The organism is Delftia sp. Lp-1 (assembly GCF_020523835.1).
GTDB classification, from domain to species: Bacteria; Pseudomonadota; Gammaproteobacteria; order Burkholderiales; family Burkholderiaceae_C; genus Comamonas; species Comamonas acidovorans.
Genome location: NZ_JAJALJ010000001.1, coordinates 697,406 through 755,076, shown reverse-complemented (window position 1 = coordinate 755,076; position 57,671 = coordinate 697,406). Strand labels below are relative to the sequence as shown.

At 67.2% G+C, this 57,671-nt stretch carries 45 protein-coding genes (1 of these 45 cut by a window edge); 25 read left to right on the top strand and 20 right to left on the bottom strand.

Features of this window, described 5'->3' with window-relative positions; translation table 11 throughout:
- Together LGR64_RS03260 and LGR64_RS03255 are read left to right on the top strand one after the other, a co-directional pair.
- On the top strand, nucleotides 1–824 hold the 3' portion of the coding sequence (locus LGR64_RS03260; protein WP_141834937.1) for an acyl-CoA dehydrogenase family protein. It extends 358 nt beyond the left edge of the window; the window shows 824 of its 1,182 coding nt (coding positions 359–1,182); its start codon lies off the left edge, out of view; its stop codon occupies nucleotides 822–824.
- 69 nt (nucleotides 825–893) lie between these two features.
- The gene (locus LGR64_RS03255; RefSeq protein ID WP_141834940.1) at nucleotides 894–2,009 is read left to right on the top strand and encodes an acyl-CoA dehydrogenase family protein; all 1,116 of its coding nucleotides are present in this window, start codon (nucleotides 894–896) and stop codon (nucleotides 2,007–2,009) included.
- 90 nt (nucleotides 2,010–2,099) lie between these two features.
- Here the strand turns inward: LGR64_RS03255 and LGR64_RS03250 are convergent, their stop codons facing one another.
- The 3 genes from LGR64_RS03250 to LGR64_RS03240 form a co-directional block, all read right to left on the bottom strand.
- Nucleotides 2,100–3,047: a bestrophin family protein gene (locus LGR64_RS03250; protein WP_012207174.1), complete on the bottom strand. Its 948-nt coding sequence runs from the start codon at nucleotides 3,045–3,047 to the stop codon at nucleotides 2,100–2,102.
- Nucleotides 3,048–3,169: 122 nt separating this feature from the next.
- Nucleotides 3,170–5,425: an IPTL-CTERM sorting domain-containing protein gene (locus LGR64_RS03245; RefSeq protein WP_230354976.1), complete on the bottom strand. Its 2,256-nt coding sequence runs from the start codon at nucleotides 5,423–5,425 to the stop codon at nucleotides 3,170–3,172.
- Nucleotides 5,426–5,832: 407 nt separating this feature from the next.
- Nucleotides 5,833–6,534: a response regulator transcription factor gene (locus LGR64_RS03240; RefSeq protein ID WP_013800907.1), complete on the bottom strand. Its 702-nt coding sequence runs from the start codon at nucleotides 6,532–6,534 to the stop codon at nucleotides 5,833–5,835.
- Nucleotides 6,535–6,702: 168 nt separating this feature from the next.
- Here LGR64_RS03240 and LGR64_RS03235 point away from each other — a divergent pair, with 168 nt between their 5' ends.
- The 3 genes from LGR64_RS03235 to LGR64_RS03225 all read left to right on the top strand — a co-directional run bounded on the left by LGR64_RS03235 (nucleotide 6,703) and on the right by LGR64_RS03225 (nucleotide 12,169).
- Nucleotides 6,703–8,682 (top strand): sensor histidine kinase, encoded by a 1,980-nt coding sequence (locus LGR64_RS03235; RefSeq protein WP_141834946.1) that lies wholly within the window; start codon nucleotides 6,703–6,705, stop codon nucleotides 8,680–8,682.
- Nucleotides 8,670–10,739 (top strand): sensor histidine kinase, encoded by a 2,070-nt coding sequence (locus LGR64_RS03230; RefSeq protein ID WP_141834949.1) that lies wholly within the window; start codon nucleotides 8,670–8,672, stop codon nucleotides 10,737–10,739. The genes LGR64_RS03235 and LGR64_RS03230 overlap by 13 nt, the downstream gene beginning before the upstream one ends.
- 113 nt (nucleotides 10,740–10,852) lie before the next feature.
- On the top strand, nucleotides 10,853–12,169 hold the full coding sequence (locus tag LGR64_RS03225) for a tetratricopeptide repeat protein (RefSeq protein WP_141834952.1): 1,317 nt from the start codon (nucleotides 10,853–10,855) through the stop codon (nucleotides 12,167–12,169).
- 7 nt (nucleotides 12,170–12,176) lie between these two features.
- On the opposite strand, the gene LGR64_RS03220 is transcribed toward LGR64_RS03225, so the two are convergent.
- The gene (locus tag LGR64_RS03220) at nucleotides 12,177–12,785 is read right to left on the bottom strand and encodes an HNH endonuclease (protein ID WP_097201504.1); all 609 of its coding nucleotides are present in this window, start codon (nucleotides 12,783–12,785) and stop codon (nucleotides 12,177–12,179) included.
- 157 nt (nucleotides 12,786–12,942) lie between these two features.
- Between LGR64_RS03220 and LGR64_RS03215 the strand changes: the two genes are divergently transcribed.
- From LGR64_RS03215 to LGR64_RS03200, 4 genes are all read left to right on the top strand, one after another.
- A complete protein-coding gene (locus LGR64_RS03215) occupies nucleotides 12,943–13,992 on the top strand; it encodes a bifunctional riboflavin kinase/FAD synthetase (protein ID WP_230354975.1) in 1,050 nt (349 codons plus the stop codon).
- Between the two features lie 105 nt (nucleotides 13,993–14,097).
- Nucleotides 14,098–16,953, top strand: a complete 2,856-nt coding sequence (gene ileS / locus LGR64_RS03210; protein WP_230354974.1) for an isoleucine--tRNA ligase — start codon at nucleotides 14,098–14,100, stop codon at nucleotides 16,951–16,953.
- Nucleotides 16,954–16,973: 20 nt separating this feature from the next.
- Nucleotides 16,974–17,489, top strand: a complete 516-nt coding sequence (gene lspA, locus LGR64_RS03205; protein ID WP_012207183.1) for a signal peptidase II — start codon at nucleotides 16,974–16,976, stop codon at nucleotides 17,487–17,489.
- A gap of 263 nt (nucleotides 17,490–17,752) precedes the next feature.
- Nucleotides 17,753–19,417: a Na/Pi cotransporter family protein gene (locus LGR64_RS03200; RefSeq protein ID WP_013800898.1), complete on the top strand. Its 1,665-nt coding sequence runs from the start codon at nucleotides 17,753–17,755 to the stop codon at nucleotides 19,415–19,417.
- A gap of 6 nt (nucleotides 19,418–19,423) precedes the next feature.
- Here the strand turns inward: LGR64_RS03200 and LGR64_RS03195 are convergent, their stop codons facing one another.
- Together LGR64_RS03195 and LGR64_RS03190 are read right to left on the bottom strand one after the other, a co-directional pair.
- Nucleotides 19,424–20,275 (bottom strand): NUDIX hydrolase, encoded by an 852-nt coding sequence (locus tag LGR64_RS03195; protein ID WP_141834961.1) that lies wholly within the window; start codon nucleotides 20,273–20,275, stop codon nucleotides 19,424–19,426.
- Nucleotides 20,272–21,252, bottom strand: coding sequence for a quinone oxidoreductase family protein (locus tag LGR64_RS03190; protein WP_141834964.1), 981 nt, complete (start codon nucleotides 21,250–21,252; stop codon nucleotides 20,272–20,274). The genes LGR64_RS03195 and LGR64_RS03190 overlap by 4 nt, the downstream gene beginning before the upstream one ends.
- A 136-nt stretch (nucleotides 21,253–21,388) precedes the next feature.
- Between LGR64_RS03190 and LGR64_RS03185 the strand changes: the two genes are divergently transcribed.
- The gene (locus LGR64_RS03185) at nucleotides 21,389–22,291 is read left to right on the top strand and encodes a DMT family transporter (protein WP_034396810.1); all 903 of its coding nucleotides are present in this window, start codon (nucleotides 21,389–21,391) and stop codon (nucleotides 22,289–22,291) included.
- On the opposite strand, the gene LGR64_RS03180 is transcribed toward LGR64_RS03185, so the two are convergent.
- The 9 genes from LGR64_RS03180 to LGR64_RS03140 form a co-directional block, all read right to left on the bottom strand.
- The gene (locus LGR64_RS03180) at nucleotides 22,266–25,016 is read right to left on the bottom strand and encodes a bifunctional diguanylate cyclase/phosphodiesterase (RefSeq protein ID WP_230354973.1); all 2,751 of its coding nucleotides are present in this window, start codon (nucleotides 25,014–25,016) and stop codon (nucleotides 22,266–22,268) included. The genes LGR64_RS03185 and LGR64_RS03180 overlap by 26 nt on opposite strands.
- A 186-nt stretch (nucleotides 25,017–25,202) precedes the next feature.
- Nucleotides 25,203–26,000 (bottom strand): SDR family oxidoreductase, encoded by a 798-nt coding sequence (locus tag LGR64_RS03175; protein WP_230354972.1) that lies wholly within the window; start codon nucleotides 25,998–26,000, stop codon nucleotides 25,203–25,205.
- Nucleotides 26,001–26,156: 156 nt separating this feature from the next.
- Nucleotides 26,157–27,473 (bottom strand): DUF3422 family protein, encoded by a 1,317-nt coding sequence (locus tag LGR64_RS03170; protein WP_230354971.1) that lies wholly within the window; start codon nucleotides 27,471–27,473, stop codon nucleotides 26,157–26,159.
- Nucleotides 27,474–27,627: 154 nt separating this feature from the next.
- Entirely contained in the window at nucleotides 27,628–29,139 is a 1,512-nt protein-coding gene (locus LGR64_RS03165; protein ID WP_034396815.1) for a tripartite tricarboxylate transporter permease, read from the bottom strand.
- A gap of 15 nt (nucleotides 29,140–29,154) precedes the next feature.
- Nucleotides 29,155–29,643, bottom strand: a complete 489-nt coding sequence (locus LGR64_RS03160; protein ID WP_013800891.1) for a tripartite tricarboxylate transporter TctB family protein — start codon at nucleotides 29,641–29,643, stop codon at nucleotides 29,155–29,157.
- Between the two features lie 207 nt (nucleotides 29,644–29,850).
- The gene (locus LGR64_RS03155) at nucleotides 29,851–31,653 is read right to left on the bottom strand and encodes a GspE/PulE family protein (RefSeq protein WP_230354970.1); all 1,803 of its coding nucleotides are present in this window, start codon (nucleotides 31,651–31,653) and stop codon (nucleotides 29,851–29,853) included.
- Between the two features lie 84 nt (nucleotides 31,654–31,737).
- On the bottom strand, nucleotides 31,738–32,547 hold the full coding sequence (locus tag LGR64_RS03150) for a spermidine synthase (protein ID WP_230354969.1): 810 nt from the start codon (nucleotides 32,545–32,547) through the stop codon (nucleotides 31,738–31,740).
- A 19-nt stretch (nucleotides 32,548–32,566) separates the two neighbouring features.
- A complete protein-coding gene (locus LGR64_RS03145; protein ID WP_230354968.1) occupies nucleotides 32,567–33,112 on the bottom strand; it encodes a DNA-deoxyinosine glycosylase in 546 nt (181 codons plus the stop codon).
- Nucleotides 33,113–33,187: 75 nt separating this feature from the next.
- Nucleotides 33,188–34,009, bottom strand: coding sequence for a TatD family hydrolase (locus LGR64_RS03140; protein WP_230354967.1), 822 nt, complete (start codon nucleotides 34,007–34,009; stop codon nucleotides 33,188–33,190).
- Between the two features lie 214 nt (nucleotides 34,010–34,223).
- On the opposite strand from LGR64_RS03140, the gene LGR64_RS03135 reads away from it, so the two are divergent.
- Nucleotides 34,224–35,690, top strand: coding sequence for a methyl-accepting chemotaxis protein (locus tag LGR64_RS03135; protein ID WP_230354966.1), 1,467 nt, complete (start codon nucleotides 34,224–34,226; stop codon nucleotides 35,688–35,690).
- Between the two features lie 21 nt (nucleotides 35,691–35,711).
- Here LGR64_RS03135 and lolD read toward each other — a convergent pair whose 3' ends face one another.
- From lolD to LGR64_RS03120, 3 genes are all read right to left on the bottom strand, one after another.
- Nucleotides 35,712–36,428: a lipoprotein-releasing ABC transporter ATP-binding protein LolD gene (gene lolD, locus LGR64_RS03130; RefSeq protein WP_013800885.1), complete on the bottom strand. Its 717-nt coding sequence runs from the start codon at nucleotides 36,426–36,428 to the stop codon at nucleotides 35,712–35,714.
- Nucleotides 36,421–37,674, bottom strand: a complete 1,254-nt coding sequence (locus LGR64_RS03125; protein ID WP_099750561.1) for a lipoprotein-releasing ABC transporter permease subunit — start codon at nucleotides 37,672–37,674, stop codon at nucleotides 36,421–36,423. The genes lolD and LGR64_RS03125 overlap by 8 nt, the downstream gene beginning before the upstream one ends.
- A gap of 61 nt (nucleotides 37,675–37,735) precedes the next feature.
- Complete coding sequence (locus LGR64_RS03120; RefSeq protein WP_328511977.1) at nucleotides 37,736–38,206, bottom strand: MarR family winged helix-turn-helix transcriptional regulator; 471 nt, start codon at nucleotides 38,204–38,206, stop codon at nucleotides 37,736–37,738.
- A gap of 179 nt (nucleotides 38,207–38,385) precedes the next feature.
- Between LGR64_RS03120 and LGR64_RS03115 the strand changes: the two genes are divergently transcribed.
- From LGR64_RS03115 to LGR64_RS03085, 7 genes are all read left to right on the top strand, one after another.
- On the top strand, nucleotides 38,386–39,408 hold the full coding sequence (locus tag LGR64_RS03115; protein WP_230354964.1) for a tripartite tricarboxylate transporter substrate binding protein: 1,023 nt from the start codon (nucleotides 38,386–38,388) through the stop codon (nucleotides 39,406–39,408).
- A 44-nt stretch (nucleotides 39,409–39,452) separates the two neighbouring features.
- Nucleotides 39,453–40,778 (top strand): sulfatase family protein, encoded by a 1,326-nt coding sequence (locus LGR64_RS03110; RefSeq protein ID WP_230354963.1) that lies wholly within the window; start codon nucleotides 39,453–39,455, stop codon nucleotides 40,776–40,778.
- 66 nt (nucleotides 40,779–40,844) lie between these two features.
- Nucleotides 40,845–41,843, top strand: a complete 999-nt coding sequence (locus LGR64_RS03105; protein WP_063328199.1) for a hypothetical protein — start codon at nucleotides 40,845–40,847, stop codon at nucleotides 41,841–41,843.
- Between the two features lie 10 nt (nucleotides 41,844–41,853).
- A complete protein-coding gene (gene recJ / locus LGR64_RS03100; protein ID WP_043825009.1) occupies nucleotides 41,854–43,572 on the top strand; it encodes a single-stranded-DNA-specific exonuclease RecJ in 1,719 nt (572 codons plus the stop codon).
- A gap of 97 nt (nucleotides 43,573–43,669) precedes the next feature.
- The gene (locus LGR64_RS03095; protein WP_013800879.1) at nucleotides 43,670–44,350 is read left to right on the top strand and encodes a CsgG/HfaB family protein; all 681 of its coding nucleotides are present in this window, start codon (nucleotides 43,670–43,672) and stop codon (nucleotides 44,348–44,350) included.
- Complete coding sequence (locus tag LGR64_RS03090; protein ID WP_043825006.1) at nucleotides 44,347–44,721, top strand: DUF4810 domain-containing protein; 375 nt, start codon at nucleotides 44,347–44,349, stop codon at nucleotides 44,719–44,721. The genes LGR64_RS03095 and LGR64_RS03090 overlap by 4 nt, the downstream gene beginning before the upstream one ends.
- Nucleotide 44,722: 1 nt before the next feature.
- Nucleotides 44,723–45,385 (top strand): DUF799 domain-containing protein, encoded by a 663-nt coding sequence (locus tag LGR64_RS03085; protein ID WP_012207207.1) that lies wholly within the window; start codon nucleotides 44,723–44,725, stop codon nucleotides 45,383–45,385.
- Between the two features lie 58 nt (nucleotides 45,386–45,443).
- Here LGR64_RS03085 and LGR64_RS03080 read toward each other — a convergent pair whose 3' ends face one another.
- Nucleotides 45,444–47,231 carry a methyl-accepting chemotaxis protein gene (locus LGR64_RS03080; protein ID WP_230354962.1) on the bottom strand — a complete coding sequence of 596 codons (1,788 nt, stop codon included), beginning with the start codon at nucleotides 47,229–47,231 and terminating at the stop codon, nucleotides 45,444–45,446.
- 212 nt (nucleotides 47,232–47,443) lie between these two features.
- Here LGR64_RS03080 and LGR64_RS03075 point away from each other — a divergent pair, with 212 nt between their 5' ends.
- Together LGR64_RS03075 and LGR64_RS03070 are read left to right on the top strand one after the other, a co-directional pair.
- Entirely contained in the window at nucleotides 47,444–48,307 is an 864-nt protein-coding gene (locus LGR64_RS03075; protein ID WP_013800875.1) for a 3',5'-nucleoside bisphosphate phosphatase, read from the top strand.
- A 25-nt stretch (nucleotides 48,308–48,332) separates the two neighbouring features.
- A complete protein-coding gene (locus tag LGR64_RS03070; protein WP_012207210.1) occupies nucleotides 48,333–48,977 on the top strand; it encodes an L-threonylcarbamoyladenylate synthase in 645 nt (214 codons plus the stop codon).
- A gap of 118 nt (nucleotides 48,978–49,095) precedes the next feature.
- Here the strand turns inward: LGR64_RS03070 and LGR64_RS03065 are convergent, their stop codons facing one another.
- Complete coding sequence (locus LGR64_RS03065) at nucleotides 49,096–50,448, bottom strand: methyl-accepting chemotaxis protein (protein WP_230354961.1); 1,353 nt, start codon at nucleotides 50,446–50,448, stop codon at nucleotides 49,096–49,098.
- Nucleotides 50,449–50,624: 176 nt separating this feature from the next.
- On the opposite strand from LGR64_RS03065, the gene LGR64_RS03060 reads away from it, so the two are divergent.
- The 5 genes from LGR64_RS03060 to LGR64_RS03040 all read left to right on the top strand — a co-directional run bounded on the left by LGR64_RS03060 (nucleotide 50,625) and on the right by LGR64_RS03040 (nucleotide 57,668).
- Nucleotides 50,625–51,302: a site-2 protease family protein gene (locus tag LGR64_RS03060; protein WP_233094445.1), complete on the top strand. Its 678-nt coding sequence runs from the start codon at nucleotides 50,625–50,627 to the stop codon at nucleotides 51,300–51,302.
- A gap of 75 nt (nucleotides 51,303–51,377) precedes the next feature.
- Nucleotides 51,378–52,670: a tryptophan--tRNA ligase gene (locus LGR64_RS03055; RefSeq protein WP_096913883.1), complete on the top strand. Its 1,293-nt coding sequence runs from the start codon at nucleotides 51,378–51,380 to the stop codon at nucleotides 52,668–52,670.
- Between the two features lie 94 nt (nucleotides 52,671–52,764).
- Nucleotides 52,765–53,478 carry a response regulator transcription factor gene (locus LGR64_RS03050; protein WP_012207214.1) on the top strand — a complete coding sequence of 238 codons (714 nt, stop codon included), beginning with the start codon at nucleotides 52,765–52,767 and terminating at the stop codon, nucleotides 53,476–53,478.
- Nucleotides 53,475–55,271 (top strand): FecR domain-containing protein, encoded by a 1,797-nt coding sequence (locus LGR64_RS03045; RefSeq protein ID WP_268868939.1) that lies wholly within the window; start codon nucleotides 53,475–53,477, stop codon nucleotides 55,269–55,271. The genes LGR64_RS03050 and LGR64_RS03045 overlap by 4 nt, the downstream gene beginning before the upstream one ends.
- Before the next feature lie 27 nt (nucleotides 55,272–55,298).
- Nucleotides 55,299–57,668, top strand: coding sequence for a CHASE2 and HATPase_c domain-containing protein (locus LGR64_RS03040; protein WP_230354960.1), 2,370 nt, complete (start codon nucleotides 55,299–55,301; stop codon nucleotides 57,666–57,668).
- Nucleotides 57,669–57,671: the final 3 nt, after the last annotated feature.

Below are 57,671 nucleotides of genomic sequence, written 5' to 3'. Positions count from 1 at the left end.
GCGAGGTCTGGTGGAGCCAGGGCTACTCGGAGCCGGGCTCGGGATCGGATCTGGCCAGCCTCAAGACCCGTGCCGAGCGCGTGGGCGACAAGTACATCGTCAACGGCCAGAAGACCTGGACCACGCTGGGCCAGTACGGCGAGTGGATCTTCTGCCTGGTGCGCACCAGCAATGAGGGCAAGCCCCAGACCGGCATCAGCTTCCTGCTGGTGGACATGAAGAGCCCCGGCGTGACCGTGCGCCCCATCAAGCTGCTTGATGGCGAGTGCGAGGTCAACGAGGTCTTCTTCGACAACGTGGAAGTGCCGGCCGAGAACCTGATCGGCGAGGAAAACAAGGGCTGGACCTACGCCAAGCACCTGTTGAGCCACGAGCGCACCAACATCGCCGACGTGAACCGCGCCAAGCGCGAGCTGGAGCGCCTCAAGCGCATCGCCAAGGCCGAAGGCGTCTATGAGGACCAGCGTTTCCGTGATGAGATCGCCAAGCTCGAAGTCGAAGTGGTCGCGCTGGAAATGCTGGTGCTGCGCGTGCTGTCGGCCGAGAAATCGGGCAAGAACCCGCTGGACATCGCCGGCCTGCTCAAGATCAAGGGCAGCGAGATCCAGCAGCGCTACTCCGAGTTGATGATGCAGGCTGCCGGCCCCTTCAGCCTGCCCTTCATCGAAGAGGCCATGGAAGCCGGCTGGCAGGGCGACTTCCCCGGCGGCGTGGTGGACAACGCGCCGCTGGCATCGACGTACTTCAACATGCGCAAGACGACGATCTACGGCGGCTCCAACGAGGTGCAAAGAAACATCGTCGCGCAGACGGTGCTGGGCTGATTTTGGCTGGAGTTTCGCTGAACCCAGAAGTGCGCCGGACGCGCTTCGATCAGCTTCGGGAGACAGAAAATGGACTTTGATTTTTCGGATGACCAGCAGCAACTGCGCGACGCCGTGCGCCGCTGGGTGGACAAGGGCTATACCTTCGAGCGCCGCCGCTCCATCGTCGAGGCGGGCGGTTTTTCGCGCGAGGTCTGGGGCGAGCTCGCCGAACTGGGCCTGACGGCCTTGACCGTGCCCGAGGAGCACGGCGGCCTGGGCCTGGGCGCCACCGACGTGATGGTGGTGATGGAGGAGTTGGGCCGCGGCCTGGTGATGGAGCCGCTGGCGCAGGCCTTTGTGGCAGCCGGCGTGCTCGGCAAACATGCCGACGCCACCCTGGCCGGCCAGTGGCTGCCGCGCGTGGCCAGCGGCGAGGCCCTGGTCGTGCTGGCACATCAGGAGCGCCAGGCCCGCTACCGCCTCGATGTCTGTGCCGCCAAGGCCAGCAAAAGCGGCAGCGGCTACACGGTGGACGCCACCAAGAGCGTGGTGCCCGCAGGCGATGCGGCCGATGCCTTTCTGGTGCCGGCCCAGCTGGACGGCAAGATCGCCCTCTTCCTGGTGGAGCGCGGCGCCAGCGGCGTCAGCACCCAGGGCTACCGCACCCAGGACGGCAGCCGCGCGGCCGAGCTGCGCTGCGAGGCAGCCCCCGCCACGCTGGTGACGGCCGATGGCCTGGCCGCCCTCACGCTGGCCCAGGACGCCGCCAACGCCGCGCTGTGCGCCGAAGGCGTGGGCGCCATGGAGCAGACGCTGAAGCTGACCACCGAGTACATGAACCAGCGCAAGCAGTTCAACACGGTGATCGCCAGCTTCCAGGCCCTGCGCCACCGCGTGGCCGACATGAAGATGCAGCTGGAGCTGGCCCGCTCCATGAGCTATTACGCCAGCCTCAAGATGAGCGCAGGCGATGCCGAGCGCCACGTGGCCATCGCGCGCGCCAAGGTCCAGCTGGGCCAGTCGCTGCGTTTTGTCGGCCAGCAGTCGGTCCAGCTGCACGGCGGCATCGGCGTGACCGACGAGTACGCGGGCAGCCACTACTTCAAGCGCCTGACGCAGATGGAGATGACGGGCGGTGACACCCTGCATCACCTGGGCATCGTCTCCGCGAAGATGCAGGACACGGCCGGGGTGTTTGCCTGAGGCCTGACCTCACCGCGCCGCACCACACCAGGCCCCGCAGAAAACTGCGGGGCTTTTTTCATGGGCCTTTGCTCATGTCTGCCCGCCGTCTCAGGTCAGCCGGTAGCCCTCCGGCCTGAGCGGTGCCGGCAGATCCGTCTCGCCCAGCGTGCATCCCAGGCTGATCTCGATGGAGCGACAGATGGTGTCCAGCGGCAGGTCGTTGCTCTCCAGGCCAAAGGGCTCTTCGAGTTCATCGCCAAGGGCGTCGAGCCCATAGAAGGTGTAGGCCACGATGGCCACGACAAAGGGCGTCATGAACCCGGTCGTGTCCACCAGGCCGAACGGCAGCAGAAAGCAGTACATATAGGCCGTGCGGTGCAGCAGCAGCGCATAGGAGAACGGCATGGGCGTGTTGCGAATGCGCTCGCACGAGGCGGCTGCCGCCGTCATGCGCGTGAAGGTCTTGTCCATGGACGCGGCCAGGCAGGGGTCCATCTCGCCACGGCGCACGCACTGCGCCAGATCGCGGCCCATGGACATCATCAGTGCGTCGCAGCGCTGCTCCAGCGGCAGGCCCTGGAGCTGGCGCCATTCCTTGTCCACCAGCCAGCGGCCTGCGGCCACATCCTCGTGCAGCCCGCGCAACTGCGTCCGCAACAGATGCGCAAAGGCGATCGCCCGGTGCACCATGCGCACGCGCACATCGCTGCTGCGCCGGGCCGGGTCCGGATCGCCGTCGATGACGATCAGGCTCTGGCACTGGCGCGCCAGCGTGCGCGCGCAGATCACCATCTCACCCCAGAGCTTGCGGCCTTCCCAGTAGCGGTCATAGGCGGTGTTGTTGCGAAAGCCCAGGAAGATGGCCAGCGGCAGGCCGATCAGCGTGAAAGGGATGGGCGTCACCGTGATCTTCACGTCGAACAGGTTGCCATGCACCAGAGTGATGATGGCGGCGAACACGATGTTCACGAGCAGCGTGACCTGGATACGCTGGAGCACCGAGCCCCGCAAAATCAGAAACAGCCTGAGGCCGGCGGGGCGATCACGGACGATCATGGGGATATCGCTAGGTATAAACCCTTATTCGATCACACATTGAGCAAGTCAATTGGCTGCGGCCGCGCCCAGATGAAAAAAAGGCGCCCCGAAGGGCGCCCTGTGTCACGACCGACTGCCGGTCACAGCGGGTTGGCGCGGCGGCGGCGCGCCATGCCCCAGCCCATGATGCCCATCAGGCCGGACATCAGGATCAGGCCCCATTCGGAGAGCGTGGGGATGGAGGCCGGCGACACGGCCCCTGCCACTGCGCGGGAAGCCGTGTTGTTGGCCGGGTTGGCATCTCCGGTCGCACCGGTGCTGCCCGTCAGTGTCACGGCTCCCACGGAGCTGGGCGTTCCGCTGACCGTGCAGGTCACGCTGGCGCCCGCAGGTACGGCATCACCTGCCGACCAGGCTGCATTGGCAGGGCTGATGCGGCACGCTCCCTGGCTCACACCGGCGGGCAGTCCCGTGACTGCGCACGAGGTGCCTGCCGATGCATCGACCGAACCCAGGTTCTTGCAGACAAAACTGCCGCTGTAGGGCGTGCCGGCCGTGAACGCGGTCGGCAGGCCGCTCAGATCGACGCCCATGTCGGGCACTGCAACGGTGGACACATTCACGGTCGCGGTGTTGTTCGCAGCATTCGAATCATCCGTTGCGCCCGTGGTGCCCGTGACCGTGGACGAACCTGCGGCCGTGGGCGTACCGCTCACCTGACAGGTGACCGTGGCTCCCACCGGCACCGCATTGCCCGCCACCCACGCGGCATTGCCGGGGCTGATGGAGCATGCGCCTTGCGTCACGCCAGCCGGCAGGCCGGTGACGGCGCAGGAGGTGCCGCTCACGGCGTTGGCCAGGCCCTGGTTGCTGCAGGTGAAGCCGCCGCTATAGGGAATGTTCAGCGGCGAGGTGGGGGGCAGTCCGCTCAGATTGATCTGCATGTCCGGCGTTGTGGTGACCGCGATGTTCGACGTGGTCGTGTTGTTGCCCGGGGTCAGGTCGTTGTCGCCGCCCGTGGTCACCGTGACCGTCGAGCTGCCGCCTGGACCCGTCGGTGTACCAGAGACCTGGCAGACCACCGTCTTGCCCGCAGGCACCACGCCGGGCTGCATCCAGGCCGCGCCGTCTATCGTGCATTGGCCTGCCGTCACGCCAGGGGGCAGACCGGAGGCATCGCAGATGGCCTGGCCTGCGCTGGCTGCACCATCGTTCTTGCAGGAGAAGCTGCCGGTGTAGGGCACGCCGACCACGGCGGTGGGCGGGAGTCCGGAGACATCAGGCACCATGTCGCTGCTCGCCGCGGGAGCCAGCAATTGGGTCTGCACCATGGCACCGAGCAGGGTCGAGGTCAGGTCGCCTCCGATGGTGTAGTTGCCGTTGTTGATCTGGTCTGACGGCGTGCCCAAAGGAACCTTCACGGTCATCGTGAACGTGCCCGACTGCCCGGGTGCCAGGGTCCCAAAGTCGCACTGGGCAGGGTCTGAACTGCCCACGGCCGGGGCCGTGCAAGCGCCGCCATCGCCGGCCAGTGACACGAACGTGGTCGGACTGATGCCCGCATCCGTGCCCACGGGCATCGCGGGCGTGACCTTCACGTTGTTCACCGGGGTGCTGCCGTTGTTCGTATAGGTATAGGTGTAGGTGATCTCCGTGCCGTCCGCCTTGGGCGCGCTGACAGGCCCGGACGCGCTGATCCACAGTGTCTTGGGCAGGGTCGTGCCGAAGTTGTCAACGTACAGATGGCCTGCGTGGCCACCGGCACTGCAGGCCGAGGCCACGGCCTGCAGCCTGACCTTGTCGCCTACCCGCAGGTAGGCATTGCCGGGTGCGACATCGTAGGCCTGAGGGTCGGTGTAGTTCTGGATGGCACCGCCCTTGTCGGTAAAGGTCTTCCAGGGTGCTCCCGGCTCGCCGCCGTAGTGGTACTTGAAGAACAACTCCTGGGGCGAGCCCGTCAGATCCGTGGAGGTCTGGGCGTCATAGGTCTTGACCAGCGAGATGGCAAAGTAGGGGCGATCCTCGCCTCCGTGATTGCTGGCGTACTCAAGCACGGGCGCCGCGACAAATCGGATGTGGATCTTGCCGTCCTGGTCGATGTCATCTGCAGTCAGCGTCACTTCCTGGGTGATGGAACTTGCCGTATTGACCTGCTGGGTCCAGCCGGCGAGTCCCCCCGTGACCTTGCTGGACCGCGGTATCACGTTGCTGGCTGGGGTGGCGCTGTTCGCCTTGAGGTTGATACGGGCAGAGTGGGAGCCTGCCAAAGTCAGTTTGAGGGCGGACTGGCCAGCGTCACCCCGGAACAGGACTTCGTCTGCGGCGCTTTCCGAGCCGCTGGCGATTTCGACCAGATGGGACTTGGTGCCAGGTGGCTGCAGGCGCAACTCGCTCAAGCGTTTCGGATTGGCCTGGGTGCCATTGTTGGTCCAGGCCTGGGGGGTCCAGCCAGTCAGGTTCCCTGCCTCGAAGTCCCCATTCAGAAATGCCGCCTGCGCAACTGCACCCACCATTGCCAGGGTGCTGGCTGCAACCAGACTTCTGGCCTGCCTCCAGGCCTTCATGCGCGGCCCTGCGGGCCGGATATGCAAACTCTGTCTCGCCATACCATTCCTCTCTTCATGTGTGTTTGATCACGGTTGAAAACTCCGACGGCCCACGCCGTCCGCCTGCGCACGCAGCCAGCACCAAGCCGCCCAAGCACGCGCACGCGCTTCTGCAGCAAAAAAATGGGCGAACGAATCCCTTCCGCATGCCCGGACGGCTGCGGTTCAAAAAGCTGAAATGGAGAAGAAAAAGGCGCCTAAGGCACGAACACCAGCCCTCGGCCGAACACTGCCCTCACCGGCAGGGCCAGCCCGGAGATATCCAGGGTCTTGCGGCGCAGCCGCGTCAGCTGCGATTCGATGCGGTGGAAGCCGTCATCCACATCGGCGTATCCCATGGTCTCGATCAAGGTCTGCTTGGCCACCATGGTTCCGGGGGTTGCCATCAGGCAGCCGAGCAATTCCAGCTCGCGACTGGTCAGGGCAATGATCTGGTGGTTGGGCGCGACCATGCAGGCCGAGAGGGGGTCAAGGCGCCAGGTCAGAAACGGTGCCGCCGCCCGGGCCGGCTGGCCCGTGTTGCGGCGCAGCTGGGAGCGGATGCCGGCCACGAGCTCGTTCATGTCGGTGGGCTTGACGAAGTACTGCAGGGCGCCGGCATTGAGGCCGGCAATGCGGCTGTCCAGATCGCCGCGCGCCGTGAGCACCACGACGGGAATCTCCTGCTCGGCCAGGCGCTTGACCAGGCTCAGGCCGTCCTCGCCGGGCAGGCCCAGGTCGACGACGACCAGATCTGCCTTCTCGCGCAGTAGCTTTATGTAGAAGTCTTCTGCAGAATCCGTGCCCCAGGCATGCAAGCCAGACTTTGTTAAAAATCGACACACATTGATACGAATATCCTCATCGTCCTCTACGACGGCGACGGTGAACTCGATCGATGGCTCTAGTGTCTGCTGCATGATGTTTGCCTATTGGTGCGCGGATTTTCATTGGGGCGAACGTCCGCCGCCATGCACGAACACTCTCGAATGCTCACAGTTCAGAGAAACACACAAAAATTTACATTTATTGCATGGATCATGGTCTCGCTCGGGTTGCTAGCATTTTTCGTGCTGAGCCCGGCGTCCATGTCTCCCCCTGACAAGGGACTGCGTCTTGGCAAGGACCTGCCCATGCAGGTGCTTGCCGATGCGGGCCGCAGCATGACCATTGAACAGGTCGCGGCCCTGCCCGATGATGCCTTCGAAACCCGGCGCACGCCTCTGAACGAGGGCTATACCCGCCATGCTTACTGGGTGAGGGTTGCCGCGCCTGCCCTTGCGCCCACAAGCGGGCTGGCCGACAACGATGCGCTGTGGCTGGAGATCACGCCCACCTATCTGGACAAGGTCACGCTCTACCAGCAGGCGCACGGCCTGTGGCAGGCGAGGGAAAGCGGTGACACCGTGCCCATGGCTCAGCGCATCCATGTGCGCCAGCTGGTGTTTCCACTGCGCGCTGGCCAGCCCTTTGTACTGCGCATCGAGACCAGCAGCGCCATGCAGCTGTACGCCACGGTCTGGCGCAGCACGGGGCTGATGGCCTGGTTGTCCAGCGTCGAGTGGGCATCGGGCGTGCACCAGGGTGTGAATCTGGTGCTGACCCTGCTGATCGCGGGCGCGGCCCTGGCCCTGCGCATGCGCAGCCTGATGGCCATGACCTTGCTGGCCTTCGTGGTGCTGACCCACAACGCCAATGTGCGCGGCTATGCCCAGCTGTGGCTGCCCGAGCCCTGGGCGCCGCATGCGGATGTCTGGGTGAGCGTGGGCGTCTTCCTGCTGCCTGCCGCCTTTGCTTGGCAGGCACGCGAGACCTTGACGCGCGGCACGGCCTGGCGCCGCATCGATCGCATGCTGGTGCTGCTGACCGTGGCACCGCTGCTGGCCGTACTCAGCATACCGACGGGGCACTACACGCAATGGGCCTGGCTGGGGGTCAGCGTGCCCTGGATGGCCAGTCTGCTGAGTGCGCTGGTGGCCTGGCAGAACCTGTTCCGCCAGGGCCCCAGTATCGTCAACCTGCTGGTGCTGATTCCCTACACGCTGCACACGGTCATGGGCATCCACGTGGCTGCGGCCTATACGGGACTGGTGTCTTCCGACATTGAGGCAGGCATGTATTGGCAGCTGGAATCGCTGCTGCTGTACATCCTCATCATCATTGCCGTGGGCGCCAGCCTGGTCGAGAAATTCCAGAACTCCATGGGCAGGCAGGCGCAGCTGGTGGAGTCGCTGGCCCGGTCGGAACATGCGCTGGAAGGACGGGTGCGCATGCGCACGGCGGAGCTGCTGCATGCGCAAAATGCGCTGCAGGCCGCCTTGCATGGCGAGCGCACCCTGCGGCTGGAGCAGCGCCAGTTCTTCAACATGGTCAACCATGAATTCCGCACGCCGCTGGCCGTGGTGGACAGCGCGGCCACCGAGCAACTGACTTTTCCGTCCACCGATATCGATTCCCAGCTGGAACGCGCAGCCCAGATACGCCGCGCCTGCAGGCGCCTCACGGCCCTGGTGGACAACTGCCTGGTCAGCGACCGACTGGACGCGCCTGCGTTCCGGTTGCAGCTCGACCGGGTGCCCGTGATGGACCTGATCGACGATGCCGTGCAGCTCGTGCACTGGTCGCGCCGCCACCATCTGAAGCTGGAGACTGCGGGCATCCCCGCCTCCTGGGAATGCGATCCCACCCTGGTACGGATCGCCCTGTCCAACCTCGTGGACAACGCCGTGAAATACGCCCAGGCCGGAGAAATCGCCGTATGCGCCCGCCTGGACGCACAGGGCAGGCTGGAACTCACCGTCAGCGACGAGGGCCCTGGCCTGGCGCCCGAGTTGGCGCAGCGCATCTTCGAGTTGCACGAGCGCGGAGAGCGTTCGGACCAGACCCGAGGCTTCGGCCTGGGGCTGTGGGTGGCCCGGCGCGTGGCCCAGATGCATGGCGGCGATGTGCAGGTCACGCCAGCTCCGGGCGGCGGCACCTGCTTCACGCTGACGCTGCCCAGCAGCATTCCCGAAGACAGCGGCCTTGCCACAGCTGCAACACAGCCCGCCTCGCCATGCGTATCCTGAACCTGCTGCGTATCCTGAACCGGCTGGCGCTGCCGGGCTGGCTGGTGTTTTCGTTGGTGCTGGTGGTCTGCTTCATTCTCAGCCCGGCCTGGCAGTCCCTGCCGGCAAAACGCCTGCAGCTGGGCACGGACCTGCCCATGCTGGCGCTCGTCGATGCCCAGGGCAACTTCAACATCGATCAGGTGGCAGCCCTGCCCGATACGGCCTTCACCCTGCTCGATACACCGCTGAACAAGGGCTATACGCGCGATGTGTATTGGCTCAAGGTGCAGGCGCCTCACATCGCAGCCGGCAAGGCAGACCCCGAGCACGATCCGCTGTGGCTGGAAATCCTGCCCAGTTACCTGGACCGCGTTGCGCTCTACCAGCACGTGGACGGCGCATGGCGCATGCGCAGCAGCGGTGATACGGCCACCGACGAACCGCGCGTGCACGTTCGGCAGCTGGTGTTTCCGCTGTACTCGGGCCAGCCCTTCATCCTGCGCGTGCAGACCTCCAGCCCCATGCAGCTGGACGCCACGCTCTGGCGCAGCAGCGGTCTGATGACGCAGTTCTCGGCCGTGGAATGGGCATCGGGCATCCACCAGGGCATCAACCTCATGCTGGCCCTGCTGATCATCGGCGCTGCCCTGGCCCTGCGCCTGCGCAATCTGGCCGCCATGGCCGTGGCCGCCATCGCCGTGCTGATCCACGGCGCCAGCGACCGGGGGTACCTGCAGATCTGGCTGCCCGACCACCTCGCGCACTGGGGCCATCTGTGTGTCAGCCTGGGTACCTTGATGCTGCCCGCCGCCCTGGCCTGGCAGATGCGCGAGCTGCTGACACGCGACACACGCTGGCGGCGCATGGATCGGGCCTTGCTCGCCCTGGGAATCATCCCGCTGCTGTGCCTGCCCAGCATACCGCTGGGCCGCTACCAGGACTGGGCCTGGATAGGGGTTGGCGCGCCCTGGGCCATCAGCGCACTGTTCGCCGTGGTGGCATGGAGCAATCTGCTGCGCGAGCGTGCCAATCTGGTCCATGTGCTGATGGTGGTTCCCAGCACCATGTATGGGCTGATGGGCCTGTATGTGACAGCGGCCTATGTCGGCCTGACCAGCCTGCCGACCATAGAAACCAGCGTGTTCTGGCAGCTCAACACCTTGCTGGTCAACATCGTGATCACCGTGGCCGTGGGCGCCGGTCTGATCCAGAAATTCCGGGACTCCATGGCACGCCAGGCACAGCTGCTCGAGTCCCTTGCCAAGTCCGAGCATGCGCTGGAAGAGCGTGTACGTCTGCGCACGGCCGAGCTGCTGCGTGCCCAGAACGCACTGCAAGCGGCACTGCACAGCGAACGCACGCTGCGGCTGGAGCAGCGCCAGTTCTTCAACATGGTCAATCATGAATTCCGCACGCCGCTGGCCGTGGTGGACAGCGCGGCCACCGAGCAGCTGTCCTTTCCCTCGCCCGACATCGACTCCCAGCTGGAACGCGCAGCACAGATCCGGCGCGCCTGTAGGCGCCTGACCGCCCTGGTGGACAACTGCCTGATCAGCGACCGCCTGGATGCTCCCGCATTCCGGCTGCAATTGCACCGCGCTCCCGTCATGGAGCTGGTCGATGATGCCGCGCAGCTTGTGCACTGGTCACGCCGCCACCACCTGAACCTGGACAGCGCCAACGCGCCCGCCACATGGGAGTGCGACTCCACGCTCACCCGCATCGCCCTGTCCAACCTCGTGGACAACGCGGTGAAATACGCCAAGGCCGGAGAAATCGCCGTGCGCGCGCGCACCGACGAACACGGCCGGCTGGAACTCACTGTCAGCGACCAGGGCCCGGGTCTTGCACCCGAGCTGGCGCAACGCATCTTCGAGCGCTTCGAGCGCGGCCACCGCGCGGACCAGGCACGCGGCTTCGGCCTGGGCCTGTGGGTCGCACGGCGCATTGCGCGCCTGCATGGCGGCGACATACAGGCAGCGCCATCAGCCCAGGGCGGCACCAGCTTCACGCTCACGCTGCCACCGCGCCCCTTGCCCACACCGCAGGCCAAGACCTTGCAGGCATCAGCTTGAAACATGGCCGGGCGAAGAATCCACGATAATGAAAAGTTCGCCACTGGCGTGGCCTGCCGGCACATGCCGCAATCAACGCCCGCCTCTCCTTGGCCATAAACACACACCTGTCCATGAGCGCTACTTCCATCCCCGCCGACATCAACCGCAAGCACCTGGAAATGGCTCGCCAGCAGATCTCCAACGGCGATCTGCAGAAGGCCGCACTGACTCTGAACAAGGCCCATCGCAAGATGCCAGGCGATGCCCGTGTCTTCATGCTGGCCGGGCTGATGGCAGAAAAGGCCGGCAACCCGGCCAAAGCCGAAGAGGCTTTCGATCGCTGCGTTGAACTCGCCCCGATGTGGGGCCCGGGCCTCCTGGAAACGGCCCTTTATCGCGCACGTCGCGATCAGTTCGATCTCGCCATTGAAATGGCGGAAAAGGTGGCGCGTATCGAGCCCCGCAATCCGCAGGTGCTTGCGGGCGTCGTGGACATCGCGCACCGTGCCGGAAATCATGAAATGGCTGTCCTGCACCTGCGCCGGGGACTGGAGCTTTTTCCAAACGATGCCATGCTGCGGCAGCATCTGGCCGCTGACCTGGGCGAATTGGGAGAACACACCGAGGCACTCCAGATTTGGAACGCCCTGGTGGATGAATTCCCGGAACAGCCTGTCTACAAAATGGGGCGCATCAAGGTTCAAATCGCACGCGGCGAACCCGCAGCGGCCCTGGACGATATCCGCACCCTTGAGGAAAAATTCCCACAGGACGCCACACTGGCTTACTACGCGGCACTGGCACGGGCCGAGACTCCCCAACATATTCCGGTGGGAATGCACCAAGCCATGTTCGACGAGATGGCCGAGCGCTTTGACAGGCATCTGGTTCTCGGCCTGAACTACCAACTGCCGAAAATCGTTGCAGGGCAATTGATTGCTCGCCACCCGGAGAAGGACTTCAACCTGCTGGATCTGGGCTGCGGTACCGGCCTGCTGGGGCTGTTCCTGGGTCCGATGCAAGGCTATCTGATCGGTGTGGACAGCTCGCTCAAGATGATTGAGGAAGCCGCCAAACACGGTGTCTATGACCGTTTCCACAATGTGGACCTGTTGAGTGCGCTTCAGAACACGCCAGCCAATGAATACGATGTACTGACCCTGCTCGATGTGCTGATCTACATTGGCGACCCCCAACTGGTCATCCCCAATGCCGCACGCATTCTCAAGACGGGTGGCGAACTTATCTTCTCCTGCGAAACCGCATCGGAAGACGGTCCCGACCTGGTCCTCCAATCCAGCCAGCGCTATGCCCACAAGCGCAACCATATCGAGGCACTGTGCAAGCAAGCCGGTTTCAGTGTGTCGACGGAAGAACTGGTGCTGCGCCAGGAAGGTGGCGAGCCGGTTCAGGGCTTTGTCGTGACGGCAACCAAGACCGCTGCCTGACGGGCCATCAAGCCCACGCCACCTCGTGCGTGGGCGCACCACCGCCCTCGGCGAATCCGTCCCGTGCCCAGCGCGAACTCCGGGGCACGTGCAGCAGCAGGAACTCCATCTGATCGGCCAGGATCCGTCGGTTGCGCAGGATGAAGTCTTCCCAGAGGCTGGGTACATAGGGCGTGTAGAGCAGCGGCATGCGCGCCTGCTCTGGCGTGCGGGCACCCTTGCGGTGATTGCAGGAGCGGCAGGCCGTCACCAGGTTCATCCACTGGTGGCCTCCCCCTGCGGAGATAGGCACGATGTGCTCGCGCGTGAGGTCGTTTTCATGGAACACGCGGCCGCAATAGGCGCAGATGCAGCGGTCGCGTGCGAACAGCTTGCCATTGGTCAGGCCCGGCTGCAGGCTGTGCGGATTGATGGCAGGCGCACCGCGCGTGCCGATGATGCTGTTGATGTGGATGACCGACTGGCAGCCCGTGACGGCATTGTGACCACCGCGGAAACAGGCGACCTCTCCGCCGGACTCCCAGCGCACATCGTCCGCCGCGTAATGCAGCGCCGCCTGCTCCAGCGTGATCCAGGATTGGGGCAGCCCTTGGGCCGACAGCTTCAAGACCTTCACGACACGCCTCCTCTGACACCAAAGTGAACGGGAATGCAGCCAGTGCACAGGGCCTGCAAGGCAGGCCTTATCGAGGCAATATACTCTGTTTCCATGTCGGATTGACAGCCTGAGCTGGCTGCGCGCGTGCCAGCCGCTATTGAAAACAAAGCGTCCCATGAAGATTTTTCGAGGCTTCAACCATCCAGGGCGGGAATCGGCCTGTGCCGTCACCATCGGCAATTTCGATGGTGTCCATCGCGGTCACCAAGCCATGCTGGCCCTGCTGTCGGCCGAAGCTGCACAGCGCGGCGTGCCCAACTGCGTGCTGACCTTCGAGCCCCATCCGCGCGACTATTTCGCCCAGACCCTGGGACGGCCTGAAATCGCGCCGGCGCGCATAGGCACGCTGCGCGACAAGCTGTCGGAGCTGGAGCGCTGCGGCGTGGACCAGACCGTGGTGCTGCCCTTCAACCAGACGCTGGCCAGCCAGTCGCCGCAGGCCTTCATCGACGAAGTGCTGGTGGCGGGCCTAGGCGCGAAATACGTGCTGGTTGGCGACGACTTCCGCTTCGGCACCCAGCGTGCGGGCGACTACGCCATGCTGGATGCGGCAGGCCAGCGCCAGGGCTTTGACGTGGCCCGCATGAACAGCTACGAGGTGCACGGCCTGCGCGTGTCCAGCACCCATGTGCGCGCAGCCCTGTCCGAGGGGCGCATGCAGGACGCAGCGCGGCTGCTGGGCCATCCCTACACCATCTCCGGCCATGTGGTGCACGGCCGCAAGCTGGGCCGCAGCCTGGCCGAGAGCCGCCAGGGCGCGGGCGACGGCTTTCGCACGCTGAACCTGCGCTTCAACCATTGGAAGCCCGCGGCCAGCGGCATCTTCGCCGTGCTGGTCCATGGCCTGAATGAACGACCGCTGCGCGGCGTGGCCAACCTCGGCGTGCGCCCTTCCCTGGACCCGACGGATGTCAACGGCGGGCGCGTCCTGCTGGAAACCCACTGCCTCGATTGGCCCGGCGCGCCGGGAGGCGAAGAGGCCTACGGTAAAATCATCCGCGTGGAACTTCTGCACAAACTGCACGACGAGCTGAAGTACGACAGTCTCGACGCCCTCACCGCCGGCATCGCCAAGGACTGCGATGACGCGCGCGCGTTCTTCGCCACCATCCACACACCCATCTACACCGAGACCCGTCGCCAGACCACGCGCGACCGAATTTGACGCTCTCCGTCACCTGCCCGGGCGCGGGTGCGCACCAGGCTTCCATCCCCTTTTTCCGTGCCTGGACCAGACGGTCCGGGCTCTGGCCTGCTTTCAAGGTTCTCCATGTCTGATTCGAAAGTCTCCCCCAACGCCAATGCGGGCTATCGCGCCACGCTGAACATGCCCGACACGCCCTTCCCCATGCGCGGCGACCTGCCCAAGCGCGAGCCGGGCTGGGTCCAGGAATGGGAGGACAAGGGGCTCTACAAGAAGCTGCGCGACGCGCGCCACGGTGCGCCCAAGTTCATCCTGCATGACGGCCCGCCCTACGCCAACGGCAAGATCCACATCGGCCACGCGGTGAACAAGGCGCTCAAGGACATGATCGTCAAGAGCCGCCAGCTCGAAGGCTTCGACGCGCTGTACGTGCCGGGCTGGGACTGCCACGGCCTGCCCATCGAGAACGCCATCGAAAAGCTGCATGGCCGCAACCTGCCGCGCGACGAGATGCAGGCCAAGAGCCGCGCCTTCGCCACCGAGCAGATCGCCCAGCAGATGGTGGACTTCAAGCGCCTGGGCGTGCTCGGCGACTGGGACCATCCCTACAAGACCATGAACTACGCCAACGAGGCCGCCGAGCTGCGCGCCCTGAAGCGCGTCATGGAGCGCGGCTTCGTCTACCGCGGCCTCAAGCCCGTGTACTGGTGCTTTGACTGCGGCTCCTCGCTGGCCGAGTTCGAGATCGAATACGCCGACAAGCAAAGCCAGACGCTGGACGTGATGTTCCCCACGGCCGAGCCCGACAGGCTGGCGGCCGCCTTCGGCCTGCCCTCGCTGTCCAAGCCAGCCTTCATCGTCATCTGGACGACGACGGCCTGGACCATCCCCGCCAACCAGGCGCTCAACGTCAACCCCGAGCTGGAATACAGCCTGGTGGACACCGAGCGCGGCCTGCTGATCGTGGCCTCGGCCCTGGTCGAGAAGTGCCTGGCACGCTGGAAGCTCGAAGGCCAGGTCGTCGCCACCGCCGTGGGCAGGAAGCTGGACCACCTGCAGTTCAAGCACCCGCTGGCCGATATGGACAAGGGCTTCGACCGCGTCTCGCCAGTGTTCCTGGCCGACTACGCCACGGCCGATGACGGCACCGGCATCGTGCACTCGGCCCCCGCCTATGGCGTGGACGACTTCAACAGCTGCATGAACAACGGCATGACGCGCGAAGACATCCTGAGCCCCGTGCAGGGCAACGGCGTCTACGCACCCGAGCTGCCGCTGTTCGGCGGCCAGCACATCTGGAAGGCCACGCCCGTCATCATCGACGCGCTCAAGCTGGCCGGCCGCCTGATGGACACCAAGACCATCACCCACAGCTACCCGCACTGCTGGCGCCACAAGACGCCCGTGATCTACCGCGCCGCAGCCCAGTGGTTCATCCGCATGGACGAGGGCGAGGGCGTGTTCACCAAGCCCGGCGACAAGCCCGCGCAGACGCTGCGCCAGATCGCACTGGAAGCCATCGAGCACACCCAGTTCTACCCGGAGAACGGCAAGACCCGCCTGCGCGACATGATCGCCGGCCGCCCCGACTGGTGCATCTCGCGCCAGCGCAGCTGGGGCGTGCCCCTGCCCTTCTTCCTGCACAAGGACAGTGGCGAGCTGCACCCGCGCACCATGGAGATCATCGACCAGGCGGCCGCCATGGTCGAGCAGGGCGGCATCGAGGCATGGAGCCGCGTGACGGCCGAGGACATCCTGGGCGCCGAGGAGGCCGTGCACTACACCAAGAGCACCGACATTCTCGAAGTCTGGTTCGACTCCGGCTCCACCTTCTGGCACGTGATGCGCGGCACGCACGCCGAAATGCACCACGACCAGGGCCCCGAGGCCGACCTCTACCTGGAAGGCCATGACCAGCACCGCGGCTGGTTCCATTCGTCGCTGCTGCTGGCCTCGGCCATCTTCGGGCGCGCGCCCTACCGCGGCCTGCTGACCCACGGCTTCACCGTGGACGGCCAGGGCAAGAAAATGTCCAAGTCGCTGGGCAACACCGTCGCCCCGCAGGACGTGAGCAACAAGATGGGCGCCGAGATCATCCGCCTGTGGGTGGCCTCGACCGACTACTCGGGCGACCTGGGCATCGACGACAAGATCCTGGCCCGCGTGGTGGATGCCTACCGCCGCATCCGCAACACGCTGCGCTTCCTGCTGGCCAACGTCAGCGACTTCGATGCTGCGCAGGACTCGGTTCCCACCGAAGAGCTGCTGGAGATCGACCGCTGGGCCCTGGCCCGCGCGGCCCAGTTCCAGGCCGAGCTGCTGGCCCACTACAAGGTCTATGAATTCCACCCCGTGGTGGCCAAGCTGCAGCTGTTCTGCTCGGAAGACCTGGGCGGCTTCTACCTGGACGTGCTCAAGGACCGCCTGTACACCAGCGCGCCCAAGAGCCTGGCCCGCCGCAGCGCTCAGACCGCCCTGCACCAGATCACGCATGCCATGCTGCGCTGGATGGCGCCCTTCCTGTCCTTCACGGCCGAGGAGGCCTGGAAGGTCTTCGGCGACAGCGAGTCCATCTTCCTGGAGACCTACACCGACCTGCCGGCTGGTGACGAGGCCCTGCTGGCCAAGTGGGCGCGCCTGCGCGAGATCCGCGACGTGGTGAACAAGGACATCGAGGCCGTGCGCACCGAAGGCCGGGTCGGCTCCTCGCTGCAGGCCGAAGTCAGTGTCTCGGCCCAGCCCGAAGACCTGGCCCTGCTGCAAAGCCTGGGCGACGACCTGAAGTTCGTCTTCATCACCTCGGCGGCCGAGGCCCTGGCGGGTGAGGCCCTGCAGGCCGCCGTCACACCCAGCAGCCATGCCAAGTGCGACCGCTGCTGGCACTACCGTGCCGACGTGGGCATCAACCCCGAGCACCCCAGCCTGTGCGGCCGTTGCGACAGCAACCTGCACGGCGCTGGCGAAGAGCGCCACAAGGCGTAATCAACCCCTGAGGCGCTGCCATGACCCCTACCTTTGCTGCGGTCCCCGAATCCCGCAACAGCCGCATCTGGCCCTGGCTGGCCTGGTCGCTGGCGATCATCGCCATTGACCAGCTCACCAAGCAGTGGATCCTTGGTGCCTACCAGCTGGGCGACTGGACGCCGATCACGGGCTTCTTCAACATCGTGCGGGCCCACAACACGGGCGCGGCCTTCTCGTTCCTGGCCGGAGCGGGCGGCTGGCAGCGCTGGCTGTTCGTGGGCATCGGCGTGGCGGCCACGCTGCTCATCGTCTGGCAGTTGCGCAAGCATCCGGGGCAGAAGCTGTTTTGCTTCTCGCTGGCCAGCATCCTGGGCGGCGCCATCGGCAACGTGGTGGACCGCCTGCAGCACGGCTACGTGGTGGACTTCCTGGACTTCTACTGGGGCCGTTCGCACTTTCCGGCCTTCAATGCCGCCGACATCGCCATCAGCGTGGGGGCGGCCCTGCTGATCCTGGACGAGGTGCTGCGCGCACGGCGGGCCAAAAGAACCTGATACCCGCCGCGGCGCACGCCACGACAGCCAGCCCAGCCCCTCCTGCGAGGGGCTTTTTCATGGAGGCTGCCGCCAACTGCGTGCCGACGGGCTTTCTCCTCGGGTTTTCCTGAGTGCGTTTTTGGTCAACCGAAATTCTTTTTGATTCGTTTTATTTCTACAATTTTCTTTATTTCGCACCAAACTGTGCGCTCATGCGGCCGACTCTCCTGCGCGCAAGCCGGGACCGGGGTTATATTGGTCCGCTTCTCCGCTCACAGCACATGAAGCACTTACTCAATCTACTGGCCGCCATCGCCCTGCTGGTCTGGGGCACGCACATGGTCCGCACCGGCGTGCTGCGGGTGTTCGGCGCCAACCTGCGCGACCTGCTCGCCCACAGCATGAGCAACCGTTTCTCGGCTGCGCTGTCGGGTTTGGGTGTGACTGCGCTGGTGCAGTCGAGCACGGCCACCTCGCTGATGACCTCGGCCTTCGTGGGCCAGGGCCTGATCTCGCTGCCGGCCGCGCTGGCCGTGATGCGCGGCGCCGACGTGGGCACGGCGCTGATGGCCGTGCTGTTCTCCACCGACCTGTCCTGGCTGTCGCCGCTGTTCATCTTCGTGGGCGTGGTGCTGTTCATCACGCGCCAGGACACCACGGCCGGGCGTATAGGCCGCGTGCTGATCGGCCTGGGCGTGATGCTGCTGGCCCTGCGCCTGGTGGTCGAGGCCACCGAGCCACTGCTGGAAGCCCCCGCCGTGCGCACCCTGCTGGGCTCGGTCACCAGCGATATCTTCATGGAGTTGCTGCTGGGTGCGCTGCTGGCCGTGATGGCCTATTCCAGCCTGGCCATCGTGCTGCTGATCGCGGCCATGGCCAGCTCGGGCGCGATTCCCATGGAAGTGGCGCTGGGCCTGACGCTGGGCGCCAATATCGGCAGCGGCCTGGTGGCCGTGCTGACCACGGCCAAGTCCAGCACCGAAGTGCGCCAGGTCACCATCGGCAACATGCTGTTCAAGATCATGGGGGTGGCCATCGTGGCGCCCTTCCTGGGGCTGTGGGCCACCTACGTGATGCCGATGATCGACGGCAAGGGCCAGAACATCGTGCTGTTCCACCTGGCCTTCAACATCTTCAACAGCCTGTGCTTCATCGGCCTGACGCAGACCGTGGCTCGCTGGGTGACGGCCCTGCTGCCCAAGCCCGAGGCCAGCTCCACCAGCCTGCTGCGGCCCCGCCACCTGGACCCGTCGGCGCTGAGCACGCCGTCACTGGCCATTTCCTGCGCCGCGCGCGAGGCCCTGCACCAGGCCGACATGGTCGAGTCCATGCTGATCGGCATGCAGCGCGTGCTGGAGACAGACGACCTCAAGCTGTCCCAGGAACTGCGCGAGCTTGAAGGCACGGTGGACGATCTGTACTCGGCCATCAAGTACTACATGACCAAGATCTCGCGCGCCGAACTGGATGAGCGCGAGGGCCAGCGCTGGACGGAAATCATCAGCTTCACCATCAACATGGAGCAGATCGGCGACATCATCGAGCGCGTTCTGCTGGACATCGAGGACAAGAAGATCAAAAAGGGCCGCCAGTTCTCCGAGGCCGGCACGCAGGAGATCCGCGAGCTGCTGCACCACCTGCTGGACAACCTGCGCCTGGCAATGAGCGTGTTCCTCAACGGCAATGTGCGCGAGGCACAGAAGCTGCTGGAGGAAAAGGCGCGTTTCCGCGACCTGGAGCTGGCCTACTCGGCCACCCACCTGGCGCGCCTGTCCGACAACACCGTCTCCAGCATAGAGACCAGCTCGCTGCACATCGACCTGATCAGTGACCTCAAGCGCATCAACTCGCTGCTGTGCTCGGTGGCCTACCCCATCCTCGAATCGGCCGGCGCCCTGGCGCCCAGCCGGCTCAAGGAATCGGCACTGAACAAGACGGCGCGCTGAAGCGTTTCACCAGCCCAGCCAGGCCGCCAGCACCTGGGCGGCCTCGGGCGTGAAGCGGCCCTGCAGCAGCCATTCGACGAGCTGGTCGCGCTCGATCAGCGCAAAAGCCTGGACCTCGCCATCCTGGTTGCCGGGCTCCAGCGCCAGCGGCACGGTGGCGCTGAACCAGTCGATGCGCTCGCGCATGAAGCCCCGGCCCTCGGCCTCGTCACTGGGGCGCTCGAACAGCACATGGCCGCCATGGCGCAGGCCCTGCAGCTCGGCCACGCGCAGGCCGGCCTCTTCCCAAGTTTCACGCTCCACGGCCTCGGCCACGGTATCGCACGCGGCCACCATGCCGCCCATCAGCGTGTCCCACATGCCGGGGTTGGTGGGCTTGTTGTCGGCGCGCTGCTGCACCCAGATGCGGCCATCGGCCGTCTCGCCCACCAGGTGCACGGCCTGGGTGGCAATGCCCAGCGGGCGCACGGCGCCGCGCTCCACGGTGGCAATGCGCTGGCCCTGGACGTTGCACACGGCCAGTTGCTCATCGCGCCAGGGGCCGCTGTGGCCCGTGGCACGCAACACCCGGGCCAGGGCGTTGAGCAGGACCGTGGCATCGCCCTGGCCTTGCAGATGCCATTGGCCGGCCTGCAGGCACAGTGCCACGCCGTGGGCATGCATCACATCATCCGGCAGCAGCGCGGCCAGGCCATCTTCCAGCGAACCTGTCTCCTGCCCCGTCACCAGCAACGGCCGGCGCGGCTGCAGCGCGGGCTGGCGCGTGTCGGCGCGCAGGCGGCACAGCCAGGCCTGCACGGCCGGGTTGGCCGGGTCGGCCGGGTCAGCCGGATCAGTCAGGCGCTTTTGCACACTCATGGCAGCAGGATGGTGGAGCCCGTGGTCTTGCGCGCCTCCAGGTCCAGGTGGGCCTGGCGCACCTCGGCCAGCGGATAGCGCTGGTCGATATGGATTTTCACGGCACCGCTTTCCACCACGGCGAACAGATCGTCGGCCATCGCCTGGGTGGCCTCGCGGCTGGTGATGTGGGAGAACAGAGTCTGGCGCGTCACATACAGCGACTTGGCCGCCAGCACGGCAGGAGCGAAAGGCGCCACGGGGCCTGAGGCGTTACCGAAGCTCACCAACAGGCCGAAGCGCCGCAGGCAGGCCAGCGAGCCTTCCCATGTGTCCTTGCCCACGCTGTCGTAGACCACCTTCACACCCTGGCCGCCCGTGATCTCCTGCACGCGCTCGGCGAAGTTCTCGCTGCGGTAGTTGATGGCATGGGCTGCACCGTTGGCCAGGGCCAGCGCGCACTTCTCGTCCGAGCCCGCAGTGGCGATGAGCTGCAGGCCCAGGGCCTTGGCCCATTGGCAGGCGATCAGGCCCACGCCACCGGCCGCCGCATGGAACAGCACGGCATCACCCGGTTCCAGGCCCTCGACCGGAATGCATTTCTTGAGCAGGTACTGGGCGGTCAGGCCCTTGAGCATCATGGCGGCAGCCGTCTCGAACGCAATGGCATCGGGCAGGCGGCACACGCACATGGCGGGCATGACGCGCACTTCGCTGTAGCTGCCCGGCGGATTGCTCGCATAGGCCACGCGATCGCCCACGCCCAGATGCTCCACGCCGGCCCCCACGGCTTCAACCACGCCTGCGCCTTCCATGCCCAGGCTCAAGGGCATGGGCAGCGAGTACAGGCCGGAGCGCTGGTACACATCGATGAAGTTCAGGCCCACCGCATGGTGGCGTATGCGTACCTCGCCTGGCCCGGGCTCGCCCACGGCGACCTGCACCAGCTCCAGGACTTCGGGGCCGCCGTTGTGGCGGATCTGCACTGCAATACCCATGGGAGCACTCCTGCAAAAAGCGACAAGAGCGGCATCGTGCCATGTTTCGGCCCGCCTCGCGGAAGACGGCAACGCATGGTCGGCGCAAAGAGCGCGCAACGCCTATAGTGGCGAGCCCGAAAGCCGGATGATCCCGATGAGCCAGCCGCTGAAGCCCTCCACCGCCGCCATCCTGACGCTGCCGCCGCTGCTGTGGGCCGGCAATGCCATCGTGGGCCGCATGGTCCATGACCTGATCTCGCCCTTCGCGCTGAATTTCCTGCGCTGGGCCATTGCCTTCATGCTGCTGCTGCCGCTGGCCGGATGGGTGCTGCGCCGGGACAGCGCCGTCTGGCCGCAGTGGCGCCAGTTCGCGCTGCTGGGATTGCTGGGCATCGGCTGCTACAACGCCCTGCTGTACCTGGCGCTGAAAACATCGACGCCGCTGAATGCCACCCTGGTCGGCTCCAGCATGCCGGTGTGGATGCTGGCCGTGGGCCGCATCTGCTGGGGCATTGCCGTGAGCCGCCGCCAGTTGCTGGGGGCCGCGCTGTCGGTGCTGGGCGTGGCCGTGGTGCTGTCGCGCGGCGATCCGCAGGTGCTGCGCCAGCTGCAGCTGGTGCCGGGCGACCTGTTCATGGTGCTGGCCACGATCCTGTGGGCCTTCTATACGTGGCTGCTGTCCAGGACCAGCGTGTCAGGACAGCTGCGCGCGGACTGGTCGGGCTTTCTGCTGGCACAGATGGTCTTCGGCGTGATGTGGTCCGGCCTGTTCACGGGACTGGAGGCTGCATCGGGACGGTTTCACCTTCAGGCAGGGTGGCCGCTGCTGGGCGCCCTGCTGTTCATCGCCGTCGGGCCGGCCATCCTGGCCTATCGCTTCTGGGGCCTGGGCGTGCAGCGCAGCAGCCCTGCGGTGGCGGGCTTCTTCGGCAATCTGATGCCCCTGTTCACCGCCCTGCTGTCCATTCCGCTGCTGGGCCAGACGCCGCAGCTTTACCACGGGCTGGCCTTCGCGCTCATCGTGGGCGGCATCATGGTGTCTTCGCGCCGGGCGTAGCCTTTGGCAGGCCATGCGCCACGGTGCGCACGGGCACCTTGGCCAGCAGCTGCTCGAACGCGCGTATGGGCACGGGCGGGCTGAACAGGTAGCCCTGGAAGTATTCGCAGCCGTAATGCGCGAGCAGGGCGCGCTGCTCCAGGGTCTCCACGCCTTCGGCGATCACATCCAGGTTCAGGTTGCGCGCCATGCCGATGATGGTCTGCACGATCACGTCATCGGTATGGCGCAAGCCCAGGTGGCGCACGAAGGACTGGTCGATCTTGAGCTGGTTCAGCGGCAGCTGGGTGAGATAGGTCAGCGAGGAGTGACCGGTGCCGAAGTCGTCCATGGAAAAGCACACGCCATGGCTGCGCAGCTGCTTCATCTTGTCGATGGACTCCTGCACATTCTCGATCACCAGCGACTCGGTCAGCTCCAGCTTGAGCAGATGGGGCGCAATGCCGGCATTGCGCACCTGCTCGATGACCTGGGAGGCAAAGTCCTGGTGCCGGAACTGGCGGGCACTGACATTCACGGCCACCTGCAGATGGCGCAGCCGCGCATCCTTTTGCCAGATCGCCAGTTGCTCGCAGGCCGTGCGGATCACCCACATGCCCAGCGGCACGATGATCTCGCTTTCCTCGGCCACGGCAATGAACATGCCGGGCGGCACCAGGCCGCGTTCGGGGTGGCGCCAGCGCAGCAGGGCTTCGGCGCCTATGACCTCGCCGGCCAGCGTGAACTGGGGCTGGTAGTGCAGCTCGAACTGGGACTGCGCCAGGGCCTGGCGCAGGTCGCCTTCCATGCGCACGCGCTGGTGGATTTCCACCTGCATCTGCGGATCGAAGAAGCACAGGCCGCTGCCGTTGCGCGCCTTGATCTGGTACATGGCGATATCGGCCTGCTTGAGCAGCTCGGCCGCCGACTGCGGCTGGCGGCCGAACAGCGTGGCGCCAATGCTGCAGGCGCTGCGGTGCAGGTGGGCGCCCAGCACATAGGACTGGTTGAGCCGCGCCAGGATCTTCTCGCCGATGCGCTGGGCCAGCGTGGCCGCCTCGGCAGGCTCGTGCGACAGCTCGCAGAGCATGACCACGAACTCATCCCCTCCAAGGCGCGCCACCGTGTCCGAAGATCGCACGGCGCTGCGCAGGCGGTGCGCCACCTGCTGCAGCAGCTGGTCGCCCACTTCGTGGCCCAGCGTGTCGTTGAGCATCTTGAACTGGTCCAGGTCCAGGAACAGCAGCGCCCCGGTCCAGCCTTCGCGTGCGGCCAGCACCGTGGCCTGGGCCAGGCGGTCCAGCAGCAGGCGGCGATTGGGCAGGCTGGTCAGCGGATCGTAGAAGGCCAGGCTCTCGATCTCGGCCGTGGCCAGCCGGATATCGGTGACATCGTTGTAGGTGATGACCACGCCGTCCTCGGCGGCCAGCCGTGCCGTCATCTGGACAAAGCGGCCGCTGGGCAGTTGCTGCTCAAAGGGCACGCCAGGCCGCAGCACCAGTTGGCGGTGCAGGTCCTTGGCCTCGTCGGCCTGCGCCGGCGCCGCCGCCAGACCCACGGCGCTGGGGCAGGAATCGAGCAGCGATTGCAGGGGCCGCCCAGGCTCCAGCTGGTCCGCGTGCCAGGGGAACATTTCCTCGTAGCAGCGGTTCCAGCGCAGCACGCGCTGCTGCGAATCCAGCAGCAGAAAGCCGCTGACCATGCTGTCCAGCGCCTGGTCCAGCCACTGCTCGGACCGCTGGGCCTGGCGCCGCGCGGCATTCAGGCGGTCCATGTAGCGGTGCACGGTCCAGCCCAGCACGGCCAGCAGCACGCCGAAGATCATCACGGCCAGCACCATCAGCCAGGCAGCCACGCGCCAGCTGGCCAGCACGGAGGACATGGGCAGGCTGGCCGTGACCCACAGATGTCCCTTGGGCAGCGGATGCGCAGCCACCAGGGCGGGCACGCGGCTCAGGCGTGCGGCCATGTGCATGACGCCGCTTGACGGCAGCTGCGACGTCGTCGGCAGCAGCCGCACAGCGGCGACATCGCCATACTGGGGCATGGACAGCAGCAGCTCGCCGCTGCCCTGCTCCAGCGTGACCTCCAGGCCGTCCAGCACACCGCCCTGGGCCAGCACGGCGCCCAGCGCCGCAGCCGGCACCTGCATCAGCACATAGCCGCCCTGCTCTGCCCGGCTCAGGGGCCGCACAAGGTACAGCATGCGCTCGCCACCCGGCACCAGCGGCGCGACGGAGGGTGGACTTGCCAGCAATTCGGAGCGGCTTTGGCCCGCCAGGCGCTCCCAGGCCTGCGCAGGCAGGTCGATGACCGGGCCATCGCCCGAAGCGGCCAGTTCCCGGCCCTGGATATCGTGCACCGAGGCGCGCTGCGCCAGCGTGTTCTGCCGCACCATGGTGTGCAGCATTTCCTGCAGTTGCGGCTGCGATGCCGATGCGGGGTTGCGCGAACCCAGCAGTTCGTCCACGCCCAGCGCCAGGGCATCCAGGGATTCCAGGCTGCGGCTGATGGCCGCCTCGGTGCCCAGCACAAAGCGCACCAGGCGCAGCGAAGCCTCCTCCTGCGCCGTGGTCCGCATGCCGCTGAGCAGCCAGACCATGGCGGCCGCCAGGGCCACCGTCAGCAGCACCAGCATCAGCGCCAGGGTATGGCGCATGCCCGCAGGGCTTGCGGCCGCTGCCGGGCCGGGCGCGCGGACGGGTTCGGCCGCCGCCCAGTCCGTCTGATGGGGCTGGCCCGTCATCTCCGGGCTCCCTGCATGGCGTTTGGAATGGGCAGGCTGCGGCAAGGCCGCTGGCCACGATGCAGGAACGGGACTGTCAAGGCCGCCCCTGCCCATGGACCGCTCGGCACTGCGCAGCCATGCAAGGGACCATTTCCCGGGCCTTGCCGGCCCTGGACCCGTTCATGGAGGCAGTGCACCGGCGCATCAGAAGGTTCCTGCGTACAGGCCGCCGTCGGGCAGGATGTTCTGACCCGTCATGTAGCCTGCGTGCGCGCTGCACAGGAAGGCGCAGATGGCGCCGAATTCATCGGGCGTGCCGAAGCGGCGGGCCGGCACCTGGGATTGCTGCACCAGTCGCACATCGTCCAGGCTCTTGCCGCTCTTGTTGGCGGCGGCCGTGAAGGTGGTGCGCAGGCGATCGGTGTCGAACTTGCCGGGCAGCAGGTTGTTGATGGTCACGCCCTTGGCCGCGATGCCGCTGCGCGCCAGGCCCGCCACAAAGCCCGTGAGGCCGCTGCGCGCGCCATTGGACAGGCCCAGGATGTCGATGGGCGCCTTCACGGCGCTGGAGGTGATGTTGACGATGCGGCCGAATCCGCGCGCCGCCATGCCGTCCACCGTGGCCTTGATCAGCTCGATGGGCGTGAGCATGTTGGCGTCCACGGCCTTGAGCCAGGCCGCGCGGTCCCAGTCGCGGAAATCACCGGGCGGCGGGCCACCGGCATTGGTGACGACGATGTCGAAATCCACGCCCGGGCCGCCGGCTGCCGACAGCACGGCGGCGCGGCCTTCCTCGGTGGTGATGTCGGCCGCCACGGCCAGCACCTTCACCTGCGGCGCCAGGGCGGCGAGGCTGGCCGCAGCCTCCTGCAGGGCCTCGGGATTGCGCGCATTGATCACCAGGTTCACGCCCTCTTGCGCCAGTGACTTGGCACAGCCAAAGCCCAGGCCCTTGCTGGCGCCACATACCAGGGCCCACTTGCCCGCGATTCCCAGATCCATGTCTCACTCCTGAACAAAAAAACCTTGCTCGATCCTTGCAGAACGGCAGCGCACATTGTGCGCGAGGCTTCGATGCTTTCACGCCAAACGTGTGAAAACGCGAAAACGCCGGTGCAGGGGAAAACAGGCGCAGGGGCGGGGCTGCAGGAGCTCCCTTCAGTGCGTGCCAGACCCGTGCTGGCCACGGAACAATCTGTGGTGCAGCCTGCGCAGCGACCACCATACGCCCAGTGCCACCACGGGAATGGCGACGGCGGCCGTGCTCTCCGGCGACCAGGGCCAGCCCAGCGTCTTGGCGCCCTTGGCCAGGTAGCTGATCAGGCCCGTGAAGTAGTAGGTGATGGCGGCCACGGACAGGCCTTCCACCGTGGACTGCAACTTCAACTGCATGTCCTGGCGCTGGTTCATGGCGCCCAGCAACTGCTGGCTGCTTTGCTGCTGCTCGATCTCCACCCGCGTGCGCAGCAGGCTGCTGACGCGCGAGACGCGCTCGGACAGCGCGTTTTGCCGCCGCGCTGCCCATTCGCAGGTGCTGCGCGCCGGCGTCAGGCGCCGGTCCATGAACTCGCGGATGGTCTGTATGCCGTCGATGCGCGATTCCTGGATGTCCTGAATGCGCTTGTCCACCAGTTCGAAATAGGCCGCGCTGGCGGAAAAGCGCGAATGCGTGGTGGCGTATTCGCTCTCCACCTGCCCGGCCAGGCGTGTCAGCCGGTCCAGCAGTGCCGGCTCGGCATCGCGGTCGGCAAGACGGATGGAATGGGCCAGGGCCGCCAGATCCCGCTCGGCCGTGGCCAGTACGGCAGCGGCCTGGCGGGCTGCCGGCAGGCCCAGCAGGGCCGCCATGCGGTAGGTCTCGATCTCCAGCAGCCGCTGCACCAGCCGCCCCAGGCGGCGTGGCGACAATGACTCGCCGGCCAGCAGCAGCATGCGTGAGAAGCCATCGGCATGGATGGCGAAGTCGGTGTAGACCTTGCCCGCATCTCCGGCCACGCGCGCACCCACCAGCGTGTCTTCCTGCAGCAGGTGGCGCAACAGATACGGCTCATTGATCGCCTGCTCCTGCAAGGCCCAAAGGTGCAGGCCGCTCAGGCACTGGCCGGGCAAGGCAGCCAGCCAGTCGCGCGGCACATAGTCGATGGCGGCTTCGGGCTCGCGCACATCGTCCATGCCGGCCTGCGACATGGGCTTGCTGAAGGTCCAGCAGACAAACTCCGTGTGCAGTTCCCAGCGCAGGTGAAAGGCGCCCAGGTCGATCAGCACATGGGTGGTCGCCGCATCGGGCGGCGGCAGGTGGTGGTTGCGCAGCAGGGTGGCCACATGGGCGCGGCTGGCCTCGCGCTGGGCCGCATCGGTGAGCATCACCACATGGGTGATGGCCAGCGGCGCCTGCATCTCCTCGGCGGGGCGGGCGTGGATCTCGTTGTGCAGCAGCACGCGCTGCGGGTGCTGGGATGACAGTAGTGGGGACATCGTGACCTCGAAAGACTGCGCGCTATTGTGCAGTCACGGGCGCGTCGGCTCCCAGGCATCCGGGATCAACAGCTTTCCACCGGGATCGCTTGTTGATAACAAAAAAAACGGCCCCGAAGGGCCGTCAAGCAACATGGTTGCAACGCTGAGGCGATCAATCCTCTACGAATGCTTCTTCGCGCTTGTTCTTCACTGCAGGCATCAGCACCACCACCAGCAGCACCACGGCGGCGAGCAGCAGGCCGGCCGAGATCGGACGGGTCACGAACACGCTCCAGTCGCCACGCGACAGCAGCAGCGCCCGGCGCAGGTTCTCTTCCATCATCGGGCCCAGGATGAAGCCCAGCAGCAAGGGAGCCGGTTCGGTGCCCAGCTTGTGGAACACATAGCCCACGAAGCCGAAGATACCCACCATCCACACGTCCCAGGTGTTGTTGTTGGTACCGTACACGCCGATCGCGCAGAACAGCACGATGGACGGGAACAGCCAGCGGTAAGGCACGGTCAGCAGCTTGATCCAGATGCCGATCAGCGGCAGGTTCAGCACGATCAGCATCAGGTTGCCGATCCACATCGAGGCGATCAGGCCCCAGAACAGCTCGGGGTTGCTGGTCATCACCTGCGGGCCCGGCTGGATGTTGTGGATGGTCATCGCGCCCACCATCAGCGCCATCACGGCGTTGGGCGGAATGCCCAACGTCAGCAGCGGAATGAAGGAGGTCTGCGAACCGGCGTTGTTGGCCGACTCGGGAGCGCACACGCCGCGGATGTTGCCTTGGCCGAAGGGGACTTCGCCCGGCTTGAGCTTGGTCTTCTTCTCGATCGTGTAGGCAGCAAAGGCCGACAGCATGGCACCGCCACCGGGCAGGATACCCAGGGCAGAACCCAGGGCCGTGCCGCGCAGCATGGCCGGAATCATGTGCTTGAAGTCTTCCTTCGTGGGCAACAGGCCCGTCACCTTGGCGGCGAACACTTCGCGCTCGTCTTCAGGCTTGGACAGGTTGGCAATGATTTCACCGTAGCCGAACACACCCATGGCGATCACGACGAAGTCGATACCGTCGGTCAGCTCGGGAATGTCGAAGCTGTAGCGGGCAACGCCGGAGTTCACGTCGGTGCCGACCATGCCCAACAGCAGGCCCAGCACGATCATGGCAATGGCCTTGAGCAGCGAGCCCGAAGCCAGCACCACGGCGCCGATCAGGCCCAGGGTCATCAGCGAGAAGTACTCGGCAGGGCCGAACTTGAAGGCGACTTCCGTCAGCGGAGGCGCGAAGGCGGCCAGGATCACGGTGCCCACGCAACCTGCGAAGAACGAGCCTATGCCTGCGGCAGCGAGAGCGGGTCCCGCTCGCCCCTTTCTTGCCATCTGGTAGCCGTCGATCACGGTCACCACGGATGAGGATTCACCAGGCAGGTTCACCAAAATGGCGGTGGTCGAGCCACCGTACTGCGCACCGTAGTAGATACCGGCCAGCATGATCAGCGCCGCCACCGGAGGCAGGGCGTAGGTTGCTGGCAGCAGCATGGCGATCGTTGCCACGGGGCCGATGCCTGGAAGCACGCCGATGAGCGTACCGAGCAGACAGCCGACGAAGCAGTAGATCAGGTTCTGGAAAGTGAAGGCGACGCCGAAGCCGGTCGCCAGGTTCTGAAAAAGTTCCACGGACGATGCTCCTGCTTAACCGGTGATGAAGCTGGGCCAGACGGGGAACTGAAGATTCAGTGCCCACACGAAGGCCACATAGCTGCCCACAGCAAGGACGGTGGACAGAATTGCCACTTCCTTGAACTTGAAGCTATGACCGCCCAGGCTGGCGATGAACACCAGCGCGTAGATGGCGACGATCAGACCGAACTGGGGAATGCCCAGATTGGGAACGCCGACCAGCAGTACGCCGAACGCGAAGTTCGCAGCCAGGACGAAGAACACTTGCTTCCACGCCCACTTGCCGATCTTGTCACCGCCCGAAGGACCCTTGGTCAGGCCAGTGAAGCAGATGGCCGTGCCCAGAATGGACATCAGCACACCCAGGATCAGCGGGAAGTAGCCCGGGCCCATGCGGGCACCGGTGCCGACGGTGTAGTTGGTAGCGCCGATCGCAAAAGCGAGGCCGATAACCAAAAACATCACGCCCGAAAAAAAGTCTTTCTGACTCTTGATTTTCACGAGAATGTCTCCTTACGGAATCACGACCCGGCGATTTTGCGTTCAGAAAAACTGTGTCTGGATGTGGATTCCACCTACAAAGGGCATACCCTCATGTCCTACCCGCATGAATGAAAAAGGGTGCCAGCAGGAGGCACCCGTTCCATCCATGTCAAAGGCCTGCGCCAGAGCGGGCACTCACGCTCCAACCCACGAATCGCCTGCCCATCATCCCAGCAAGGGCGTGCTGGCCATGACCTCGTCCAGCGTGGTCACGCCTTCGGCCACGCGCAGGGCACCTGCCAGGCGCAGCGGGCGCATGCCGTCCTGCACGGCCTGGCGGCGCAGCGCATCCATGGAAGGCGAGGTGTGGACCTGCTGCTTGAGCGCCTCGCTCACGGTCAGCAGCTCGTACAGCCCCATGCGCCCGCGAAAGCCCGTCATGCGGCACTCCACGCAGCCCACGGGCTTGTAGGGCTGGTAGCTGCCTGACAGTTTCCAGGGCCGCACGGCTTCGGCCAGCGTGGCGGCCGAGGTCTCCTCGTCGCGCTGCTTGCACTGAGGGCACAGCGTGCGCACCAGGCGCTGGGCCAGCACACCGAGCAGCGTGGCATTGATCAGGTACGGCGGCACGCCCAGCTCCATCAGCCGGCTCACGGCGCTGGGCGCATCGTTGGTGTGCAGCGTGGAGAACACCAGGTGGCCGGTCAGCGCGGCCTGCACGGCCATTTCGGCGGTGGCCAGGTCGCGGATTTCGCCCACCATGATGATGTCCGGGTCCTGGCGCATCAGCGAGCGCAGTCCCTCGGTGAAGCCGAAGTCCAGCTGCGGCTGCACCTGGGTCTGGTTGAAGCTGGGCTCGATCATTTCGATCGGGTCTTCCACGGTGCTGACATTGACCGCCTCCGTGGCCACGCGCTTGAGCGTGGAGTACAGCGTGGTGGTCTTGCCCGAGCCCGTGGGCCCGGTCACGAGGATGATGCCGTGCGGGCGGCGCACCAGCTCGTTCCAGCGCTGGGCGTCATGGCTGGTGAAGCCCAGTGCATCCAGGTCCTTGACCGTGTTGTCGGGATCGAAGATCCGCATCACCAGCTTCTCGCCAAAGGCCGTGGGCAGCGTGGACAGGCGCATTTCCACCTCGTCACCGCGCGGGTTGCGGGTCTTGATGCGGCCATCCTGCGGGCGGCGCTTTTCCACCACGTCCATGCGCCCCAGCAGCTTCACGCGCGAGACCATGGCATTGAGCACGCCCATGGGCACCTGGTAGACCGGGTGGAGCACGCCGTCGATGCGAAAACGGATCACGCCCTGCTCGCGCCGGGGCTCCATGTGGATGTCGCTGGCGCGCTGGTCGAAGGAGTATTGCCACAGCCAGTCCACCACGCGCACCACGCCCTGGTCGTTGGCGTCGAGCTGCTTGCTGCTGTTGCCCAGCTCCACCAGCTGCTCGAAACTGGCCGCGCTGGCTGCGCCACCCGCCTTCTCGGCTGCGCGCACCGATTTGGCCAGTGCAAAGAATTCGCCCGTGTAGCGCTTGAGGTCCAGCGGACTGGCCAGCACGCGGCGCACCTTGCGGCGCGCCTGGCGCTCGACCTCGGCCACCCAGTCGTCGATGAAGGGCTCGGCCGTGGCCACCACCACTTCCTGCGGCGATACCTGCACGGGCAGCACCTTGTGGCGCTCGGCATAGCTGGCGCTCATGATTTCGCCGACGCGGCCCGCATCCACGCGCAGCGGGTCGATGCGCAGGTAGGCCATGCCGCTGCGGGTTGCCAGGTACTGGGTCAGCTCCTCGATGTCCAGCGCGCGCCCATCGCCGGCGCGGGCCATGCCCACATTGGCCAGCCGAACCAGCGGGTGCTGGGTGCTCTCGGCCTGCGAGCAGCGCGCCACGGTGCGCTGGGCCTCTTCGGCCGTGATCACGCCGTCGGCCAGCAGCCACTGCACCAGCCTGCGCCAGTCCAGGGGACCCGAAGGATTGCTTGGAACAACGGCGGTCTTGGGCTGCGTGGTGGAGGTCGGATCGGACATGGCGTTGGGCCGGAAGCTGAACTGCGTCCTATGGTAAGCCTGCCGGCCGCCCTGCCCGGCCAGCCCCGCTCTACCAGGGCGGCTCTACCAGGGCCGCACGAAGATCTTGGGCCAGCGCGTCGTGGGCAGGTCCCAGCGGGCCTGCACCTGGGCGCTGGCAGCCTGCAGCGCGGCGGGGTCGAGCGCGCGTGGCGTGCGCTGGGCCAGCACCACGGTGTTGCCCTCGCGCGTGGGGCGGAAGGCCCACATGGCCTCTTCGCCAAAGGCTTCGGCCATGCGCGCCAGACTGCGCTCGTAGCTGGAGGTGCGGCCGAACAGGTTGACCGTCATGATGCCGTCGTCGGTCAGCAGATTGCGGCAGTCGGCATAGAACTCGGCGCTGTCCAGCACGGGCGCGGCCGCATCGTGGTCATAGAGATCAACGGCCAGCGCATCGACCGTGCCCAGCCACTGGCTCTTGCGGATTTCCTGGGCCGCATCGGCCAGCACCACGCGCAGCGTGTCGCTGTCGGGCGGCAGCTTGAACCAGCTGCGGCACACGGCAAGCACCTGCGGGTTCAGCTCGATGGCCGTGGTGCGCATGCGCAGCTTCTTGTGGCAGAACTTGGTGATGGCGGCCGCGCCCAGGCCCAGCTGCATGGCATGGCGGCCGGCCACGCTGGCGGGCTCCATGAACAGCAGCCAGCCCATCATGCGCTGCACGTATTCGAGCTCGATCTCGAACGGCTCGCGTATGCGCATGGAGCCCTGGATCCAGGGCGTGCCCAGGTGCAGGTGGCGCACATCGCCATCGTCGGAGACGCTGACTTCAGGCAGCTCGGCGTCTGCGGCGGTGGTGGCGCTGGAGGAAGAGGATGGGGCAGCCTTGGCGGCGCCGCGGGTCTTGCGTATCACGTCGGGAACAGTCAAAAAATCAGAGCAATTGATGGGCAGCCAGCGCCTCGCGCCAGGCCTGGACCTTGCGCGCGAAACTCCAGCTCGCGTTGGCCGGGCTGGTCGATGGCAGCTTAACGGCGGCCAGGCCCAGGGCCTGCGTGCGGCCGGCGTGCTTGTAGCTCTCGCCACCGTTGTGCAGGGCCAGCGCCAGCTGCGGGCAATGCGTGCGCAGCGCCACGAAATCATTCACCTCGGCCGCGCGGATGGCGCTGTCCAGGCTGCCTTCGCGCTCGCAGCTGGCATACACGTCCCACAGGCCCAGGCCGCGGGTCAGCAGCCATTCGCAGCGGCCCGCATAGTCGTCGCGGCCGGGCTGCGGATGTCCGGGCCACAGGGCCTGGAGCAAGGGCCAGAACTGGTTTTGCGGATGGGCATAGTACTGCTGCAATTGCAGCGATCGCAGGCCCGGAAAGCTGCCCAGCACAAGGGCCCGGGTCCGCGCATCGGCCACCGGCGCCAGGCCCTGCCAGCGCGGGGCGCCGGGGGGCGGCAGGTCGGGAACGGTCAAGGACATGGCCGGCATTGTCGCCCAGCGGTCGCCGGGCTGCTGGCAGCGGGCGGCAAGACCGCTCAGGTTCAGGTTCCGCTCAAGCCTTGTTCAGTCCATGGCGGGCAGGCCTCGCAGCGCGGCACGCGCGTTGCGGCCCGTGGCCTCGGCCAGGGCCTCGGGCGTGATGCCGCGCAACTGCGCAATCACGTCCGCAATGCGTGCCAGCTCGGCCGGCGTGTTGCGGCCCTGGGCCTGGCCCTGGGCACGCTGCCCGGCCGTGGTGTAGAGCCAGTGCGGCGGAATGTCGGGGGCATCGGTTTCCAGCACCAGCGCATCCAGCGGCAGGGCGGCTGCCAGCTCGCGCAGCTTGAGCGCCCGGTCATAGGTCACTGCCCCGCCAAAGCCCAGCTTGAAGCCCAGGTCGATGAAGGCCTGGGCCTGCTGCACGCTGCCGTTGAAGGCATGGGCAATGCCGCCCGCCACAGGCCGCGCGCGCAGGGTCTTGAGCAGCCGGTCGCTGGACTTGCGCACATGCAGGATGACCGGGAGATCGAACTCGCGCGCCAGCGCGATCTGCTGCTCGTAGAACCAGATTTGCCGGTCCGCATCCAGCCCGGGCACGAAGAAGTCCAGGCCGATCTCGCCCACGGCCACCAGTTGCGCATCGCCGCGCAACCGCGCCAGCGTCTCGCGCAATGCGGCAATGTCCTGCTCGCGGGCATTGGGCGTGTACAGCGGATGGATGCCCAGCGCATAGCTGTCGCCATGGCGCCGCGCCAGCGCCACCACCGTGTCCCAGTGCTCGCGCGCCACGGCCGGTATCACCAGATGTGCAACGCCTGTCTCTGCCGCCTGCGCGCGCACGGCATCGCGGTCGGCATCGAATTCAGGGGCGTCGAGGTGGCAATGGGTGTCTATCCAGGCGGGCATGGCCGCATCATGCCACCGGCCTGCACCCGGCCCGCCAGAGGCAGGCAATGCGAAAACCAAGGGCAAACCCTGGGCTTATTGCGAGCTGGCTCCGTTTGACAAAATCAATACCCGAAACACTTGGCGGTCCATATAAATACATAAAGAAACATTTACACCCCCGCGTCGAGCTCTCGCAACACCGGCAGGCATTCTTTGGAGAGAGGAATTTCCCATGAAGCGCTCAGCATGGAGTCGGATCCTGGACCTGGGTGGCGCACGCCGCCAGGCGGAACTGGATGGGCAGTTGGCGGCCATCCACAAATCCCAGGCCGTGATCGAGTTCGATCTGCAAGGCCATGTGCTGGCCGCCAACCAGAACTTCCTGGACACCATGGGCTATGAGGAGGATGAGGTCATCGGCCAGCACCACCGCATGTTCGTGGACCACCAGATGAGCGAGTCGCCCGAGTACGCCGCGTTCTGGCAGCGCCTGGGCAGCGGCATCCACGACGCGGGACGCTACCGCCGCATTGCCAAGGACGGGCGCGATGTCTGGCTGCAGGCCAGCTACAACCCCATCTTCGATCGCCATGGCAGGCCCTTCAAGGTGGTGAAGTACGCCACCGACATCACCGAGCAGCAGCGCCGCAACGCCGACGCCGAAGGCCAGCTGGCCGCCATCTCCAAGGTGCAGGCCATCATCGAGTTCGACCTGCAGGGCAACATCCTGCATGCCAACCGCCTGTTCCTGCAGGCCATGGGCTACACGCTGGATGAGGTCACGGGGCGGCACCACAGCATGTTCGTCCAGCCCCATGAGCGTCACAGTCCCGAATACGCACAGTTCTGGCGCAAGCTGGCCAGCGGCCAGCACGATGCGGGCCAGTACCTGCGCATCGGCAAGCACGGCCGCCAGGTCTGGATCGAGGCCAGCTACAACCCCATCCTCGACGCCGATGGCCGGCCGTTCAAGGTGGTCAAGTACGCCCGCGATATCACGCGCCGCTTCACGGCCGCGCAGACCCTGGGCGAGGCCATGCAGGGCCTGAGCGAAAGCGCCGAGCACGCAGGCCAGGCCAACGAACTGGCCCGGCAGGCCTGCCTGGTGGCCGAGCAGGGCGGACGCACGGTGCACGAGGTCATGGGCACCATGGAGTCCATCAGCGCCAGCTCGCGCAAGATCAGCGACATCATCGGCGTGATGGACGGCATCGCCTTCCAGACCAATATCCTCGCGCTCAACGCTGCCGTGGAGGCGGCCCGCGCAGGCGAGCAGGGCCGGGGCTTTGCCGTGGTGGCGGGTGAGGTACGGGCACTGGCACAGAACAGTGCCGCCGCCGCCAAGGAAATCAAGCAGCTCATCCACACCTCGGTGGAGCAGGTGGCACTGGGCGCCAATCAGGTGCGCCAGGCCGGCGGCACCATGCAGGAGATCGTGGACTCCTCGCACCAGGTCACGGCCATCATGGGCGATGTGGTGCAGGCGTCCATGGCCCAGTCGGCACGCCTGCGCGAGGTGACGGCCGACCTGACGGCGCAGAGCGCGGCCGTCGCGGATGCATCCAGGGACCAGGCGCAGCGCAAGCCGCTGCCGGCATCCATCGTTCCCGCTGCGCCGCAGATCAAGTCGGCCCCGGCAGCGGCCGTGCTTTCCGCAGGCGCCCAGCGCCTGCCGGGCACCTTGCTGCGCATGGCCTGAGTCCAGACTCAGGCCTGCCGGTCAGGCCAGTTGGCCCTGCACCAGGCGCACCATGCGGTCGCAGCGCGCCGCCAGCTGCTCATCGTGGGTGACCATGACGAAGGCCGTGCCATGGCTGCGCGCCAGCTCCAGCATCAGGCGGAACACGGTGTCGGCCGTGCTGCGGTCCAGGTTGCCGGTGGGCTCGTCGGCCAGCACGCAGGCCGGCTGGGTGACCAGGGCGCGGGCAATGGCCACGCGCTGGCGCTCGCCCCCCGACAGTTCGGCCGGACGGTGCAGCATGCGTTCGCCCAGGCCCACGGCCGCCAGCATGCGCGCCGCGCGCTCCATGCACTCGGCCCTGTCGTCGCGGCGTATGCGCAGCGGCATGGCCACGTTGTCCTGGGCGCTGAATTCGGGCAGCAGATGGTGGAACTGGTAGATGAAGCCCAGGTGCCTGTTGCGCAGCGCGCCCTGCTTCTGGGCGCTGAGTTCATGCAGGGGCTCGCCCTTGAGGGTGACGCTGCCGCTGGTGGGGGCGTCCAGCCCGCCCAGCAGGTGCAGCAGCGTGCTCTTGCCCGAACCCGAGGCGCCGACAATGGCCAGCGTCTCGCCCGCACGCACCTGCAGGTCGACACCTGCCAGCACCTGCACGTTGAGCCGTCCTTCGGCAAAGCGCTTGGTCAGGCCGCGCGCATCCAGGACCACGGCGCCCTGCTGGGACACTTCGAAACCGGGCATCACATTCACTTCATTCATAGCGCAGCGCCTCGGCGGGGTTCACGCGGCTGGCGCGCCAGCTGGGATAGATGGTGGCGACAAAGGCCAGGACCAGGGAGATCACGGCGATGGGCATGATGTCGCTGTACTGCGGATCGCTGGGCATCTTGCTGATCAGGTAGATGTCCTTGGGCAGGAAGTTGGCGTGCAGCAGGCGCTCGATGGCCGGCACGATGACATCGATGTTGAAGGCGATGCCCAGGCCCAGCAGCAGGCCTGCGAAGGTGCCGATGACGCCCACCATGGCGCCCTGCACCATGAAGATGCCCATGATGCTGGACGGCGAGGCGCCCAGCGTGCGCAGGATGGCGATGTCGGCGCGCTTGTCGGTCACCGTCATCACCAGCGTGGACACCAGGTTGAACGCCGCCACGGCCACGATGAGCGTGAGGATGATGAACATCATGCGTTTTTCCAGCTGCACGGCCGCGAACCAGGTGCGGTTCTGCTGGGTCCAGTCGCGGATCAGCAGGCGGTCGGTGATGGTATGGGCCAGTTCCATGGCCACGCGCGGTGCCTCGTGCAGGTCCTTGAGCTTCAGGCGGATGCCAGTCGGCCCTTCCAGGCGGAACAGGCGCTGCGCGTCCTCGTAGTGCATCATCACCAGGGCCGAGTCGTATTCGTAGTGGCCGGAGTCGAAGGTGCCGGCCACATGCATCTGCTTGAGGCGCGGCACCACGCCGGCCGGCGTGACCTGGCCGCCCGGGGCGATCAACGTGACCATGTCGCCCTGGCGCACGCCCAGCGAGCGCGCCAGCTCCACACCCAGCACCACGTTGAATTCACCAGGCACCAGGTGCTTGAGCACCTCGGCATTGGTGGCGGCCACATCGGTGACCTCGCCCTCGCGCGCCGGATCGATGCCGCGCACCAGGGTGCCCTTCATGTCCTCGCCACGCGCCAGCAGCGCCTGGGCCGCGACGAAGGGGGCGGCGCCCAGCACGTCGGGGTTGGCGCGCACCTCGCGCATGGTGCGCTCCAGATCGGGCAGCGCCGCGCCCTGGGGCGCGAAGATCTCGATGTGCGAGACCACGCTGAGCATGCGGTCGCGCACTTCCTTCTGGAAGCCGTTCATCACGCTGAGCACGATGATCAGCGCCGCCACACCGAGGGCGATGCCCAGCATGGAGACGCCGGAGATGAACGAGATGAAGCCGTTGCGGCGCGTGGCACGCCCCGCCCGGGTATAGCGCCAGCCGACGGCCAGTTCGTAGGGAAATTGCATGGGCATGCATTGTGTCATCGCCCACAGGCCCTGCATGGCGGCAGGCTTTGCCGTCGGCGTGTCAGCGCCGGTGCCGTCCGCGGTCCACACGCGGCAGGGCGTCGTAGCGGCCCTCTGCCTCCAGCGCCAGCGCATGGCGCTGCAGCCTGGCCAGCAAGGTATCGAATTGTGCGAGTTCCTCGTCGCTGAGCACGGACACCAGGTCCAGGTGGATCTGGGCCATGCGCGGCAGGATCAGGCCGTACATGCGCCGCCCCTCGGCCGTCAGCGACACGGCCACGCGGCGGCGGTCGCCAGGCATGGGGCTGCGCTGCACCCAGCCCTTTTCCTCCAGCCCGCTGAGGGCGCGCGAGGTGCGTGCGCGGTCCAGCTGCGCGCGTTCGGCCAGCTCCGACGACAGCAGGCCCTCGTTGGCAGCCACCGTGGCCATCACGCCCCACTCGCGGCGCGTGATGCCGAAATGCGCCTCGCACATGCGCATGGCCACGCCGCCCGCTGCACCGAAGTAGCGGTTGATGCGAAACAGCAGCATCTGCTGGATGGAGGTGGGAGCGGGACGGGTATTCACGGGGAACAGTTGATTAGATCAATTGCTGCGGGGACTTCTACAGTGGCCCCGTCCGGAAAGGAGACAACGGGAGCCACCGTCCGGAGCCGGCCTGGGGATTCTCGCAAAGCCCGGCGCCCCCGCAGCGCAGAAAGTTCGCCACCATGTTTTCCCTGTTCCAAGCCACCCATGCCACCCATGCCTTGCGCAGCCCGCTGCTGCGGGCCGGCCTGGCCCTTCTGCTGGGCCTGGGCTCCGGCGCTGGCGCCCGGGCCGATGCGGCCGCCGATGCTGCAGCCTGGCCCGCCAAACCCGTGCGCACCGTCGTCGCCTTCGCGCCCGCTGGCGCCGCCGACATCCTGGCGCGCAGCCTGGGCGAGGTACTGCAGCGTGAACTCAAACAGCCCTTCGTCGTGGACAACCGGCCCGGCGCGGGCGGCAACATCGGCACCGACAACGCGGCCAAGGCGCCCGGCGACGGCTACACGCTGCTGGTCGGCATCGACACGACCTTCACCGTCAATCCCTTCATCTACAAGAGCATGCCCTTCAAGGGCGCGGACCTGCGCCCCGTGATGATGATCGCCTCGCAGGGAATGATGGTGGCCGTGAATCCCCGCACCGGCCTCAGGACGCTGGACCAGTTCATCGCCCAGGGCAAGAGAAGCGGCCTGACGCTGGGCTCGGCCGGCTACGGCACGCCGGGCCACCTGGCCTCGGCCATCCTGACCCATGCCACGGGCGCCAAGGTCAGCCACGTGCCCTACAAGGGCAACGCCCCGGCCAGCACGGCCGTGCTGGCGGGCGAGGTGGACGGCGGCATCATCAGCTCCTCTGCCATGCTGGGCCAGGTGGCGGCCGGCAAGGTCGTGCCGCTGGCCGTGACCACGCGCCAGCGCAACCCGCTGGTGCCCGGCGTGCCCACCGTGGGCGAGCTGGGCCACAAGGACCTGGAGCAGGAAGTGCTGTTCGCCCTGTGGGTGCCTGCCGCCACGCCCGAGCCCCTGGTCGCAAGAATCCAGTCCGCGCTGGAAAAGGCCATGAAGGATCCGGCCCTGCGCGAGCGCATGCGCGCCAACGACCTGTTCTACGAAGGCCTGACCGGCCCGGCCGCCGCCGAACGCATACAGGCGCTGGCCGACCGCTACCGGACCGTGATCCAGTCCACCGGAATGAAGATGGAATGAGCGCCGCCGCTTCCCGCCCACAACCCTGCACAGAGCGCATTTCCATGTCCCGTCCCAACATCCTCTTCATCGTGGCCGACGACCTCGGCTATGCCGACCTCGGCTGCTACGGCGGCCGCGCGGCCGACTTCGGAGCGGTGTCCCCGGTGCTTGACCGCCTGGCCGCCGGCGGCCTCAGGCTCACCCAGGGCTATGCCAACTCGCCCGTGTGCTCTCCCACGCGCTTTGCCCTGGCCACGGCGCGCTACCAGTACCGCCTGCGCGGTGCGGCCGAGGAGCCCATCAACAGCAAGACACGCGGCACGCCGCTGGGCGAGAAGCTGGGCCTGCCGCCGGACATGCCCACCGTGGCCTCCATGCTCAGGGATGCGGGCTACCGCACGGCGCTGATCGGCAAATGGCACCTGGGCTACCCGCCGCACTTCGGCCCGCTGCGCTCGGGCTACGAGGAATACTTCGGCCCCATGTCGGGCGGCGTGGACTACTTCACCCACCTGAGCAGCTCGGGCCAGCACGACCTGTGGGTGGGCGAGGAGGAACACCATGACGAGGGCTACCTGACCGACCTGCTGTCGCAGCGCAGCGTGGACTTCGTCCACCGCATGGCCCAGGGCGATGCGCCCTTCTTCCTGAGCCTGCACTACACGGCGCCACACTGGCCCTGGGAAACGCGCGATGACCGCAGCACGGCCGAGGCCCTGGGCGCGGGCATTGCCCACCTGGACGGCGGCAACATCCACCAGTACCGCCGCATGATCCACCACATGGACGAAGGCATAGGCTGGATCGTCGAGGCGCTGCGTGCCAGCGGACAGCTGGACAACACCCTCATCGTCTTCACCAGCGACAACGGCGGCGAACGCTTCTCCGACAACTGGCCCCTGGTCGGCGGCAAGATGGACCTGACCGAAGGCGGCATACGCGTGCCCTGGATTGCGCACTGGCCGGCCGTCATCGCGCCGGGCCGCAGCAGCACCCAGCACTGCATGACCATGGACTGGTCGGCCACGGTGCTGGATGCCGCCGGCGTGCAGGCACCAGAGGGCCATGCGCTGGACGGCGTCTCCCTGCTGCCCGTGCTGCGCGCCGAAGATGCCGAATTCCCGCGCGCCCTGCACTGGCGCATGAAGCACCGGGGCCAACGTGCCCTGCGCGACGGCGACTGGAAGTACCTGCGCATGGACGGCATCGACTACCTGTTCGACCTTGCGGCCGACGAGCGCGAGCGCGCCAACCAGGCAGCGCGCGCGCCCGAGCGTCTGACCGCCATGCGCAGCGCCTGGGAAGACTGGAACCAGGGCATGCCGCCCATCCCCGAGGACGCCACGGTCAGCCTGGTCTCTTCGGCCCGCGACATGCCCCAGCGCTGAACCGCGCTCCAAGGGGAAAAACGAAGGCGCCGGCACTGCGGCACCCCATGCCCGACAATAGCGGCCATGCTTTTGACCGCGCCCCTGGTGTCCTCCACCCAAGCCCCGCTGGAGGAAACGACCGAATGGATCATTCCCTATGCCGGCGGTCCGTCCTCGGATGCAGCGGATGACGCTGCCGTCGCGGCCGTCTGGGGCGGACTGGAGCTGCCCCATCTCCAATCCCTGCTGGCGCTGATGCAGCCCGCGCCCGCACAGACCGGCACGGAGATGGATTTTTCTCCCCCCCACGAACGCGCCCTGGCGCGCTCGCTGGGCCTGCCCGATGCGCCGGGCCTGATTGCCTGGGCCGCCTGGCAGGCCGGTGAGACGGCGCAGGCCTGCGCCTATGTCACGCCCTGCCACTGGCACATAGGCGCAGACCAGGTCCACCAGAGCGATCCCGCCACCACCCCCCTCAGCGATGAGGAATCCCGCCAGCTGCTGGCCCTGCTGGCGCCCTGGTTCGCTGACGACGGCATCGTGCTGGAGTACCAGCAGCCGCAGCGCTGGCTGGCGCGCGGTGCGCTGTTCGATGACCTGGCCACGGCCTCCATGGACCGCGTCATCGGCCGCGACGTGCGGCCCTGGCTGCCCGATGCGCAGCAGGCGCGCGCCCTGCACCGCCTGCAAAGCGAGGTGCAGATGCTGCTCTACACCCATGTCTTCAACGACGCCCGCGCCGCCCGCGGACAGGTGCCCATCAACGCCTTCTGGGTCCACGGCGCCGGGCGCCTGCAGCCCGGCACGGCCACCGGCGCCAAGGCCGCCGTGCAATGCCTGGACGACCTTCACGCCGCAGCCCTGCAGGGCAACCCCGCTGCGTGGCGCGAGGCCTGGAAGGCCCTGGACGCCGGGCTCATCGCCCGCCTGCTGGAGCGCGTGCGCGCAGGCCACCCGCTCACGCTGACGCTGTGCGGCGAACGCCATGCCATCGCATGGAGCAGCCGCCCGCCGCGCTGGCTGGACAGGCTGACGGGCCTTTTCGGCCCCCGCGCCCTGCCCGACCTGGGCCGCATGCTCTGACACATTGCCCATGAAAATCATCCCCCGCGAGATCCCTGCGCAGCAGGCCTCGGCACTGCGCCAGGCCGGCGTCCACCCTCTGCTGGCCCAGCTCTACGCCGCACGCGGCGTGTGCTCCGCCGACGAACTGGACGACACGCCTGCACGCCTGCTGGCCCCCTCCGGCCTGCTGGGCATGGAGGCCGCCGTGCGGCTGCTGGCCGATGCCATAGAGCGCGGCCTGCGCCTGTGCATCGTGGCCGACTACGACTGCGACGGCGCCACCGCCTGCGCCGTGGGCTGGCGCGGCCTGCGCATGCTGGGCGCGACCGAGGTCAGCTACCTGGTGCCCGACCGCGTGGTGGACGGCTACGGCCTGACGCCGCCCATCGCACGCCGCGTCAAGGAAACCGGCGCCGAGGTGATGGTTACGGTGGACAACGGCATTGCCAGCGTCGAAGGCGTGGCCGAGGCCAAGGCCCTGGGCCTGCAGGTGGTCGTCACCGACCACCACCTGCCCGGCAACCACCTGCCGCTGGCCGATGCCATCGTCAACCCCAACCAGCCCGGCTGCAGCTTCGAGAGCAAGTCCATGGCCGGCGTCGGCGTGATGTTCTACGTGCTGCTGGCCCTGCGTGCCGAGCTGCGCGCGCGCGGCCGCTTCGACAAGGCCAGCCAGCCCCGGCTGGAGGCCCTGCTGCCCCTGGTCGCCCTGGGCACGGTGGCCGACGTGGTCCGGCTGGACGCCAACAACCGCCGCCTGGTCGCCCTGGGCCTGAAGCAGATCCGCCGTGGCCAGATGCAACCAGGCCTGCTGGCCCTGTTCGAAGCCGCTGGCCGCAAGGCCTTTGCGGCCACCACGTTCGACTTCGGCTTTGCCCTGGGCCCGCGCATCAATGCCGCAGGCCGGCTGTCCGACATGACCATCGGCATCGAGTGCCTGACCACGGACGATGCGGGCCGCGCCGCCAACCTGGCGCAGATGCTGGACGCCATCAACCGCGAACGCCGCGAACTGGAAGGCGGCATGCGCGAGCAGGCCCTGCTCATGGCCGAAGGCCTGTGCGAAGACGGCATGACGCCGCCGGCCGCCATCAGCGTGTTCGACCCCGACTTCCACGAGGGCGTGGTCGGCATCGTGGCCTCGCGCATCAAGGACCGCATGCACCGGCCCAGCTTCGTCTTCGCCGCCAGCGGCGCGCCGGGGCACGAGCATGAACTCAAGGGCTCGGGCCGCTCCATTCCCGGCTTTCACCTGCGCGACGCGCTGGACCTCGTATCCAAGCGCCACCCCGGCCTGCTGCTGCGCTTTGGCGGCCACGCCATGGCGGCCGGCTGCACCATTGCCGAGGCCGGTTTCGCGGTATTCGAGAAGGCCCTGGCCCAGGTGGCACAGGAATGGCTGGACGCAGCCACGCTGACGCGCCGCATAGAGACCGACGGACCGCTGGACCCGGATTTCCGCAAGCCCGAAATGGTCGAGCAGCTCAATCTCGCGGTCTGGGGCCAGGGCTTTGCCCCCCCCACCTTCAGCGAGCAACTGGAAGTGCTGTCACAGCGCCTGGTCGGTGAAAAGCACCTGAAACTGCAATTGCGCCATCAGGGCGAAACCGTGGACGGAATCTGGTTCGGCCATACCGACCCGCTGCCGCCCTCGGCGTGCATTGCCTTTCGCATGGACATCAATGAATGGCGCGGAGAGCGCAAGGTGCAATTCCTGATCGAGGGAGTGCATTCGGACGCGTCCTAGAGACCTGGGGCGCCATTCACGGTGCCCCTCGGTTAATATCCCCGGTTTTTGCAACAAATTATTGCAAATTCATTCCAAGAAAACCGGGGAAATACTCATGACCTCTCGCCTGTGGCCTTGCACGGCCATTGCCATCACCCTGGCCGCCGGCCTTTCCGGCTGCTCCACCACAGAGCAATCGCGCACGCTTGAAACAGCCAAACCCGCTTCTGCATCCAGCGCCTATCAAGGCCCGCGCAGCCCCATTTCCGTGGGCAAATTCGACAACCGCTCCAGCTTTCAGCGCGGCATTTTCTCGGACGGCGTCGATCGCCTCGGTGGCCAGGCCAGAACCATCTTGGTAACCCACCTGCAGCAAAGCGGCCGATTCAGCGTGCTGGACCGCGACAACATGTCCGAGACCCGCCAGGAAGCGGGCTTCAACAAGCAGGAGCAAGCGATCAAGGGCGCCACCTATGTCGTGACCGGCGACGTGAGCGAGTTCGGCCGCAAGGTGGTCGGGGACCGCCAGTTCTTCGGCGTGCTCGGCCGTGGCAAGGAGCAGGTGGCCTATGCCAAGGTCAGCCTGAACATCGTCCGGGTGCAGACCTCCGAAGTCGTCTATTCGGTACAGGGTGCCGGCGAATACAGCCTGTCGAACCGCGAAATCGTGGGATTCGGCAGCACGGCCGGCTATGACTCCACGCTCAACGGCAAGGTACTGGATCTGGCCATCCGCGAAGCCGTGGACAAGCTGGCAGCCGGCATTGACAGCGGCGCATGGAAGCCCGCGCAATGAAGCGCCCCATCCATTCGGCAACGGCCCTGGCCGCGCTGGCCATCTGCGCCACGTTGGCCGGCTGCGCTGCGCCGCGCCAGCCGCTGTATGCCTGGAATGACTACCAGCCCCAGGTCTACCAATACCTCAAGGATGACGGCAGTACCGGCGCCGAGGACCAATTGCTCAAGCTGGAAGAAGCCCGCCTGAAGGTGCAGGCCGAGGGAAAGGCGCTGCCGCCCGGCTACCGCGCCCATATGGCCATGCTCTATTCCCGAACCGGCAACAACGAAAAGACGGTGGAGCAATTGGCCGAGGAAAAACAGCATTTCCCCGAGTCCGCCACCTTCATGGACACGCTGCTGCAAACCTTCACGGCCCGCAAGAATTGACATGCGCCTGACCGATCACATCAAGACCCTGGCACTTGCCATGACCGTGGCGCTGACCGGGTGCGCCACCACCGCGCCCTATGACTATGCGGCGCTGCGGGCATCCAAGCCTGCCTCCATCCTGGTCATGCCTGCGCTGAACCAGTCCCCGGAAGTGAATGCACCGGCGGGCGTGCTGTCCCAGATCACGCTGCCGCTGGCCGAGGCCGGCTACTACGTTCTGCCCGTGGCTGTCACCGAGGAAATGTTCCGCCAGAACGGCATCGTCAGCGCAGACGACGCCCAGGAACTGCCCGTGGCCAAGCTCCGTGAAATCTTTGGCGCCGATGCGGCCCTGTACCTGAACATCCGCAATTACGGCACCAGCTATGCGGTGATCAGCAGCGCCTCCGTGGTCACGCTGGAGGCCAGGCTGGTGGACCTGCGCACCGGCACCCAGCTGTGGGATGGCAGTGCCACGGCCTCCAGCGCCGAAGGGCAAAGCTCAGGCGGCGGACTGGTCGGCATCCTGGTGACGGCACTGCTCAACCAGATCCTGGACACCATGAACGACCGCAGCGTGCAGATCGCCTCCATCGCCAACCAGCGCCTGCTGTCGCCCATGGCGCAGCGCGGACTGCTGCCAGGCCCGCGCTCGCCCGACTACGGCAAGCCGCGCAACTGACGAAGGCCTGCAGGCCGGCGCTGACTTGCACGCCGGCCTGCATACCCGCTCCTCCCGGTCAGAAGGTCTCCCAGTCGTCGTCCGCCCCGGCCTTGGCCGCTGTCCTGGCGGGGGCCTTCGCCACGGGCTGCTGGATCTTCTGGGGCGCCGGTGCATTGCGCACGGCGGGCGCTGGACGTGCGGGTGCCGCAGGCGCAGGGCGCACCGCAGCAGTTGCACCGGTTGCACCGATAGATGCCGGCCGGCGTGCCGCTGCGGTGGCCGGCACGTGTGCCCTGGCCGGCGCCAGTGCGCTGCCCTCCTGCCCCAGCTTGAACACCGCCACCACCTCGGACAGGCGCCGCGCCTGGTCCTGCATGGCCAGCGCAGCCGCGCTGGATTCCTCGACCAGGGCCGCGTTCTGCTGGGTCATCTGGTCGAGCTGGGTCACGGCCTGGTTGACCTGGCCGATGCCGTCGCGCTGCTCGGTGGACGAGGCCGTGATCTCGCCGATGAGGTCGCTGACGCGGCGCACGCTGGAGACGATTTCCTCCATGGAACGCCCCGCCTGCTCCACCTGCTTCGAGCCCGACTGCACGTTGTCCACGCTGGTGGTGATCAGCAGCTTGATTTCCTTGGCCGCCTCGGCGCTGCGCTGGGCCAGTGAGCGCACCTCGCCCGCCACCACGGCAAAACCCCGGCCCTGCTCGCCTGCGCGGGCCGCTTCCACGGCGGCGTTCAGCGCCAGGATATTGGTCTGGAAGGCAATGCCGTCGATCACGCCGATGATGTCGGCGATCTTGCGGCTGCTGTCCGTGATCTGCTGCATGCTGGTGACCACCTGGGCCACCACGGCACCGCCCTGCTCGGCCGCCTGCGCGGCCGTGGCCGCCAGCTGGTTGGCCTGGCGCGCCGTGTCGGCCGACTGGGTGACGGTGGCCGTCAGCTCTTCCATGCTGGCCGCCGTCTCCTCCAGGTTGGCCGCTGTCTGCTCGGTGCGCGAGGACAGGTCCTGGTTGCCGCTGGCGATCTGGTTGGAGGCCGTGGACACGGACTCCACGCCAGAGCGCACTTCGCCCACCACGCCGCGCAGCCGCTGCGCCATGCCGTTGAGTGCGCCCAGCAGATGGCCCAGCTCATCGCCCCGGTTGCTTTGCACCGAGCCCGTGAGGTCGCCTGCGGCAATGCCGTCGGCCAGGGCCACGGCCTGGTCCAGCGGCCGCGTGATCGACCGCATGATGGCCACTCCCATGAACAGGCCCAGGGCCACGATGACCGCACTGGCCAGCGCACCGATCCAGTACGCCTGGCGCCGATGGGCCACGCCTTCCTCGCGCCCCAGCTCGCTTTGGCGCTCCAGTTGCTGCACGAAGGCTTCCTGCGCGCTGTTGTAGCGCTCGGCCGCCGGGCGCAGCTGCTTTTCAACGATGTCGAACGTGGTGGCGAAATCGCTGGCCTTGCGCGCCTCCTGGGCCGCCGAGTTGGCCTTGAGCGTCTCGCGGCGCTCGGCTGCCACGGCCTCCAGCGCCTGCTTGGACTGCGTGCCCAGCTGCAGGTCGCCCACCTGCTTTTGCAGCACGTTGATGCGCTCTATGCCCTTGCTCATCAAAGCGCGCTGCTGCGCGGCCAGCGTCTCGTCGGGCGACATGGCCGCGACGATGGAGCGCTCCACGCTCATCTGCGTCAGATGCCGCCACTCGCGCGCCAGCGTGGCGCCGCTTTGCGCGGTCATCACATCGGTGTTGATCTTCTCGTTGACCCCGTGCAGATAGACCAGGATGCCGCCGTTGACCACCAGCATGCTCACCAGCAGTCCCAGCACCAGGGCCCACAGCTTCTGGGCGACCGTGATTTGATTCAGATTCATGGAAAAACCGATCTTTTTTATAACAATGCCGGAGCCAGGCCATGGCGCCCCTGCCGCCCATCGCTCCGGAAACCATTCTTGTCCACCCTTGACGGCGCCTAGCTGATCATCGTCATGCATCCGTCACTATTGAGCCCTGTTAACCCGCACTCAGGGAAGTCCCCCAGCCGCACTGCCCGGCTCGGAAAAGCACCGACACCTACAATGGACCGGTGCCCAAGTCCTATCTGAACGCCGATCTGCATAGCCACTCCGTGGTCTCGGATGGAACGCTGACGCCGGAGCAACTGGCCGAACGCGCCGCCTCCCGGGGCGTGCAGCTGTGGGCGCTGACCGACCATGACGAAGTCGGCGGCCAGCACCGCGCCGCCGCCGCCGCGCGCGCCTGCGGCATGGACTACCTGACGGGCGCCGAGATCTCGGTGAGCTTTGCAGGTGCCACCGTGCACATCGTGGGACTGGGCTTTGACGCGGACGACCCCGCCCTGCTCGAAGGGCTGCACGCCACGCGCGACGGGCGCGGCCCACGCGCCCGCGAGATGGCCCGCCAGCTGGAGCTGGCCGGCATCGAAGGCAGCTACGAAGGCGCGCTGCGCTTTGCCGGCAATCCCGGCCTGATATCACGCACCCATTTCGCACGCTTTCTCGTGGAATCCGGCCGCTGCCGCGACACGGGCGAGGTGTTCCGCCACTACCTGACCGAAGGCCATCCCGGCTACGTGCCCCACACATGGGCCCGCCTGGCCGATGCCGTGCGCTGGATCACGCAGGCCGGCGGTGTGGCGGTGATCGCCCATCCGGCCCGCTACGCGCTCACCGCCAACGAGGAATACGCGCTGTTTTCCGAGTTCAAGGCCCATGGCGGCCAGGGCGTAGAGGTCGTCACCGGCAGCCACCGGCCCAGCGAATACACCATCTATGCCGACATGGCGCGCGAATTCGGCCTGGCCGCATCGCGCGGCAGCGACTTCCACAGTCCCGAGGAATCGCACACCGATCTGGGCGACCTGCCCTACCTGCCGGGCCAGCTGACGCCGGTATGGGAACTGCTGAGCGAGCGCATACAGCTGGCCTGAGCTCCTCCCGCCAACAACGCACACCATGGTCCTACGCTTCGAAGCCCACCCCGACAATCCCCAGCCCCGTCTCATCAAGCAGGCCGCCGACATGCTGCGCCAGGGCGCCATCCTGGCCATTCCCACGGATTCCAGCTACGCGCTGGTCTGCCATCTGGACGACCGCCCTGCGGTGGAGCGGCTTCGCCGCATCCGGCAGATCAACGACAAGCACCATCTCACGCTGCTGTGCCGCGACCTGTCGGAGCTGTCCAGCTATGCGCGCGTGGACAACCGCCAGTACCGCCTGCTCAAGCTGGCCACGCCGGGGCCGTATACCTTCATCCTGGAAGCCTCCAAGGAAGTGCCCAAGCGCCTGAGCCATCCGTCGCGCAAGACCATCGGCCTGCGCGTGCCGGACCGCAAGGGCACGCAGCTGCTGCTGGAGCAACTGGGCGAGCCGCTGATCGCCACCACGCTGATCCCGCCGGGCGAGACCGAGGCCCTGCACGACGCGGACGCCATCCTGGAGCGCTTTCCCCACGAGCTTGACGCCATCGTCGATGCAGGCGCCTGCCCTTCGGAGCCGACCACCGTGATCGACCTGGTTCCCATGGCCCTGGGCAATCCGCCGACCGTGGTGCGCCAGGGAAGGGGCAGCCTGGACGCCCTGGGCCTTGAGATGGCCTGATGAAGATGGCCTGACGAAGATGGCCCGAGCGGGGGCATGCACCGCATCACATGAAAGACAAACGCCGGGCAAGCCCGGCGTTTGTGTTGTGAAGAGACGCTGGCGAGAGAGATGCAGATCAGTGCTGCGCCAATTCCAGCGACTGCAGCCGCCGGGCCGCAGGAGTCGGCGCACGCTGCGGCGGCCTTGGCGAACTTGGCGAACTTGCTGCGGGCGCCACGGCAACGGATGGGGCCAGCGCGGGCCTGGCCTGCGCTGCCGAGAACACCGCGCCCGCCGCAGATTCAGGCTCGTCATCGAGCTTGAAGGCGCCCACCGCCTGCTCCAGATCCTGGGCGCGCTCGCTCAACGCCGAGGCCGCTCGCGAGGCCTGCTGCACCAGGGCTGCGTTCTCCTGGGTGGCGCTGTCCATGTGACCCACGGCGGCGTTGACTTGGGCGATGCCCTCGCTTTGCTCGCGCAGCGCCTGCGACATTTCGCCCAGAAGGCCCGATACCTGGCCCACGGCGCCCACAATTTCCTGCATGGTGGCGCCCGCCTGGTTGACCAGACCGGCTCCGCTTTCCACCTGGCGCACGCTGGTGGTGATCAGTTCCTTGATCTGCTTGGCGGCCTCGGCCGAGCGCCCGGCCAGGCTGCGCACCTCGCTGGCCACGACGGCAAAGCCCCGGCCCTGCTCGCCCGCACGCGCCGCCTCCACGGCCGCGTTGAGCGCCAGGATATTGGTCTGGAAGGCGATGCCTTCGATGACCTGGATGATGTCCACGATCTTGCGCGAGCTGCCGCTGATGGCCTCCATGGTCTGCACCACCTCGCTCACCACGGCCCCGCCGCGCTTGGCGGTGGACGAGGCATCGACGGCCAGACCGCTGGCCGAATGCGCACGGTCGGCGTTCTGGCGCACGGTGGCGGTGAGCTGCTCCATGCTGGCCGCCGTCTGGGCCAGCGCCGAGACCTGGGCCTCGGTGCGGCGCGACAGGTCGGAGTTGCCGGCGTCGATCTCGCCAGCCGACAGGCCGATGGAATCCGTGGACTGCTTGATGCGGCCAACCAGCTCGGTCAGCGTGTCCTCCATGGTGCCCAGCGCGCCCAGCAGGCGGCCGAAGTCGCCCTGCAGCTCGGTCGAGAACTCCTGGCTCAAATCACCGGCCGCCACGGTCTCGGCAATCAGGATGGCCTGGCCCAGCGGCTGCACGATTCCCCGCCGCAGGCTGAACCAGGCCACCAGGGCCAGCACGCAAACGGCAGCCCCCAGCCCCAGCACCCACCAGCGCGTGTGCACCAACGCCTGCTCGGCCACCGTGGTCGCCCCCCCGGCCGCCAGCGCCTGTTCGGCCTGCCCCAGTGAAAACACCGTGACCGCCATCATCGTGAAGACCAGCAGATTGATACCGCCGAACGCAATCACCAACCGCCAGCCTATCGGCAGCCTGCCCAAGCCCAGTACGCCCACGTGCCACCTCTTGTACATATGGCCCGAGGGCCTTGGTGAAAAACCTGTTGAGGGAACCATCTCATCGGTGTTTCATTTTGCAACACAGGATGGGGCATTGCCAATCTGCGGGAAACCACCATATCCACGCGGCCAGAGCGCAGCGCACGGGCTCTGGCGGCTGCCAGCGGCAAGGGTGGCCAGCGTCTGAGACAATGCCCGCCGTGGACATCTCCAACCTCATCCAGACCGTACTCATCTATGCCCTGCCCGTGCTCTTCGCGATCACGGTGCACGAGGCAGCCCATGGCTATGCCGCGCGCCACTTCGGCGACAACACGGCCGCCATGATGGGACGCATCACGCTCAACCCCATCAAGCACATCGACCCCATCGGCACCATCCTGATGCCGCTGCTGCTGTACTTCGCCACCTCGGGCGCCTTTCTGTTCGGCTACGCCAAGCCCGTGCCCGTGCGCTTCGACCAGTTGCGCAACCCCAAGCGCGACATGATCTGGGTGGCCCTGGCAGGCCCGGCCTCCAATTTCGTGCAGGCCCTGCTGTGGGGCTTGCTGCTGGTGGTTCTGGTGGGATCGGGCGTGGGCGAGCGCTTCTTCATAGAAATGTGCCGCGCCGGCATCCTGGTCAATCTGGTGATGTGGGCCTTCAACCTGTTTCCGCTGCCGCCGCTGGACGGTGGCCGCATCCTGGTCGGCCTGCTGCCCTGGCGTCAGGCGCAGTGGGTGGCGCGCATCGAGCCCTGGGGCTTTTTCATCGTCATGGGCCTGGTCATTGCCGGCGTGGTCGGCAGCCTGTGGCTGCGCCCGCTGATGGACCTGGGCTACGCCGTGATCGACTTCGCGCTGACCCCGCTGATCGCGCTGCTGCGCTGAACGCGCTGCAGAACGGCCCACCGGCTGTCTCTGCGGCTCCCTGTTTTTCTCTCTTGCCTGTCGAAGCCTCCCGTCATGAGCACCATCCGTTTCCTCACCGGCATCACTCCCAGCGGAACCCCGCACCTCGGCAACTATGCCGGCATGCTGCGACCGGCCATCGCGGCCAGCCGCTCGCGCGAGGTCGAGAACTTCTACTTCCTGGCCGACTACCACGCCCTGATCAAATGCCAGGACCCGGCACGCGTGCAGCGCTCCACCATCGAGATCGCGGCCAGCTGGCTGGCGGCCGGGCTGGACCCCGAGCATGTGACCTTCTACCGCCAGTCCGACATTCCCGAGATCCCCGAGCTGTGCTGGCTGCTGACCTGCGTGACCGGCAAGGGCCTGCTCAACCGTGCCCACGCCTACAAGGCGGCCGTGGACAAGAACCATGCCGACGGCACCGAGACCGATGACGGCGTGACCGCCGGCCTGTTCATGTACCCCGTGCTCATGGCGGCCGACATCCTCGCCTTCAATGCGCACAAGGTGCCTGTGGGCCGTGACCAGGTCCAGCACATCGAGATGGCGCGCGACATGGCCTCCAGCTTCAACCACATCTACGGCGGCGAGTTCTTCACGCTGCCCGAGGCGCAGGTCGAGGAGAACGTGGCCACGCTGCCCGGCCTGGATGGCCGCAAGATGAGCAAGAGCTACAACAACACCATCCCGCTGTTCTCCTCGCGCGAGCAGCTGCGCAAGCTCATCGGCAGCATCACCACCGACTCGCGCACGCCCGGCGAGCCCAAGGAAGTCGAAGGCTCTGCCCTGTTCCAGATCTACCAGGGCTTTGCCAGCGAAGAGGAAACCGAGGCGCTGCGCCGCCAGTACGCCGAAGGCATTGCCTGGGGCGACGCCAAGCAGCAACTGTTCGAGCGCATCGACCGCGAGCTGGCGCCCATGCGCGAGCGCTACGAGCACCTGGTGGCCCACCCTGCCGAGCTGGAGGACATCCTGCAGGCCGGCGCCGCCAAGGCCCGCCGCGAGACCCTGCCCTTGATCCGCGAACTGCGCTCGGCCGTCGGCCTGCGCAGCCTGGCACAGGCACCCGTGGCCGCCAAGGCCAAGGCCGCCAGGCAGGCCCTGCCCCAGTTCAAGCAATACCGCGAAGCCGACGGCAAGTTCTACTTCAAGCTCGTCGCCGCCGACGGCCAGCTGCTGCTGCAAAGCCTGGGCTTCGACGCCCCCAAGGAAGCCGGCCAGGCCATCGGCCAGCTCCAAAAGGAAGGCGAGGCGGCCCTGTCCGCACTGCAGCCCCGGCTGCAGCCCGCAGACCCCCAGTTGGTGCTGGCCGCCCTGCAGCAACTGCGCGATGCCGCAGAGTAAGGGTAAGCTTCGCTTGAGAAACCGCCTATTTGCGGGCAGTCTTGCCCGCGGGCTCGGCGCCGGGATTGCGGCGCGTGCGTGAAAGGACATTTGGATGCGTATAGCTGCTCTGGACGATGATCCGCTGCAACTGGAGATGCTGCGTCAGGTCGCGCTGGAGACGGGCCACAGCTGCCACACCTACCAGACGGGCTCGGCCCTGCAACTGGAGCTTCGCCGCGAGAGCTTCGACCTGCTGATCGTGGACTGGCACCTCCCGGACATGGAAGGAACGGACCTGGTGCGATGGGCGCGTGGCCATGTCAGCCGCGAGCTGCCCATCCTCATCATCACCCACCGCAGCGAAGAGGCCGACATCGTCGAGGGCCTGTCCTGCGGCGCCGACGACTTCATGGTCAAGCCCGTGCGCCATGCCGAGCTGCGCGCGCGCATGGCCGCCCTGTTGCGCCGCGCCTATCCGGTGAACACGCAAAGCGTGCTGGAGTTCGGCCCCTACCGTTTCCTCACCACCACCAACAGCCTGGAAATGCACGGCCAGCCCATCGAGGTGACGCACCGCGAGTACACGCTGGCCCTGACCCTGTTCCAGAACCAGGGCCGGCTGCTGTCGCGCGAGCACCTGCGCGAAGCCGTGTGGGGACACAACGCCGAAGTGCAGTCGCGCTCGCTGGACACGCATATCTCGCGCCTGCGCGCCCTGCTGAACCTGCGCGCCGGACAGCCCTACGCCATCAGTGCCGTGTACGGCTATGGCTATCGCCTTGATGTGCCCGACGCAGCGCTGCAGGCGCTGCAGCAGGCATCATGACCGTACACATGCCTGCCGCCCTGGGCAGGCCCGTATCGCGGGCCTGCATGCTGGCCGCTCTTGGCCTGCTCGGCCTGCTCGGCCTGGGCGGCGCGCAGGCCCAGATCAAACCCGCGGGCCGCAACGGCGACACGATGGCACACCGGGTCGTCGCCGGCGACACGCTGGAGCAGCTGGCGGCCCGCTACCTGGGCGATGCCCGCCAGTGGACCGACCTGCAGCAGCACAACGGCGTGTCCAATCCCTACCGCCTGCGGCCCGGCTCCGTGCTGGAGATCCCCGTGCGCCTGCTGCGCGCCGCCGTGGCCTCCGTGGAATTCGTGCAGGGCGATGCGCGCAGCACGCGCCCGCTGGACCACCTGGCCGATACGCAGGGCGCGGCCGGAGACGATGCGGGCCAGCCCCTGCGCAAGGGACAGACGCTGCAGGAAGGCGAGCGCCTGCAACTGGCCCCGGACGCATTCGTCGCCGTGCGCCTGGCCGATGGCTCCCTGGTGCGCGTGCAATCGCAGTCCGATGTGGTGCTGCGCCAGATGCGCCGCAAGGGCCGTGCCGGCAGCCTGCAGTCCGTACTGGACCTGCGCGAGGGCGGCGTCGAGGCCTCGGTGCCGCCCGAGCCCGGCAACGCACAGCGCCGCTTCGAGATCCGCACGCCCGCTGCATCGACCAGCGTGCGCGGCACCCGCTTCCTGGTCCAGGCCGATGCCGCAGGCAGCACGGCGGCCGCCGTCGATGAAGGCACCGTCGCCGTGGGCTCCGACGCTTCAAGCGCGAACACTGGCGATGCGCTGCTGCGCCCGGGCCAGGGCGTGGCCGTGGCCGCCAATGGCCGCGTGGGCGAGCCCCGCCCCATGCTGGGTGCGCCCGACATCACGGCGTGGCCCGCGCTGGCGGAAGACGCCAACTGGATCAGCCTGCCCCTGCCCGGCTTGCCGGGCGCCGTGCGCTACCAGCTACAGCTGTCGCGCGATGCCGACATGACCCAGGTGCTGCGCAGCGCCAGTTTCCAGGCCACGGCATCGCCGCTTCGCCTGGCGGGCGTGGAGGACGGCGATTACGTGCTGTCCCTGCGCGGCATCGATGCCCAGGGCATTCCGGGCGCCGCCAGCCGCCGCGCCCTGCGCGTCAAGGCCCATCCCGTGCCGCCGCTGTATGAATCACCGCAGGCCGACGCCACCGTGGGCCTGGGCCGCGCCAGCCTGCAATGCACCCAGGTCGTGGGCGCCGCGCGCTACCGCATCCAGGTCGTCTCTGCCGATGCGCAGGCCGGCTTTGCCGAGCCCGCCGTCGATGCACGCGACCTGGACGACTGCACACTGCCCGCCACCACGCTGGCCCGCCTGCCGGCCGGACGCTATCTCTGGCGTGCCGCCAGCATTCGCACGCTGGCCGATGGACAGCCCGACCAGGGCCCGTTTGCCGCAGCCCAGGCCATGCAACTGGCGGCCGTTCCTCCCCAGCCCTCGGCCAGCGCGCTGCAGATGGGCGACGGACCGGCCGAAGGCAGCCGCCAGATTCGCTGGAGCGGCGAGCCCGGCCAGCGCTACCACGTGATGGTGGCGCGCGACCAGGAGTTCACCGCGCCGCTGGTGGACCTCTGGACCGACCAGCCGCAATGGAGCACCGAGGACCTGCCCGCAGGCAGCTACTACCTGCGCCTGCAGATCGAGGATGCCAACGGCCTGCGCAGCGACTTCTCGGCCGCGCGCCAGTTCCGCACCGGCAGCTGGATCGTCGATGCCAGCGGCGAGATGATGCATTCGGGCAACGGAGAGCGCCTGCAGCGCCAGTAGCCGTGCCTGTTCATTCCCTGACCGCGCTTGTCCACCCAGCCGCCCCTGCCTGACAGCCCCGCCACGCCGGCGCAGCCAGCGCCTGCGCGTGGCCGTGGACTGCGGCGGGACTGGCTGCTGCTGGCGGCGGGCCTGCTGTCCCTGGTGTTCTGGCTCGGCGGCGACGGGCAGCTCGACCGCATCAACGGCTTCGTCCAGGACACGGCCAGCTGGCTGCACCGGCCCAAGGCATCGCAGGACATCGTCATCGTCGCCATCGACGATGCCAGCATCGACGCCATTGGCCGCTGGCCCTGGCGCCGCGCACTGCACGCCGGCCTGCTGGAACGCATCAGCCAGGCACCGCCGCGCGCCATAGGCCTGGACGTGATGCTCAGCGAGGAAGACCTGGACTACCCCGGCGACGACCTGCTGCTGGCGCGCGTTCTGCAGCGCAGCGGCCGCACCGTCTTGCCCGTGGCGCCAGGCAGCGGCCCGCTGCCGGCCTTCGCACAGGCCGCAGCGGCGCTGGGCCATACCCAGCTGCCCGTGGACGCCGATGGCGCGGTGCGTGGCTTCCATGCCATAGAAGGCAGTGCGCAGCAGCCCTGGTGGCACATGGCGCTGGCCCTGCACTGCGTGGGCGAGAACGGCCGCGCATGCGCCCGCCCGGAGCCCGTGCCGCCCATGGACCCCGACGCACCCTCCTGGCAACGCCGCCAGCAGGAGATCATTGCCTTTGCACAGGCCAGGCCGGAGCAAGGCGCCAGGGACCGCTCGCCCTTCACCACCTACTCCTACATCGACGTGCTGCGCGGCCGCATTCCTGCAGCGGCATTCCGCGGCAAATACGTGCTCATCGGCACGACGGCCACCGGCCTGGGCAGCCGCTTCACCGCACCGCTGGGCACCAGCGCGCGGCCCATCTCCAGCGTGGAGATGCTGGCCCATGTGCTCAACGGCAGCCTGCAGGGCTCGCATGTGCATCCCGCGTCGGCCACGCTCAACCGCGCGCTCAATGCGGCAGCCGTGCTGCTGGCCCTGCTGGCCCTGGCCTGGCTGGGCCCGTCGGGCGGCATGCTGGCCTGCGCGCTGCTGGCCCTGGCCTGCCTTTCGCTGGCCGGGCTTGCACCGCGCCTGTGGCAGGTGCAGACGGCGCCTGCAGCCGGCCTGCTGGGCCTGGCCCTGGCCTATCCGCTATGGAGCTGGCTGCGCCTGCGCGCCGCCGCGCGCTTTCTGGCGCTGGAGCTGCGCGACCTGCAGGGGCAGGGCCTGCCCACCGCGCTGCGCCTGGGCGGCGACCTGCTGGACCAGCGCATCGCGGCCGTGGAGCAGGCTTCGCGCCAACTGCGCGCCCTGCACCATTTCGTCAGCGAAAGCCTGCGCCAGCTGCCCTCGCCCACCTTTGTCTGCGACCGGCAGGGCCATGTGCTGCTGGCCAATGCCGCAGCCCACGCCTATGCGCGCAGCCTGGGGCATGGCCTCAGGGCCGGCGATGCCCTGCCCCGGCTGCTCGATGGTCTGCGGGCACTGGAGACGGCAGCCGGCGCATCCGCCGGCCAGCCCTTGCTCACGCCCGAGACACTTGCCACCCACGGCCTGCCGCCCAGCAGCGAGGGGCGCGACCCCATGGGACGCAGCCTGATGCTGCTGACCCAGACCTTCGAGGCACCGCCCACCACGGGCTGGCTGATCACCCTGGTCGATATCAGCGATCTGCGCAGCGCCCAGGCCCAGCGCGATCTGGCCATGCAGTTCATCTCGCACGATATCCGGGCGCCTGTGGCGTCCATCATCACCTTGCTGGAGATGCAGCGCGGCGCCGTACAGGCGCCCGACCTCGGCCTCCTGCTGCCGCGCATCGAAGGCTATGCCCAGGCCTCCCTGCAGCTGGCCGACGATTTCGTGCACCTGGCACGCGCCCAGCAGCAGGCGCTGCGCCGGGAGCGGCTGGACCTGGGCCTGGTGCTGGACCAGGCCGTGGAAAGCTGCTGGGCCCAGGCCTCTGCGGCCCACGTGCAGCTGGAGTTCCACCTGCCCGAACAGGAATGCCCCGTGCTGGGCGATGCGGGCATGCTCCACCGCGCGGCCGTCAACCTGATCGGCAACGCCATCAAGTACGGAGCGCGCGCAGATCAGGCAAACCCCGCCACGGTGCAATGCCTGCTGCAGCAGGACACAGGCCATTGCCGCATCACGATCCGGGACCACGGGCCCGGCATGGATGGGCAGGCCGTCGCCCGGCTGAGCCAGCCGTTCGAGCGCCTGGACCATCACCAGCACCTCGACGGCGTGGGCCTGGGCCTGGCCTTTGTGCGCACCGTGGCCGCCCGCCATGGCGGGCGGCTTGAGATAGAAAGCACGCCCGGCCAGGGCAGCGCCTTCAGCATCGTGCTGCCGAAAGCAGAAAAGGCCTGACTG

Coding starts and splice junctions, on each gene's coding strand:
- LGR64_RS03255 (WP_141834940.1), top strand. CDS start 894: ATGGACTTTGATTTTTCGGATGACCAGCAGCAACTGCGCGACGCCGTG.
- LGR64_RS03250 (WP_012207174.1), bottom strand. CDS start 3,047: ATGATCGTCCGTGATCGCCCCGCCGGCCTCAGGCTGTTTCTGATTTTG.
- LGR64_RS03240 (WP_013800907.1), bottom strand. CDS start 6,534: ATGCAGCAGACACTAGAGCCATCGATCGAGTTCACCGTCGCCGTCGTA.
- LGR64_RS03235 (WP_141834946.1), top strand. CDS start 6,703: ATGTCTCCCCCTGACAAGGGACTGCGTCTTGGCAAGGACCTGCCCATG.
- LGR64_RS03230 (WP_141834949.1), top strand. CDS start 8,670: ATGCGTATCCTGAACCTGCTGCGTATCCTGAACCGGCTGGCGCTGCCG.
- LGR64_RS03225 (WP_141834952.1), top strand. CDS start 10,853: ATGAGCGCTACTTCCATCCCCGCCGACATCAACCGCAAGCACCTGGAA.
- LGR64_RS03215 (WP_230354975.1), top strand. CDS start 12,943: ATGAAGATTTTTCGAGGCTTCAACCATCCAGGGCGGGAATCGGCCTGT.
- ileS (WP_230354974.1), top strand. CDS start 14,098: ATGTCTGATTCGAAAGTCTCCCCCAACGCCAATGCGGGCTATCGCGCC.
- lspA (WP_012207183.1), top strand. CDS start 16,974: ATGACCCCTACCTTTGCTGCGGTCCCCGAATCCCGCAACAGCCGCATC.
- LGR64_RS03200 (WP_013800898.1), top strand. CDS start 17,753: ATGAAGCACTTACTCAATCTACTGGCCGCCATCGCCCTGCTGGTCTGG.
- LGR64_RS03195 (WP_141834961.1), bottom strand. CDS start 20,275: ATGAGTGTGCAAAAGCGCCTGACTGATCCGGCTGACCCGGCCGACCCG.
- LGR64_RS03190 (WP_141834964.1), bottom strand. CDS start 21,252: ATGGGTATTGCAGTGCAGATCCGCCACAACGGCGGCCCCGAAGTCCTG.
- LGR64_RS03185 (WP_034396810.1), top strand. CDS start 21,389: ATGAGCCAGCCGCTGAAGCCCTCCACCGCCGCCATCCTGACGCTGCCG.
- LGR64_RS03180 (WP_230354973.1), bottom strand. CDS start 25,016: ATGACGGGCCAGCCCCATCAGACGGACTGGGCGGCGGCCGAACCCGTC.
- LGR64_RS03175 (WP_230354972.1), bottom strand. CDS start 26,000: ATGGATCTGGGAATCGCGGGCAAGTGGGCCCTGGTATGTGGCGCCAGC.
- LGR64_RS03170 (WP_230354971.1), bottom strand. CDS start 27,473: ATGTCCCCACTACTGTCATCCCAGCACCCGCAGCGCGTGCTGCTGCAC.
- LGR64_RS03155 (WP_230354970.1), bottom strand. CDS start 31,653: ATGTCCGATCCGACCTCCACCACGCAGCCCAAGACCGCCGTTGTTCCA.
- LGR64_RS03145 (WP_230354968.1), bottom strand. CDS start 33,112: ATGCCGGCCATGTCCTTGACCGTTCCCGACCTGCCGCCCCCCGGCGCC.
- LGR64_RS03140 (WP_230354967.1), bottom strand. CDS start 34,009: ATGCCCGCCTGGATAGACACCCATTGCCACCTCGACGCCCCTGAATTC.
- LGR64_RS03135 (WP_230354966.1), top strand. CDS start 34,224: ATGAAGCGCTCAGCATGGAGTCGGATCCTGGACCTGGGTGGCGCACGC.
- lolD (WP_013800885.1), bottom strand. CDS start 36,428: ATGAATGAAGTGAATGTGATGCCCGGTTTCGAAGTGTCCCAGCAGGGC.
- LGR64_RS03125 (WP_099750561.1), bottom strand. CDS start 37,674: ATGCAATTTCCCTACGAACTGGCCGTCGGCTGGCGCTATACCCGGGCG.
- LGR64_RS03120 (WP_328511977.1), bottom strand. CDS start 38,206: ATGCTGCTGTTTCGCATCAACCGCTACTTCGGTGCAGCGGGCGGCGTG.
- LGR64_RS03115 (WP_230354964.1), top strand. CDS start 38,386: ATGTTTTCCCTGTTCCAAGCCACCCATGCCACCCATGCCTTGCGCAGC.
- LGR64_RS03110 (WP_230354963.1), top strand. CDS start 39,453: ATGTCCCGTCCCAACATCCTCTTCATCGTGGCCGACGACCTCGGCTAT.
- LGR64_RS03105 (WP_063328199.1), top strand. CDS start 40,845: ATGCTTTTGACCGCGCCCCTGGTGTCCTCCACCCAAGCCCCGCTGGAG.
- recJ (WP_043825009.1), top strand. CDS start 41,854: ATGAAAATCATCCCCCGCGAGATCCCTGCGCAGCAGGCCTCGGCACTG.
- LGR64_RS03095 (WP_013800879.1), top strand. CDS start 43,670: ATGACCTCTCGCCTGTGGCCTTGCACGGCCATTGCCATCACCCTGGCC.
- LGR64_RS03090 (WP_043825006.1), top strand. CDS start 44,347: ATGAAGCGCCCCATCCATTCGGCAACGGCCCTGGCCGCGCTGGCCATC.
- LGR64_RS03085 (WP_012207207.1), top strand. CDS start 44,723: ATGCGCCTGACCGATCACATCAAGACCCTGGCACTTGCCATGACCGTG.
- LGR64_RS03080 (WP_230354962.1), bottom strand. CDS start 47,231: ATGAATCTGAATCAAATCACGGTCGCCCAGAAGCTGTGGGCCCTGGTG.
- LGR64_RS03070 (WP_012207210.1), top strand. CDS start 48,333: ATGGTCCTACGCTTCGAAGCCCACCCCGACAATCCCCAGCCCCGTCTC.
- LGR64_RS03065 (WP_230354961.1), bottom strand. CDS start 50,448: ATGTACAAGAGGTGGCACGTGGGCGTACTGGGCTTGGGCAGGCTGCCG.
- LGR64_RS03060 (WP_233094445.1), top strand. CDS start 50,625: ATGCCCGCCGTGGACATCTCCAACCTCATCCAGACCGTACTCATCTAT.
- LGR64_RS03055 (WP_096913883.1), top strand. CDS start 51,378: ATGAGCACCATCCGTTTCCTCACCGGCATCACTCCCAGCGGAACCCCG.
- LGR64_RS03050 (WP_012207214.1), top strand. CDS start 52,765: ATGCGTATAGCTGCTCTGGACGATGATCCGCTGCAACTGGAGATGCTG.
- LGR64_RS03045 (WP_268868939.1), top strand. CDS start 53,475: ATGACCGTACACATGCCTGCCGCCCTGGGCAGGCCCGTATCGCGGGCC.